This window comes from Methylobacterium trifolii, assembly GCF_022179685.1.
Classification (GTDB): domain Bacteria; phylum Pseudomonadota; class Alphaproteobacteria; order Rhizobiales; family Beijerinckiaceae; genus Methylobacterium; species Methylobacterium trifolii.
This window is the reverse complement of sequence record NZ_BPRB01000005.1, coordinates 1-49,362: the sequence shown is the minus strand read 5'-3', so window position 1 is coordinate 49,362 and position 49,362 is coordinate 1. Positions and strand designations below refer to the sequence as shown.

General features: G+C 71.8%; 41 protein-coding genes and 1 tRNA gene. 17 read left to right on the top strand and 25 right to left on the bottom strand.

Annotated features, from left to right (window positions below):
- The 4 genes from COGEMETH_RS00470 to COGEMETH_RS00455 all read left to right on the top strand — a co-directional run.
- A partial coding sequence (locus tag COGEMETH_RS00470) for a carboxylate-amine ligase (protein WP_238180653.1) occupies positions 1–920 on the top strand: 920 nt, incomplete at its 5' end.
- A 160-nt stretch (positions 921–1,080) separates the two neighbouring features.
- Positions 1,081–1,539 (top strand): tellurite resistance TerB family protein, encoded by a 459-nt coding sequence (locus COGEMETH_RS00465; protein ID WP_238180652.1) that lies wholly within the window; start codon positions 1,081–1,083, stop codon positions 1,537–1,539.
- 209 nt (positions 1,540–1,748) lie between these two features.
- Positions 1,749–3,014, top strand: a complete 1,266-nt coding sequence (locus tag COGEMETH_RS00460; RefSeq protein ID WP_238180651.1) for a Zn-dependent hydrolase — start codon at positions 1,749–1,751, stop codon at positions 3,012–3,014.
- On the top strand, positions 3,011–4,252 hold the full coding sequence (locus COGEMETH_RS00455) for an allantoate amidohydrolase (protein WP_238180650.1): 1,242 nt from the start codon (positions 3,011–3,013) through the stop codon (positions 4,250–4,252). Before COGEMETH_RS00460 ends, COGEMETH_RS00455 begins: the two co-directional genes overlap by 4 nt.
- 255 nt (positions 4,253–4,507) lie before the next feature.
- Here the strand turns inward: COGEMETH_RS00455 and COGEMETH_RS00450 are convergent, their stop codons facing one another.
- A complete protein-coding gene (locus tag COGEMETH_RS00450; protein ID WP_238180649.1) occupies positions 4,508–5,734 on the bottom strand; it encodes an ABC transporter substrate-binding protein in 1,227 nt (408 codons plus the stop codon).
- Positions 5,735–6,034: 300 nt separating this feature from the next.
- Between COGEMETH_RS00450 and COGEMETH_RS00445 the strand changes: the two genes are divergently transcribed.
- Entirely contained in the window at positions 6,035–6,307 is a 273-nt protein-coding gene (locus COGEMETH_RS00445; RefSeq protein WP_238180648.1) for a hypothetical protein, read from the top strand.
- A gap of 242 nt (positions 6,308–6,549) precedes the next feature.
- Here the strand turns inward: COGEMETH_RS00445 and COGEMETH_RS00440 are convergent, their stop codons facing one another.
- Together COGEMETH_RS00440 and COGEMETH_RS00435 are read right to left on the bottom strand one after the other, a co-directional pair.
- Positions 6,550–8,715 carry a glycosyltransferase family 2 protein gene (locus tag COGEMETH_RS00440; RefSeq protein WP_238180647.1) on the bottom strand — a complete coding sequence of 722 codons (2,166 nt, stop codon included), beginning with the start codon at positions 8,713–8,715 and terminating at the stop codon, positions 6,550–6,552.
- Entirely contained in the window at positions 8,716–9,762 is a 1,047-nt protein-coding gene (locus tag COGEMETH_RS00435; protein ID WP_238180646.1) for a hypothetical protein, read from the bottom strand. It lies immediately after the preceding gene.
- A gap of 222 nt (positions 9,763–9,984) precedes the next feature.
- Between COGEMETH_RS00435 and COGEMETH_RS00430 the strand changes: the two genes are divergently transcribed.
- The 3 genes from COGEMETH_RS00430 (at position 9,985) to COGEMETH_RS00420 (ending at position 14,934) form a co-directional block, all read left to right on the top strand.
- A tRNA-Val gene (locus COGEMETH_RS00430) sits at positions 9,985–10,059 on the top strand.
- Between the two features lie 200 nt (positions 10,060–10,259).
- The gene (locus COGEMETH_RS00425; protein ID WP_238180645.1) at positions 10,260–11,231 is read left to right on the top strand and encodes a CgeB family protein; all 972 of its coding nucleotides are present in this window, start codon (positions 10,260–10,262) and stop codon (positions 11,229–11,231) included.
- 10 nt (positions 11,232–11,241) lie between these two features.
- Complete coding sequence (locus COGEMETH_RS00420) at positions 11,242–14,934, top strand: glycosyltransferase family protein (protein WP_238180644.1); 3,693 nt, start codon at positions 11,242–11,244, stop codon at positions 14,932–14,934.
- Positions 14,935–14,940: 6 nt separating this feature from the next.
- Here the strand turns inward: COGEMETH_RS00420 and COGEMETH_RS00415 are convergent, their stop codons facing one another.
- From COGEMETH_RS00415 to COGEMETH_RS00380, 8 genes are all read right to left on the bottom strand, one after another.
- Complete coding sequence (locus COGEMETH_RS00415; protein WP_238180643.1) at positions 14,941–16,665, bottom strand: hybrid sensor histidine kinase/response regulator; 1,725 nt, start codon at positions 16,663–16,665, stop codon at positions 14,941–14,943.
- Positions 16,655–16,969: a circadian clock KaiB family protein gene (locus COGEMETH_RS00410; protein ID WP_283214940.1), complete on the bottom strand. Its 315-nt coding sequence runs from the start codon at positions 16,967–16,969 to the stop codon at positions 16,655–16,657. The genes COGEMETH_RS00415 and COGEMETH_RS00410 overlap by 11 nt, the downstream gene beginning before the upstream one ends.
- Complete coding sequence (locus COGEMETH_RS00405) at positions 16,966–17,307, bottom strand: circadian clock KaiB family protein (RefSeq protein ID WP_238180642.1); 342 nt, start codon at positions 17,305–17,307, stop codon at positions 16,966–16,968. Before COGEMETH_RS00405 ends, COGEMETH_RS00410 begins: the two co-directional genes overlap by 4 nt.
- On the bottom strand, positions 17,304–18,968 hold the full coding sequence (kaiC, locus tag COGEMETH_RS00400; protein WP_238180656.1) for a circadian clock protein KaiC: 1,665 nt from the start codon (positions 18,966–18,968) through the stop codon (positions 17,304–17,306). Before kaiC ends, COGEMETH_RS00405 begins: the two co-directional genes overlap by 4 nt.
- A 254-nt stretch (positions 18,969–19,222) precedes the next feature.
- Positions 19,223–20,434 carry an FAD-dependent oxidoreductase gene (locus COGEMETH_RS00395; RefSeq protein ID WP_238180641.1) on the bottom strand — a complete coding sequence of 404 codons (1,212 nt, stop codon included), beginning with the start codon at positions 20,432–20,434 and terminating at the stop codon, positions 19,223–19,225.
- A 53-nt stretch (positions 20,435–20,487) separates the two neighbouring features.
- Entirely contained in the window at positions 20,488–20,985 is a 498-nt protein-coding gene (locus COGEMETH_RS00390) for a CinA family protein (protein ID WP_238180640.1), read from the bottom strand.
- 17 nt (positions 20,986–21,002) lie between these two features.
- Positions 21,003–22,100: a polyamine ABC transporter substrate-binding protein gene (locus COGEMETH_RS00385; RefSeq protein WP_373875281.1), complete on the bottom strand. Its 1,098-nt coding sequence runs from the start codon at positions 22,098–22,100 to the stop codon at positions 21,003–21,005.
- A gap of 8 nt (positions 22,101–22,108) precedes the next feature.
- The gene (locus COGEMETH_RS00380) at positions 22,109–22,468 is read right to left on the bottom strand and encodes a RidA family protein (RefSeq protein ID WP_238180639.1); all 360 of its coding nucleotides are present in this window, start codon (positions 22,466–22,468) and stop codon (positions 22,109–22,111) included.
- A gap of 550 nt (positions 22,469–23,018) precedes the next feature.
- Here COGEMETH_RS00380 and COGEMETH_RS00375 point away from each other — a divergent pair.
- Positions 23,019–23,285, top strand: coding sequence for a GlsB/YeaQ/YmgE family stress response membrane protein (locus COGEMETH_RS00375; RefSeq protein ID WP_238180638.1), 267 nt, complete (start codon positions 23,019–23,021; stop codon positions 23,283–23,285).
- Between the two features lie 73 nt (positions 23,286–23,358).
- Here the strand turns inward: COGEMETH_RS00375 and COGEMETH_RS00370 are convergent, their stop codons facing one another.
- A complete protein-coding gene (locus COGEMETH_RS00370; protein ID WP_238180637.1) occupies positions 23,359–23,580 on the bottom strand; it encodes a YgaP-like transmembrane domain in 222 nt (73 codons plus the stop codon).
- Between the two features lie 154 nt (positions 23,581–23,734).
- Between COGEMETH_RS00370 and COGEMETH_RS00365 the strand changes: the two genes are divergently transcribed.
- A complete protein-coding gene (locus COGEMETH_RS00365) occupies positions 23,735–25,540 on the top strand; it encodes an SWIM zinc finger family protein (RefSeq protein ID WP_238180636.1) in 1,806 nt (601 codons plus the stop codon).
- Between the two features lie 80 nt (positions 25,541–25,620).
- Here COGEMETH_RS00365 and pnp read toward each other — a convergent pair whose 3' ends face one another.
- The 3 genes from pnp to COGEMETH_RS00350 all read right to left on the bottom strand — a co-directional run bounded on the left by pnp (position 25,621) and on the right by COGEMETH_RS00350 (position 28,741).
- The gene (pnp, locus tag COGEMETH_RS00360) at positions 25,621–27,804 is read right to left on the bottom strand and encodes a polyribonucleotide nucleotidyltransferase (protein ID WP_238180635.1); all 2,184 of its coding nucleotides are present in this window, start codon (positions 27,802–27,804) and stop codon (positions 25,621–25,623) included.
- Between the two features lie 239 nt (positions 27,805–28,043).
- Positions 28,044–28,313: a 30S ribosomal protein S15 gene (gene rpsO, locus COGEMETH_RS00355; protein WP_238180634.1), complete on the bottom strand. Its 270-nt coding sequence runs from the start codon at positions 28,311–28,313 to the stop codon at positions 28,044–28,046.
- A gap of 224 nt (positions 28,314–28,537) precedes the next feature.
- A complete protein-coding gene (locus COGEMETH_RS00350) occupies positions 28,538–28,741 on the bottom strand; it encodes a hypothetical protein (protein ID WP_238180633.1) in 204 nt (67 codons plus the stop codon).
- A 129-nt stretch (positions 28,742–28,870) separates the two neighbouring features.
- Here COGEMETH_RS00350 and COGEMETH_RS00345 point away from each other — a divergent pair, with 129 nt between their 5' ends.
- On the top strand, positions 28,871–30,313 hold the full coding sequence (locus tag COGEMETH_RS00345) for an amino acid permease (RefSeq protein ID WP_238180632.1): 1,443 nt from the start codon (positions 28,871–28,873) through the stop codon (positions 30,311–30,313).
- 326 nt (positions 30,314–30,639) lie between these two features.
- Here the strand turns inward: COGEMETH_RS00345 and xth are convergent, their stop codons facing one another.
- A complete protein-coding gene (gene xth, locus COGEMETH_RS00340) occupies positions 30,640–31,449 on the bottom strand; it encodes an exodeoxyribonuclease III (RefSeq protein WP_238180631.1) in 810 nt (269 codons plus the stop codon).
- Positions 31,450–31,595: 146 nt separating this feature from the next.
- Here xth and COGEMETH_RS00335 point away from each other — a divergent pair, with 146 nt between their 5' ends.
- The gene (locus tag COGEMETH_RS00335; RefSeq protein ID WP_238180630.1) at positions 31,596–32,333 is read left to right on the top strand and encodes a lysophospholipid acyltransferase family protein; all 738 of its coding nucleotides are present in this window, start codon (positions 31,596–31,598) and stop codon (positions 32,331–32,333) included.
- Positions 32,334–32,343: 10 nt separating this feature from the next.
- Here COGEMETH_RS00335 and COGEMETH_RS00330 read toward each other — a convergent pair whose 3' ends face one another.
- Positions 32,344–33,300, bottom strand: a complete 957-nt coding sequence (locus COGEMETH_RS00330; protein WP_238180629.1) for a LolA family protein — start codon at positions 33,298–33,300, stop codon at positions 32,344–32,346.
- Positions 33,301–33,457: 157 nt separating this feature from the next.
- Entirely contained in the window at positions 33,458–36,940 is a 3,483-nt protein-coding gene (locus COGEMETH_RS00325; protein ID WP_373875280.1) for a DNA translocase FtsK, read from the bottom strand.
- Between the two features lie 200 nt (positions 36,941–37,140).
- Here COGEMETH_RS00325 and COGEMETH_RS00320 point away from each other — a divergent pair, with 200 nt between their 5' ends.
- The 3 genes from COGEMETH_RS00320 to COGEMETH_RS00310 all read left to right on the top strand — a co-directional run bounded on the left by COGEMETH_RS00320 (position 37,141) and on the right by COGEMETH_RS00310 (position 40,018).
- A complete protein-coding gene (locus COGEMETH_RS00320; protein ID WP_238180628.1) occupies positions 37,141–39,201 on the top strand; it encodes an NAD(+) synthase in 2,061 nt (686 codons plus the stop codon).
- Positions 39,202–39,301: 100 nt separating this feature from the next.
- A complete protein-coding gene (locus COGEMETH_RS00315) occupies positions 39,302–39,532 on the top strand; it encodes a hypothetical protein (RefSeq protein WP_238180627.1) in 231 nt (76 codons plus the stop codon).
- A gap of 87 nt (positions 39,533–39,619) precedes the next feature.
- Positions 39,620–40,018 (top strand): PilZ domain-containing protein, encoded by a 399-nt coding sequence (locus COGEMETH_RS00310; protein WP_238180626.1) that lies wholly within the window; start codon positions 39,620–39,622, stop codon positions 40,016–40,018.
- 20 nt (positions 40,019–40,038) lie between these two features.
- Here COGEMETH_RS00310 and COGEMETH_RS00305 read toward each other — a convergent pair whose 3' ends face one another.
- Complete coding sequence (locus COGEMETH_RS00305; protein WP_238180625.1) at positions 40,039–40,470, bottom strand: HIT family protein; 432 nt, start codon at positions 40,468–40,470, stop codon at positions 40,039–40,041.
- 143 nt (positions 40,471–40,613) lie between these two features.
- Here COGEMETH_RS00305 and COGEMETH_RS00300 point away from each other — a divergent pair, with 143 nt between their 5' ends.
- Complete coding sequence (locus tag COGEMETH_RS00300; protein ID WP_238180624.1) at positions 40,614–41,582, top strand: cation diffusion facilitator family transporter; 969 nt, start codon at positions 40,614–40,616, stop codon at positions 41,580–41,582.
- 6 nt (positions 41,583–41,588) lie between these two features.
- Here the strand turns inward: COGEMETH_RS00300 and COGEMETH_RS00295 are convergent, their stop codons facing one another.
- From COGEMETH_RS00295 to COGEMETH_RS00275, 5 genes are all read right to left on the bottom strand, one after another.
- Complete coding sequence (locus tag COGEMETH_RS00295) at positions 41,589–42,440, bottom strand: SDR family oxidoreductase (RefSeq protein WP_238180623.1); 852 nt, start codon at positions 42,438–42,440, stop codon at positions 41,589–41,591.
- A 172-nt stretch (positions 42,441–42,612) separates the two neighbouring features.
- Complete coding sequence (locus tag COGEMETH_RS00290; protein WP_238180622.1) at positions 42,613–42,792, bottom strand: DUF1328 domain-containing protein; 180 nt, start codon at positions 42,790–42,792, stop codon at positions 42,613–42,615.
- A gap of 102 nt (positions 42,793–42,894) precedes the next feature.
- Positions 42,895–44,232, bottom strand: a complete 1,338-nt coding sequence (locus COGEMETH_RS00285; RefSeq protein ID WP_238180621.1) for a chloride channel protein — start codon at positions 44,230–44,232, stop codon at positions 42,895–42,897.
- A gap of 103 nt (positions 44,233–44,335) precedes the next feature.
- Complete coding sequence (locus COGEMETH_RS00280) at positions 44,336–45,730, bottom strand: deoxyribodipyrimidine photo-lyase (RefSeq protein WP_238180620.1); 1,395 nt, start codon at positions 45,728–45,730, stop codon at positions 44,336–44,338.
- A 455-nt stretch (positions 45,731–46,185) separates the two neighbouring features.
- Positions 46,186–47,277 (bottom strand): TRAP transporter substrate-binding protein, encoded by a 1,092-nt coding sequence (locus COGEMETH_RS00275; RefSeq protein ID WP_238180619.1) that lies wholly within the window; start codon positions 47,275–47,277, stop codon positions 46,186–46,188.
- Positions 47,278–47,434: 157 nt separating this feature from the next.
- Here COGEMETH_RS00275 and COGEMETH_RS00270 point away from each other — a divergent pair, with 157 nt between their 5' ends.
- The gene (locus COGEMETH_RS00270) at positions 47,435–48,022 is read left to right on the top strand and encodes a tyrosine phosphatase family protein (RefSeq protein ID WP_238180618.1); all 588 of its coding nucleotides are present in this window, start codon (positions 47,435–47,437) and stop codon (positions 48,020–48,022) included.
- A 3-nt stretch (positions 48,023–48,025) separates the two neighbouring features.
- Here the strand turns inward: COGEMETH_RS00270 and COGEMETH_RS00265 are convergent, their stop codons facing one another.
- Positions 48,026–49,150 carry a branched-chain amino acid ABC transporter substrate-binding protein gene (locus COGEMETH_RS00265; RefSeq protein ID WP_238180617.1) on the bottom strand — a complete coding sequence of 375 codons (1,125 nt, stop codon included), beginning with the start codon at positions 49,148–49,150 and terminating at the stop codon, positions 48,026–48,028.
- Positions 49,151–49,362: the final 212 nt, after the last annotated feature.

The following is a 49,362-nucleotide window of genomic DNA, read 5'->3' as shown; positions in this document are numbered from 1 at the left end:
TCCTGGTCTTCGCCGCCGGCACCCACCCCACCGCGACCTGGCGCCGCCAGACCGAGACGGACGGGGACCGCTACCGCGGCATCATGCGGGACCTGCGCATGATCGGGCAGCGCAACATGGTCTGCGGCCTGCACGTCCACGTGGAGGTGCCGCGCCCGGACGCGCGGGTCGACCTCAAGAACCGTCTGCTGCCGTTCCTGCCGGTCCTGCTCGCCCTCTCGACCTCCTCGCCGTTCTGGCAGGGGCACCCGACCGGCCTGTCCGGCTATCGGATGCGGGCCTACGCCGAACTGCCCCGCACCGGCCTGCCCGAACTCTTCGACGACCGGGCGGACTACGACCGCTACGTCCGGGTGATGGAGAAGGCCGGCGCGATCGAGGATGCGAGCTTCCTGTGGTGGCACCTGCGCGCCTCCGTGAAGTTCCCGACCCTGGAGCTGCGCGTCGCCGACAGCTGCACCCGGCTGGAGGACGCGCTCACGGTCGCGGCCCTGTTCCGCTGTCTCGTGCGCCGGGTGGACCGCGATCCCGAGATCCACGCCCGCCTGACCGGCGCCTCGCGGGGCTTCGTGATGGAGAACCTGTGGCGGGCCGAGCGCGACGGGGTGCGGGCCGAGCTGATCGACGAGGCGGCCGAGCGGGCCGTGCCCCTGGCCGAGGCCGTCGACGGGCTGCTCGCCCTGACGGAAGAGGACGCGGAAACGCTCGGCTGCGGCGCGGTCTGCGCCCATGCGCGGACGATCGCGGCGCAGGGGTCGAGCGCGGACCGGCAGGTGGCGGCCTTCGAGGCGGCGCGCAAGCGGGGGGAGACGGAGCGGGCGGCGCTGGCCGGCGTCGTCGACGATCTCGCCGCCGAGACTGCGGGGCGGGCTCGGCCGAAGGGCGCTCCCGGAAGGAAGGCGGAGGGAGCTCGACGGTGAGCCCCCTCGATACGGCGGACCGGCACCCGTCGGAGGGGAGCTTCGGGGCCGGCCCGCCGGTCGCAGCACCGCCGGGCGGCGGAGGTTGCGCATCGGGACGGTATCATGCACCCGCTGCGCCGGAACACCTCGGACCCCGCCTGTCCCAAGAAATACGTACATGAGCCTGCTTCGCGACATCTTCGGCCGCATGGCCCTCACGGTCTCGGCCTATGCCGGCGACAAGGCGCTGATGCTGGCCGCCGTCTCGGCCGCCGCCAACGTGATCGTGGCGGACGGGGAGGTGGCCGGGCCGGAATTCGAGACGGCGCTCGCAGGCATGCGCGCCCACCCGATCCTGGAGAAAGGCTACGACACCCTGATGCTGGAGAGCGAACTCTACGACGGCATCGCGCGGGCCCGGACGCGGGCGGGACGGGCGGAGAACCTGCGCCACGTGGCAACCGTTGCCGGCCGGCCCCAGGACCAGCGCGAGGCCGTGTTCCTGATCGCGGCGGACGTGGCCGACCACGAGGGCATCAGCACCATCGAGGCGACGGCGCTCTCCGAGATCGCCGCCGCCCTGGGGGTCGACGAGGCCGCGCTGCTGCGGGCCTCGCCGGTCAAGCGGGCGGATTGATCCTCGGGGCGACCACCGGACGCCGCCGCGGCGGCGTCCGGACGCGAAGGGCGTTCCGCGGAGCGGGGTTTCCAGAGTATCCATCCCGGAAGCCCCGGAGCGAAGCGGAAAGCCCGAGCCCGCGGAGGCGGGCGCAGGCGGCTGGGGCTGACCAGGAATCCAGGGCAACCGCTCTCGAGCGATCGTCCCGGACGGCGCAGGAGACGGCGATGAGCGAGCAGGCGCTACCCAAGACCCACAACCTGCGCATCGACGGCGCGCGGCTGTGGTCCACGATCCTGGAGACGGCGGCCTTCGGCGCGACGCCGGCCGGCGGCCTCAACCGCCTCACCCTCTCCCCCGAGGACGGGCAGGTGCGCGACTGGTTCCGCGCCGCCTGCGAGGCCGCGGGGCTGGAGGTCCGGGTCGATGCGCTCGGCACCCAGTACGCCCTGCGGCGCGGGCGCGACATGAGCCTGCCGCCGGTCGCCTGCGGCTCGCACCTCGACACCCAGCCGACCGGGGGCCGCTTCGACGGCGTGCTGGGGGTGCTGGCGGGGCTGGAGGCGATGCGCAGCCTGAACGATGCCGGGATCGAGACCGAGGCGCCGCTCCTGCTGGTCAACTGGACCAACGAGGAGGGCTCGCGCTTCGCCCCGGCGATGATGGCCTCGGCCGCCTATGCGGGCGAGTTCACCACGGACGAGATCTTGGCCAAGCGCGATGCGGCGGGCATCACCGTCGCCGAGGCGCTCGACGCCATCGGCTACCGGGGAGACGAACCGGTGGGGTCCCAAAAGATCGGGGCCTTCGTGGAGTTGCATATCGAGCAGGGCCCGATCCTGGAGGCGGAGGGGCGGACCATCGGCGTGGTCGAGGGCGGGCAGGGGATCGCCTGGTTCGACGGGAGCGTCACCGGCTTCGAGAGCCATGCCGGCACCACGCCGATGCCGCGCCGCCGCGACGCCCTGCTGGGCCTGTGCGAGATCGCGCTAGCGGCGGAGCGGATCGCCCTGGCGCACGGCCCCTCGGCGGTGGCCACCATCGGCGAGAGCGTGATCGGGGCGCCCTCGCGCAACGTGGTGCCGGGCCGCGTCGCCTTCAGCCTCGACGTGCGCGATCCGAAATCCGGGACCCTGGACGCGGTGGAGGCGGAGCTGCGCGCGGCCCTGGGCGAGATCGGCACGCGGCGCCGGCTCGACATCGACCTCACGCGGATCTGGCGCAAGGAGCCGGTGCCGTTCGATCCCGGCCTCGTCGCCGCGGTGGAGTCCGCGGCCGAGTCCCTGGGCTTGTCCCGCCGCCGCATGGTCTCCGGGGCGGGCCACGACGCCTGCAACCTCGCAGCGAAAGTCCCGGCCGCGATGATCTTCGTGCCCTGCAAGGACGGGGTGAGCCACAACGAATCGGAATCGGCCACGCAGGCCGATTGCGCGGCGGGCGCCGACGTCCTGCTCCACACCCTGCTGACGCTGGCCCGGGGGCCCCGCCCGTGATCTTCGCCCCCCTCATCCAGGAGCGCCTCGATACGCTCGCCGCCATCAGCGCGGAGCCGGGCGCGATCACCCGCCTCTACCTCACCCCCGAGCAGGCCCGCGCCGAGATCCTGGTCTCGGGCTGGATGCGCGAGGCGGGGATGAGCGTCCGGCGCGATGCGGTCGGCAACCTGATCGGCCGCGTCGAGGGCCCCGAGCCGGACGCTCCGGCCCTGGTGATCGGCTCGCACCTCGACACCGTGCGCAACGCCGGCCGCTTCGACGGGCCGCTGGGCGTGCTCACCGGGATCGGTTGCGTCGCGGCTCTGGTGCGCGAGGGCGTACGGCTCCCCGTCGCCCTGGAGGTGGTGGGATTCGCCGACGAGGAGGGGGTGCGGTTCGCCGCAACGCTGACTGGCAGCCGGGCGTTCGCCGGCCATCTCGACCCGGCGGCCCTGCGCACCACGGACGCGGCCGGCACCACGCTGGCGGCGGCCATGCGCGCCTACGGCCTCGACCCCGGCGCGGTGAAGAGCGCAGCCCGAGATCCTGAAAAAATCCTGGGCTACCTGGAGCTGCACATCGAGCAGGGGCCGATGCTGGAGCGGGAGGGGCTGGCGGTCGGCCTCGTCACCGCGATCAGCGGGGCGAGCCGCCTGGAACTGACCCTCACCGGCGAGGCGGGCCATGCCGGCACCGTGGCCATGACCGAGCGGCGCGACGCGCTGGCCGGCGCGGCCGAATGCGTCCTGGCGATCGAGGCGCGCTGCCGGGGCGAGGAGCACCTCGTGGGCACGGTGGGGCGCATCCAGGCGCTGCCGGGGGCGGTCAACACCATACCGGGGCAGGCCCGCTTCAGCCTGGACCTGCGCGCGCCCGACGACGGGCAGCGGCTGGCGGCCCTCGCCGACATCGAGGCGGCCTGCCGGAAGATCGCCGTGCGCCGCCGCCTCGGCCTCGGGGTGGCGCTCCTGCACGAGGCCGACGCCGTCCCATGCGACCCCGCGCTGACGGCGCTCGTCGGCGCGGCGATCGCGGAGGAGGGCCATCCGGTGCTGGCCCTGCCGAGCGGGGCGGGCCACGACGGCATGTCGGTGGCCGCCATCGCTCCGATCGCGATGCTGTTCGTGCGCTGCCGCGGCGGCATCAGCCACAACCCGGCGGAGTATGCGAGCCTGTCCGACATCGAGGCCGGGGCGGCCGTGATGCTGCGGGCGATCCGGGGGTTCTGCGCGGAGCGGACTCGCTCGAGCGCCTGATCCGCAGAGGCCTTCCCCTCCCCGCAAGGACTGCCGGATTCACACATTGCTTACGGGCGGATAAGTCTTTTTTCCGGAACGCGGTTTCCCCTCCTCCTTGTGGGGAGGGGTCAGGGGTGGGGGTGGTTCAGGATAAAGCGATGCGGTGCCGTCTGCACGACCCTCACCTCCGGTTCCTCCCCACAAGGGGGAGGAGAGGCCCGCGGTCGCGCCGGCCGGCCCCGCAGAGCCTCACTTGGCGGCTCACTCGGCGGCTCACTTGGCGGCGGTGAAGGGGCAGCCGCTGGCCTCGGCGGTGGCGAAGGCTTCCGGGCCGGGCACGGTGGCGAGCTTCTTGTAGAGGTCCCACTCGCCCTTCGACTCGGCCGGCTTCTTGACCTCGAACAGGTACATGTCGTGCACCATGCGCCCGTTCGGCAGAACCTTGCCGCCCTTGGCGAAGACGTCGTCCACGGGCATGGTGTGGAGGAGCGCGTTGACGGCGTCCGTCTCGTCCGTGCCCGCGGCCTTGACCGCCTTGAGGTATTGCAGCACCGCCGAATAGGTCCCGACATGGATCATGTTCGGCATCTTGCCGGTGCGCTTCATGAAGCGTTGGCCGAAGGCGCGGGTCTCGTCGGTGAGGTCCCAGTACCAGCCCTCGGTGAGCGTCAGGCCCTGGGCCACCTTGAGGCCGAGGCCCTTGACCTCGGTGAGGGTGAACAGGAGCGCGGCCAGCCGCTGCCCGCCCTCGACGATGCCGAACTCGGCCGCCTGCTTGATGGCGTTGGCGGTATCGAGGCCGGCATTGGCGAGCCCGATCACCTTCGCGCCGGACCCTTGAGCCTGAAGCAGGAACGAGGAGAAGTCCTGGGCCGAGAGGGGGTGGCGCACGGAGCCCAGCACCTTGCCGCCCTTCGAGGTGACGTAGCGGCTGATCTCGGCCTCCAGGGAGTAGCCGAAGGCGTAGTCGGCCGTCATCAGGAACCAGGTGTCGCCGCCCTGCTGCACCAGGGCGCCGCCGGTGCCGACGGCCAGCGCATGGGTGTCGTAGGCCCAGTGGTAGCCGTAGGGCGTGCAATGCTTGCCGGTGATGTCGGCGCTGGCCGAGCCGGTGGTGATCGTGATCTTCTTCTTGTCCTTGGACAGGCCCTGCACCGCGATGGCGACGGAGGAGGTGGTCAGCTCCATGATCGCGTCGACGTTGTCGCGGTCGTACCACTGGCGGGCGATGCCCGAGGCGATGTCCGGCTTGTTCTGGTGGTCGGCGGTGACGATCTCGATCGGCTTGCCGTTCATGGAACCGCCGAAATCCTCCACCGCCATCCGCGCCGCCTCGATCGAGGAGCGGCCGCCGAACTCGGCATAGGTGCCGGACTGGTCGTTGAGGATGCCGATCTTGACGACACCGTCCGAGAGCGTCTGCGAGGCGGCGGGGGCGGAGAGCATCGTCGCCTCCAGCAGCGCGGCGGCGAGCGCGAGGCCCGTGCGTCCCTTGGTCATGCGTTCCTCACCCTGCGGTCTCGATTCTTGTCGGCCGGCCGCCGTTCGGGCGGTCCGGTGGGCAGGGTAGGCCAAGGGCGGCCCCGGCGCCATGGGCGCGGGCGACAGGTTCGCACCGATGCATACCGAACCGCGGGCGGAAGCCCGGTCGCCGGCCTCGCTGGTCGCCGGACGAACTGGGGTGCGGCAGCGCACACAAAGCCGTGTGCCCCGCACCGGTCGAGGGATCAATCGCGCGCAATCGAGGTTGACGCACCGCTCAGGAGTTTCCTGCCGCACCCATCCTGTCAGGAGATACCCGTGACCAGATTCGCCCTCGCCGCCGTCGCCCTGGCGCTCGCGACACCCGCCGTTGCTCAGGTCGTCGAGACGCCCACCGGCACGACCGTGATCGTCCCGCCCGGCGCCCCCGGCGTCGTCACCCGCCAGCCGGGATCGACCGGCGAGGAAGCGGCCGCCACCTATTCGCCCACCGGCCGGGCCGCGGACGGCATCGCCAGCGACTCGGCGGCGGCCGGCAACGAGGGCCAGCCCTCCCGCGTCGGCTCGACCGGCAGCGGCGGCGGAAAGTAACGATCCGCGTGCGGGCGTAGGGCGCAAGCCTGCGACAGGCGGCTCCGTCCATCCACGCGATCAGGCGCGCTCCTCCATGGGGCGCGCCTTTTTCGTCGGCGCATCGTGCTCGGCCTGGCGCCCCCATGCCGGCGCCCGCATGCGAAATCCGGCCGATCAGGTCGCGATGCGGATTTCGGCTTCGCTCAAGCGCCGCGCAGGCTCGGTGGTACCGCGTCCACTTCGATCGAGCGGGCGCGGGTTCACAGGCGGTAATGGGCCGAATTCCGCGACAGGTTGATGTTGTAGTAGGGGTCGGCCCGCAGCTCCGCCCCCCAGCGCTCCTGCATCACCGCGGTCTCGCCCTGGAAGCGCAGGCGCTTGTCCGGGGTGTCCTCCGGGCCGCGGCTCTTGGATTCGTGGTGGATCAGCCGGGAGAACGGCGTCCAGACGATGCGGTAGCCGGCCGCCCGCACCCGCAGGCACAGGTCCACGTCGTTGAAGGCGACCTTGAGCCGCTCCGCGTCGAATCCGCCGACCTCGGAAAAGACCGACGCGCGCATGGCCAGGCACGCCCCGGTGACGGCCGAGACCTCCTGGGCCAGCACCATCCGGGCGAAGTAGCCGGGGTCGTCGCCGGGCACGCCGGGGTGGCTGTGGCCGGCCACGCCGCCGATGCCGAGCACGATGCCCCCGTGCTGGAGGGTGCCGTCCGGATAGAGCAGCTTGGCGCCGGCCGCGCCGATGCCGGGATCGAGGGCGAGCGCCGCGAGTTCGGCAAGCCAGCCCCGCTCGATCACCTCCACGTCGTTGTTGAGGAACAGGAGCACGGCGCCGCTCGCCGCGGCCGCCCCCCGGTTCGACAGGTCGGAGAAGTTGAACGGCCCCGGCACCGGCAGGACGCGCAGGCGCGGGTCGTCCCGGTATTCGGCGAACAGCGCGGCCGTCTCCGGCTCGCGGCTGTCGTTGTCGACGACGATCGCCTCGATCTCGGGATAGTCCGTCTTGTGAAAAAGCCCGTCGAGGGTGACGCGCAGCAGCTCGGCCCGGTCCCGCGTCGGGATGATGGCGGTGACCCGAGGCGGGGGTGCAGGCAGGGGCCGGACCAAGCGGTTGAAGCCCAAAGGCCCCCGCTCGGCCCGGCCGCCCCAGGGGGCGACGACCTCCTCGAGCGCCCGCAGCCGCGCCGCCTCGGCCCGCGCCAGCGCCCGGTCGGAGAAGGTGCCCGAGCCGCCCGCCGCCCGCCAGTGGTAGAGCACCATCGGGACGTGGCGGATGCGGGCGGGGTCGAGCCCCATGGTCAGGCGCAGGAGCAGGTCGTGGTCCTGGCTGCCCTCGAAGCCCGGCCGCAGGCCGCCCAGCGCCCGCACCGCCTCCGTGCGGATCGCGGTGAGGTGGTTGAGGTAGTTCTGGCCGTAGAGGAGTTCGCGGTCGAAATCCGCCTTGAAGTGCGGCTCGAAGCGGCGGCCGGCCGCGTCGATCTTGTCCTCGTCGGTGTAGACCAGCACGAGGTCCGGGTCGGCACGGACCGCGCGGGCGACCTCGTAGAGGGCGTTGTCGGCCAGCACGTCGTCGTGGTCGAGGAAGGCGCACCAGGTGCCGCCGGCCAGCGCCAGGGCATCGTTGGTGGCCCGCGCGATGTGCCCGTTCTCCGGCCTTCGCATCACGCGGATGCGCGGGTCGGCCGCCGCGCAGCGCGCCAGCAGGCGCGGGATCGCCGGATCGGTCGAGGCGTCGTCGGCGATGCACAGCTCCCAATGCGGGTAGAGCTGGGCCTCGACGGAGCGGATGGCGGCGCGCAGCACCTTGGGTGCCGGGTCGTGCACCGGCATCAGCACCGAGATCAGGGGGGGCGCCTCCCAGCCGGCCACGTCGGCGCGGATGCGCCCGCGCTCGGCCGCGCTCAAGCTGGCGCTGCGGCGTATCCAGGCCTGGTAACCGGCCTCGGCCCGGTGGCGCAGGGCCCGGTCGAGGAAGGCCCGGCCGCGCACCTTCTTGCCCAGGCTGCGCCAGTACACCGCCCGGACCGCGAGCCCCGGCGCGCGGGTCACGGCGCGGGCCACGAGACCCGGCCGGCCCCTGCGGCGGACGGCGATGCGGGAGAGGCTCAAGGGGCGCCCGCCCGCAAGGCCCGTGACGCGCAGGGCCAGCACGTCCTCGGGCAGCCGCCCCGTCCAGGCGAAGACGCCGCCGCCCAGCGCCTCCTCGGCCAGCGGCGGCCCGCCGCGGGGGCTGGCAGCCGTGACGAGGCCGAGCAGCAGCCGGGCGTTGCGCTCGGCGCCGGGATCGTCGGTGAGGGTGATGGTGACCCAGGCCCCAGCAAGGCCGCAGCCGGTGAGGTCGACGGCGATCGCCTCGCCCTCCCGGAGCACGGGCAGGGAGCGGAGCGGCCGGCCGCCGCCGGAGAGGTCGGCTGCGACCTCGCCCACCTAGTTCGCCCAGCCCTTGGCGACCGAGCCGCGCACGGCGTCGGACATGGCGATGTCGAAGACCAGCATGTCGGCGACCGCCTTGACGCTCCGCAGGCGCTCGGCCAGCGCCAGGGCCTCGGAGGGGATCGGCGTCGGCGCCGGCACGGCCTCGTCGATGCCGAGCCGGTCCAGCAGGGTCGAGACGAAGGCCTCGAAGTAGTCCCGGTGGCCGACGATGCCGACGCGGGCCAGGATCTCGATGGCGACGATGGAATTGCCCGGATGCACCCGGTCGTCGGGCAGGCGGGTGCCGAGCTGGCGGGTCAGGGGGTTGTAGAGCAGGTGGTAGGCGGCCTCCGGCAGCATCTTGAAGAAGCGCTTGAGGCTCTTCACGTCGGTGAAGTCGCAGTCCTCGGCAAACAGCGCCGACTCGGCGTGGCGGCCCACCCGCCAGGACCGGGCCGGGTCGGCGGCGGCCTGCGCCCGCGCCCTCAGCCACAGCATCCGGGTCGCCATCTCCACGTGGGGGTCGTGGAGCAGGATCGTGGTGAGCATCAGGTCGGGGGTGAAGAGCGATTCGTAGCGCGGCACCACGATCGAGCCCGACAGGAGCGAGGAGGGCATGGCCTGGCTGGCGAAGATGCTGGTCAGGATCTCGTCCGACATCCGGTGCAGGCCGAAATAGGATTGCTGGAAGTGCCGGAACAGCGTCCCCTGGATCACGGTCTCCGGGTGGATGCCGGTGTTGAGCAGCAGCACCCGCTGCATCACCAGCCCGTCGCGGGGCACGCGCCGGTAGATCATCACGTTGGTGTCGGCATCGTAGAGTTCGAGCCGGCGGAGGTCGGACAGGCCCGGCACCGTGCCGTCCGTGAGCTCGAAGGTGCATTGGCCGGTGGAGTGCCAGCCGTTCCGCTTGAATGCCTCGTCGACGATGGCGGCGGGGATCTCGGCCATGCGCCGTCCGTCCACGGCGACGACGACGCGGCTGATGGCGAGCGGGTTGTCCGGGACGATCCAACCGCGGATCAGGTCGCCGTTGTCGAAGTCGATGAAGAAGCGCATGTCCCGTCGCTGCGGCGGCCCGGCCGGGGGCGCGCGTACCGTGGTCCGCCGCATGCGGGCCGGGAGCGGGCCATAGCGCATTTTCCGGATGCATGCAGCGGCGCATCCCGCAGGCGCCGCCGAGGCGGCGTCAGGCGATTGCCCTGCGCCCCGCGCATTCGGCTTGCGCCCCCCGGCGGCAGGGGCTATAGGCCCGCCACCGGGGCTTAACGGCCCAGGCGGGGGCGCGTAGCTCAGCGGGAGAGCACTACCTTGACATGGTAGGGGTCACAGGTTCGATCCCTGTCGCGCCCACCATTCCGGCAGCGGAATGGACGAAGACTTCGAGGGCCCTCAGAAGGGCCCTTTTTCATTGGGCCGGACCTGTTCATTGGGCCGGACCTGTTCATCGGGCCGGACCTGCGACCGAACGGTCCGCCGACGGCCAAAGTCCCCGGACCGGTCGAATGGGACGGCCAGTCGGACCTTGCACTGAGAAATCCTTAGGGTGGAGGTCGATGATCGCAGCGCCGCGGGTCCTGGTCACCAGCACGTTCAAGGACAGCCTCAACACCAATTCGGCGATCCGCGCCTACCTCGCCGAGGGCCTGGCCGAGGTGCTCGGGGCAGGCAGTGTCTCGGCACGCCCCCTCGAACTCGCCCCCGCGGCGGTGGCGCAGGCGCGCCCGGACCTGGTGGTCGCCGTGGGTAGCCTCGTGCCGGACGCCTCCGATCTGCGCTCCTTGCGCCGGGCGGTGGACGCGGTGGGCGGCCGCCTCGCCCTCTGGCTGCACGACGACCCCTACGAGATCGACTACGCCTTCAAGGCCGGGCCGCTGGCCGACATCGTGTTCTCCAACGACAACTGGTCGGTGCCGCACTACCGCCACGACGACGTCCACCACCTGCCGCTGGCCGCCTCGCCCTCCGTGCACCTGCGGCCCTTGCGGCCGGTGGAGGCGCGGTCGACCACGGTGTTCTTCTGCGGCGTGGCCTACGCCAACCGGATCGACCTCCTGCGCCGGGCCGACCGGCTGCTGTCGCGCCACGCCAGCGCGATCCTCGGCGACGGCTGGCCGCCGGACCTGCGCTGCGCCACCAACCGGCGCCTGAGCGTCTCCGAGATGGCCGACCATGCCGCCGACGCGCGGCTCACCCTCAACGTCGGCCGCGACCTCGACATCGCCAACCGGCGCTACGGCCTGCCGGCGGCGAGCCCCGGCCCACGCACCTTCGAGGTCGCCCTGTCGGGCTCGGCGCAGCTCTACTTCGTCTCGGGCCTGGAGATCTGCGACTGCTTCGAGCCCGAGACCGAGATCATCCTGGTCGACGGGGTGCGCGACATCGAGCGGGCGGTCGAGCGGGCCTGCGACGACCCGGCCGGCATCTTCGCGATCGCGCGCGCCGCGCAGGAGCGCGCCCTGCGGGAGCACACCTACGCCGCCCGCGCCCGCCGGCTGCTCGCCCTCTGCCGCCTGGATAACGGCTAGGATCGCCCCGATGGCACGGATCTCGGTCCTGCTGCTCGATACCGAGCCGCGCACCCGCAACGCCTACATCACGCTGGCCATCGCCGACGCCCTGCGCCGGGACCCGCGGGTCGCCCGCGTCGTCCTGGGCGAGCACGGCAGCGCCATCCGCACCTTCCAGGAGGAGGGGCTGGACACGTTCGTCGCCTTCGGGGGCGCGCGCGCGCATTCCCCCCTGCTGACCCGGCTGGCGGCACTGGCCCGCCACAGCATCCTCTGGACCACGGAGGACCCCTACGAGGTCGACAACAACGTCCGCTACGCAACCGCCTTCGACCACGTCTTCACCAACGACAAGGCGGCGGTGGCGGCCTATGGCGGCCGGGCCAGCCACCTGCCGCTGGCGGCCGCGCCCGCCTTCCAGGACCTGCCGGTCCTGACGGACGACGCCGCCTACCGCTACGACCTGCTGTTCATCGGCACCGCCTGGCCCAACCGCGTCCGCAGCCTCAACGCGATCCTCTCCGCGATGCCCCGGCGGCTGACGACCAAGCTCGCGCTGCCCTACAACGAGTTCCTCGGCCCCCCGGTGCTGGACGACCCGTCCCCGATCACGGACTGGCGCTGCGGCAACGCGGATTTCGCGCGCTTTTCCAACCGCAGCCGGGTGGTGCTGACCCTGCCGCGGGCGTTCTCGGCCTCCGCGGAGGGCCGGGCGAGCGGCTCGACGCCGCCGCCGCGCCTGTTCGAGGCGGCGCTGGCAGGGGGCTTCCAGGTTATGGTCTCGGCCGAGCCGGAGACCCGCGACTACTACGCGCAGGACACGGAGATCCGCCTGTGCGCCGACGACGGCGAGGCGGTCGCGGCGATCGCGCAGGCGCTCTCCGAGCCGGAGCAACGTATCGCCATGGCGCAGGCCGCGCGCGAGCGCACCCTGCGCGAGCACCTCTACGCCCACCGCGTCGCGACGATGCTCGACGCCGTCGAGGCCGGGGCCTCGACCCGAGTCGCCACGCCCGTGGGGCCGAAGCGCAAGACGATCCTCTACGTCACGCACAACCGCGCGGGCCACCGGCCCGGCGGCGGGATCGAGGTCTACCAGGAAGCGCTCGGTGCGCTCGCGCCAGACTACGACCTGCTGTTCCTGTTCCCGGTCATCGACGGGGGGCGGATCGACCTCCACCTCGAAGGACAGGGTCTGCACCGGACCTTCGAGGTCGCCGCCGACACGGACCAGGCCCTGACCGACCCGGTGATCGAGGGCCTGTTCGAGAAGATCCTGTTCCGGCACGCGGTCGACCTCGTGCACGTCCACCACCTGATCCACCTGCCCGCGAGCCTGCCCCTCATCGCCCAGGCCTGCGGGGTGCCGACCGTCTACCAGCTCCACGACCATTACCTGATCTGCGAGCGCTTCCTGCTCCTCGACCCGCGCGGGCGGTTCTGCGACGTGGTGAACCGCGGCACGCAGCACTGCGACGCCTGCCTGTTCTCCGGCGACCGGTTCCCGCCGGGGTCGAAGGCGCGGCGCGACCTGTTCATGGCCAACGTGGTGGCCGGCATCGACGCCTTCGTCACCAGCACGCCCGCCACCGGAGCCTACCTGCGCGGCTTCTACCCGGAGATCGAGCCGGACCGCATCGTCGAGATCGAGATGCTGACGCCGGGCGCCTCGGCCGCGCGGGCGCGGCTCGCCCGGCGGGACGACGGCCGGCTGACGGTGGCGGTGATCGGCGGTCTCGCGCCGCACAAGGGCGGGGGCGACATCCTCGATCTGATCCGGCTCTGCGCGGACTACCCGATCCGGTTCAAGGTCTTCGGCTCCGTGGACGAGGACTGCCGCCGGCACCTCGAAGTCCATGCAGCCGGGCGCGTCGCCTTCGTCGGGGCCTACGAGCAGGCCGCCATCATCGGGCTGCTCGAGGGCTGCGACGTCTCCCTCCACCTCTCGACCTGGCCCGAGACCTTCGTGATCGCGCTGGGCGAGGCGTGGAAGGCCGGCCTCGTGCCGATCGTCACGCAGATCGGGGCGATGGCCGAGCGGGTCCGCGACGGGATCGACGGCTTCACGGTTCCGGTGAACGCGCCGGGCGCAGTGCTCGCCCGCCTTCTGGACCTGCACTTCGACCGGGACAGGCTCGCGACGATGCGGGCGGCGGCAGCCGACAAGGACTTCATCACCGCCGCGGCGCACCTGTCGGCGCTGCGCGGGCTCTACGAGCGCCTGACCGGGGCGCGCCCCTGCCCGCACGACCGGGTGCCGGACCGGACCGAGGCCGACTACAACCTCGCCCTGTTCGATGCGGGCCTCCGGGTCAACGCCCGGCGCTGGACCAGCCCCGCCATCGCCTGGGATTCGGACTACCCCGCCGCCCTCTCGGTCGACGGCGCGCAGGGCGACGCCATCGGCATGGAGCGCGTGGTCCTGACCGACGCCCTGCCGCCTGAGCATGCCGGCCTGCCGGAGCGGGTGCTCGACCTCGGCCGGATGGACGGCGAGTGGTGGCTCGACCAGATCAAGCTCGACGACCGCCCGGTCGAGGACCGCACGGGCTACGAGGTGGTCCTGCGCAGCTTCAGCCTGCGCGGCTGGCTGCGGGCCTCCCCGACCGGGCGCCCGGAGGCGACCTACCTGCGGATCACAGGGCCCGCGGGCGTGCGCTACGCCCGGCTGGCGCGCGAGGAGCGGGGGGACCTCGTACGCGACGCCGACGACCGGATCTCGGCCGAGACCGGGTTCAACGGCCGCATCCCGATCCGGGACCTCGACACGGGTCCCTACGCGATCGACCTGATCCAGGTCGTGGACGGGCGGCGGGCGACCGTGCCGGACTTCCTGAACCTCCACCTCGCCTCGACGATCCGCACCGACCGGCCGGTGGCCTGGCAGCCGGACTGGGACGGGCCTGCCGTGACGACCTCGGACGCCCCGCTCCACGCGATACGCCAGAACCTGCCCCAGGCCGCCGGCATCCCGATCGCGACGGAGCGGGACGTGTGGGCCTTCGAGGCGCGCGGATCGGTGGAGGGGGCGCCCGACGGGGTCTTCGCCCTGCTGCGCCCGGAGGCGGGCGGCCCGGTCTGGTGGATTCGGGCGCAGTGGCAGCCGGACCCGGAGCCCGGCACCGCCTCGGGCCGCCTGGCTTTCGCCGCACGGATGACGGGGCTCGCCCCCGGCCGCTACCGCCTGGGCTTCACCCTCGGGCAGGGGGGTGGGCAAGCAGGCGGACAAGAGGGTGGGCGGACGGGGCCGCGGGCGATCGAGACGGATCTCGCGCTGGTGATGTCGCCCGACGCGGCGCGCTTCCGTGCCGATGCACAGGCGCCGGCCGGCCTCAGGACCCGTTTCGCCCGGCGCGTCCGGTCCGGCCTCTCCCTCGACTGGGCCGGACCGCGCGAGACCGCGGGTGCCGATCCGACGATCCGCTGCCTCGGCTGGGCCTTCGTGCCGGGCCACGGGGCGCTGCTCTCCACCGTCGCGGCCTGGAGCGAGGACGGGCAGCCCCGCTACTGCATCTCGGCGGGGATCGCCCGGCCGGACGCCGCGGCCCACCTCGGGGACGGGGCGGCACGGGAGTCCGGCTTCGACCTGTGCATCCCGGAGGCGATCCTGCGCACCGGCAGCGTGCGGCTGTTCCAGCGCTACGCCGACCGCACGCTCGAACTCGCCGGCTTCCAGCGGAAGGTCCGCGCGCGGCTGGACCCTCAAATGGGCCCGCGCTGAGGGCCGTCAGGGGCGCCGGCGCTTGGCGACGGCCTTGCCCAGCATGCGGGCGAGCTGGTCCACCGAGTAGGGCTTGTGCAGGAGTTCGAAGCCGTGCGCGCCCTCGTGGGCCAGCACGTGGCTGTAGCCGCTCGTCAGCACCACCGGCAGGCCGGGATGCCGCCGCTCGATCGCGTGGGCGAGGTCGATGCCGTTCATCCCCGGCATCACCACGTCCGAGAACACGACCTCGAAGCGGGACGGGTCCTTCTCCAGTTCCGCGAGCGCCTGCCCGGCGTCGCGGGCCCAGACGGTGGCGTAGCCGAGTTCCATCAGGGTCTGGGTCGCGAAGCTGCCGACCTCCGGGTTGTCCTCGACCACCAGCACGCAGGTGCCGTGCCCGTCGGCCGGGGGCAGCCCTTCGTCCTCGGCCCGGAGCCCGGCGCCGGGCGGTTCGGTGCGCGGCAGGTAGAGCGTGAAGGTGCTGCCCTGCCCGAGGGTGCTGGCGACCACCACCTCGCCGCCCGACTGCTTCGTGAACCCGAACACCTGGCTGAGCCCGAGGCCCGTGCCCTGTCCGACGCCCTTGGTGGTGAAGAACGGCTCGAAGATCCGCTCCAGGTGTGCGGGGTCGATGCCGGTGCCGGTGTCGCCGATCGAGACCGCGACGAAGGCGCCGGCCACCGCCGGCTGGGCGCGCACGGCCGGGATGCGGTCGACCGGCCGCACGGTGATGGTCAGCGCGCCCTCGCCCCCCATGGCGTCGCGGGCGTTGACCGCCACGTTGACGATCGCGGTGTCGAACTGGCTCGGGTCGGCGTCGATGAAGCAGGGGGTCTCCGGCAGGTGCGTCGTCACGCGGATGCGCACGCCGGTGAGGGTGCCGAGCATGTCGCCGACCGCCGCGACGCTGGCGCCCACGTCGAAGGTCTCGGGCTTGAGCGCCTGGCGCCGGGCGAAGGCGAGGAGCTGCCCGGTCAGCTTGGCGGCCCGGGTGACGGTGTCGGAGATGGCGCCGATGTAGCGGACCCGCCGCTCCTCCGGCAGGCCGGGCCGCTTCAGCAGGTCGGTGGACGACTTGATGACCGTGAGCAGGTTGTTGAAGTCGTGTGCCACCCCGCCGGTGAGCTGGCCCACGGCCTCCATCTTCTGGGCCTGGCGCAGGGCGTCCTCGATCCGCTCGCGCTCGACGCTCTCCGCGCGCAGGCGGGTGTTGGCCTCCGCCAGCGCGCGCAGGTGCAGCTTCTGCTCGGTCAGGTCCGTGAGGATGCCGCACAGGAGCGGGTCCTGCCCGGAATCCCGCTCCAGACGGCTCAGGGAGAGGTGGGCCGCGAGGCTGGCACCATCGGCGGTCCGGAGGGTGACCTCGCCGCGGGCCGGGCCGGCGCCGGCCTCCGCGATCAGGGCGGTCAGGGCCGGGACGTCGTCGGCCTGCACGAACCGGCCCAGCGGCTGGCCGATCAACGTCTCCTGCCGGATGCCGAGCATCTCGGAAAGCCGCCGGTTGCCGTAGAGCACCGTCCCGCCGGGGGTGAGCGTCAGCGCCCCCTCCTGGATCTGCTCGATCAGGACGCGGTAGGGGCGATCCGCGCTCTCCAGGGTGTAGACCTGCCGGGCATCGCCCGGCCCCTGGACGACGACGGCGTCGAAGTCGCCCCGGCGGATCGCCGCCAGCGTCTCCTCGCTCTCCTCCAGCCGCGCCTCCAGCTCGCGGATGCGCTCCCGATACGCAGCCGGGTCCTCAGCGCTCATCGGCCGGTCCCGGCGGCAGGACGGGGAGGCCGAGGCCGTGCAGGACGCGTGTCTCGTCGGAGAGGTCGCCGACGATGCGGCGCACGGGCGGGGGCGACAGCTTCAGGAGGGTCGGCGCCGCGACGACCTGGCTGGCCTCGGCCAGGGCCTGCTGCTGGTAGATGTCGACGACTTCCAGGTCGAACCGGTCCTGGAGGTGCGTGCTGCAGATCCGGCGCAGGTTCTCCATGGTCCGGTGCGAGCGCGGCGAGGGTCCGGCGATGAACAACCGCAGCAGGTAGCGTTCCGGGGCGGCCCCGCTCAAGACCGTGCGGCCTTCGGCCGGATGTCGAGGCCGACCAGAACCTTCTCGGTGTTCGACAGGTCGCCGATGATGCGCTTGAGGGGCGCGGGCAGGCGGCGCACCAGGGTCGGGATCGCCAGGATCTGGTCGCCCGCGGCGAGCTGCGGGTTCTTGAGCAGGTCGATCACCTCGATCTCGTAGCGGCCGGCGAGATGCTCCTCGCAGACGCGCTCGAGGTTGACCATCGCCGCCAGCGACTTCGTGGTCTGCCCGGCCACGTACAGGCGCAGGTGATAGTGGTTCGGGTCCATGTCCTGGTCCGCTTCGGGCTCGTCGGCCTCGGGAATCCGCCCGCTCATTCCGCCGCGCTCCGCCGCGCCGCGATGGCGTCCCGCCCGCCCGACAGCAGGGAGTCGCGCGTCTCCTCGTGGCTCAGCAGCAGGGACTCCTCCTCCTCGGCCATGTCGAGGCTCGCGCGCAGGTCCGCGATCTGGCGCTCGATGGACTGGCGCCGCCGGACGACCTCGCGCCTGCGCCGCTCGGAGTCCTGACGGCGGCGCAACGCGTCCGCCTCCTCCTGCGCCTCCTGGACGACGCGGGCCGTCCCGGTGAGGACGCCGGCCGGGCCGACATAGGCGTCGACCAGCCGGATGCCGGCCGACGACATCAGGAACTCGCGCACCTGGTTCGAGTGGCTCATGCCGCGGGCCTTGATGACGTAGAGGGTGCGGGTCCGCTCGCCGTTGGCGTCCACGTCGAGGAGCTTCACCCAGGCATCCATGAGGGAGGACAGGCCGAGATCGCCCACCTGATCGAAGGTCCCGTCCGTGCGCAGGCTGGTGAACAGGGCGGTGATGCCGCGGCTCTTGAGCATGTCGACCATGCGCAGGAGCGTCGCCTGCAGCTCGTTGACGGGCCCGCGCAGGGCGGAGACCGGATCGATCAGGACGAGGCCGGGCTTGAAGGCGTCGATGTCGCGCTGCATCCGCGCCAGGTGCATCTCCAAGCCGAACAGGCTCGGGCGCGCGGCCTCGAACCGGAGCAGGCCGCTCTCGACGTGCCGGGCGAGGTCGAGCCCGACCGAGCGGACGTTGCGGCAGATCTGCGCCCCGCTCTCCTCGAACACGAAGGACAGGCAGCGCTCGCCGCGCCGGCAGGCCGCGTCGATGAAGGAGGAGCCGATGGTGGTCTTGCCCGTCCCGGACACCCCCGAGATCAGGATGCTGGAGCCCTGGTAGAAGCCGCCGGGCCCGAACATCGCGTCAAGGCCCTCGATGCCGGTCGAGACGACAGCGCTCGAGACCGCGTAGTCGAGGTCGGCCGAGGTGACGGGCAGGACGCTGATCCCGGCATCGTCGATCAGGAACGGGTACTCGTTGCTGCCGTGGGCGGAGCCGCGATACTTCACCACCCGCAGGCGGCGGGTGGTGATCTGGTCCTCGACGCGGTTGTCGAGCAGCACGACGCAGTCGGAGACGTATTCCTCCAGGCCCTGCCGGGTGAGCTGGCCCTCGCCGCGCTCGCCGGTGATGATCGCGGTCAGCCCCCGCTCCTTGAGCCAGCCAAACAGGCGGCGCAGCTCGGAGCGCAGGATCGCGGCGTCGCTCAGGCCGGAGAACAGGGTCTCGACGGTGTCGAGGACGACGCGCTTGGCCTTGATGCTGTCCACGGCGTAGGCGAGGCGGACGAACAGGCCCTCCAAATCGTACTCGCCGGCCTCCTCGATCTCGCTGCGCTCGACGCGGACGTGGTCGATGGTGAGCTTGCCCTGCGCGACCAGCCCGTCGAGGTCGTAGCCGAGGGAGGCGACGTTGGCCGCCAAGTCCTCGGCGCGCTCCTCGAAGCTCATGAACACGCCGGGCTCGGAGAACTGCGTGGCCCCGTTCACCAGGAAGGTGACGGCAAACAGCGTCTTTCCGCAGCCGGCGCCGCCGCAGACGAGGGAGGGCCGGCCCGCGGGCAGGCCGCCTTGCGTGACGTCGTCGAAGCCGGCGATGCCGGTCGGCGCCTTGGTCAGCATCGGCGGATGAGGCTCAGGCGCCACTGTTCGGTTTCCTTGGCTCGCCCCGGACCACGGCCGGCAGGGGGATCGAGCCGGTGCGATCGACCGCTGCGACGCGACGGCACAAGACGGTCTCAAAGCCCATGGCGCGGGGGATGGTTCCCATGCCGGGCCCGTTCCTTACAGCGGCCGCGCCCTCGGCGCCGCCGGTTCCGGACGGAGGCCCGCCTCGCCCGACGACCTGTCGGCGACAACCCGAACCGCGGCCGGCCTCACCCGCCCGCGACGTGCTCCGGGCGAAACCCGAGGCCGACGAGGCGGGCCGGGATGCGCTGGAGCCAGGGCAGGCCGTCGAGAAGGCGCAGGGCCAAGGGCGGCTTCAGGGGCCGGCCGGCGTCGATGAGGACGCGGGCGATCACCCGGTCCTGGACGAGGCGCTGGAGCCCCTGGGTGAGCCGCGTCGGCGGCATGCGCCGGGCCTGGAGGCGGGCGAGGTCCGCCTCGGTCAAGGTGCCCGCCTTGAGGGGGCCGGCCAGGAGGTTTCCCGCCGCGACCGCATCCTGGATCGCGAGGTTGATGCCCACCCCGCCCACCGGCGACATGGCGTGCGCCGCATCCCCGATGCAGAGCAGCCCCGGCCGGTGCCAGCGCTCCAGCCGGTCGACGGAGACGGTGAGCACCTTCACGTCGTCCCAGGTCGCGATCTCGGCGACCCGGTCGGCGAGGAAGGGGGCGAGGTCGGTCACCGCCGCGCGGAAGGCGGGCAGGCCGCGCGCGCGAAGAGCCGCGTCGCCGCCCTTGGGCACCACGTAGGCGCATTGCCAGTGCTCGCCCCGGTCGATGGTGATCAGGATGCGGCCCGGCCCGAAGCGCCCCGCGGTGGCATCCGCGTCGTCGGGCCGGCGCGACAGGCGGAACCAGAGCACGTCCATCGGCGCCCCGAATGCCTTGGGGACGAACCCGGCCCGGTCCCGCAGCAGCGAGTGGCGCCCGTCCGCGGCGATCACGAGGTCGGCCGCGATCTCGATCCCACCCCCAGGCCCGTTCGCGCGCACGCCGGCGATGCGGCCGCCGGACTCCACCAGCCCCACCGCTTCCGTGCGCATCAGCAGGTGGAAGCCGGGATAGTGCCGGCCCTGGCCGCTGAGAAAATCCAAAAAGTCCCATTGCGGCATCAGGGCGATGAAGCGGTTGCGCACCGGCAGGTGGCGGAAGTCGGCGATGCGGAAGCTCCGCCCGTTCATGATGCCGGATAGGGTCTCGACCCGGCGGTGGGGGAGCGCCCGGAACGCCTCGCCGAGGCCGAGTTCGTCCATCACTTCGAGGGTGGAGGGGTGGATGGTGTCGCCGCGGAAATCGCGCAGGAAGTCGGCGTGCTTCTCCAGCACCGCGACCCGCAGGCCGGCACGGGCGAAGAGCAGCCCGGCCATCATCCCCGCCGGGCCGCCGCCGACGACGCAGACCTGCACCCGGAGATCGTCCATCGAAGGCCTCCCCGCTCACGCCGGTGGGGTAACTACGCCCCGCGGCCGGGCCTTCAAGGAACCAGGGCGCCCTCCAGCAGGCCGAGCGCCTCGGCCACGGCGAGGCGGCGGATCTCGGCCCGGCCCGGATCGCCGTAGCGGCGCTCCAGGTGGCGCACCGGCCCGCCCCGGACGGCCAGCCCGAAATGCACCAGCCCCACGGGCTTGTCGGCGCTGCCCCCGCCGGGGCCGGCGATGCCGGTGATCGCCACCGCCACGTCCGCATGCGAATGGTCGAGCGCGCCTTCCGCCATGGCGCGGGCGACCGGCGCGCTCACCGCCCCGTGCGCGGCGAGCAGCGCGGTGGGGACGCCGATGGCCTCTTCCTTGGCGGCGTTGGAATAGGTGACGAAGCCCCGCTCCAGCACGGCCGAGGAGCCGGGAACGGCGGTGAGCAGGCCGGCGACGAGGCCGCCGGTGCAGGATTCGGCGGTGGCGACCGTCCTGCCCGCGGCAACGTAGGCCGCGACCAGCGCCCCGGCGCGGGCGAGGAGGGCGGGATCGTCGATCATCGTAAGAAGCCCTTCGACTATCGGCCGGTGCGCACCCGGGTCCAGAGGCGCGTGACGAAGCGCTGGGTCTTGTCGTCCCAGGCGGTGTTGACGGAGAGCCGCTGCATCGTCGCCTCGTCCGGGTAGATGCCGGGATTGGCCAGGATCTCCGGCTTGACGAGCTTCCTGGCCGGCAGGTTGCCGCTGGCATAGGAGACGAAGTTGGTGTTGGCGGCGGCCGCCTCCGGGCGCAGCATGTAGTCGATGAAGGCGTGGGCCTCGGCCGTATGGGGGGCGTCCTTCGGGATCGCGAAGGCGTCGAACCACATCAGCGTGCCCTCCTTCGGGATGACGTAGCCGATCTCGATCCCGTTCTTGGCCTCCTCGGCCCGTCGCTTGGCCTGGAGCACGTCCCCCGAATAGCCCACCGCGACGCAGACGTCGCCGTTGGCCAGCGCCTGGATGTATTCCGAGGAGTGGAACTTCCGCACCGTGCCGCGCACCTTGTAGAGGGCGTCGGTGATTTGCGTGATGTCGTCCCAGCGCTTCGAATCGCTCTTCAGGCCGAGGGTCGGCAGCATGCTCGGGATCAGGTCCTCCGGGCTGTCGAGCATCATGATCCCGCAATCCTTGAGCTTGTTCGCGCTCGCGGGGTTGAGGACGACGCCCCAGGTGTTGAGGGGGGCGGAGGCGCCCAGGCGCTCGCGCACGAGGCCGAGGTTCAGCCCGATGCCGGTGGTGCCCCACATGTAGTCCACGGCGTAGGCGTTGCCGGGATCGTAGGTCGCGAGCCGTCCCGCGATCTCCGGCCAGACGTTGCCGAGGTTCTTCAGCCTGCCCTTGTCCAGGGGCTGGAAGGCGCCGGCCCGGATCAGCCGCTGCAGGAACGGCCCGGAGGGCACCACCACGTCGTAGCCGGAGCGGCCGGCCAGCAGCTTGGTCTCCAGGATCTCGTTGTTGTCGTAGGTGTCGTAGACGACCTTGATCCCGGTCTCGCGGGTGAAGGCGTCCAGCACCTTCGGGTCGACGTAATCCGACCAGTTGTAGACGTTGACGACGCGCTCCTCGGCCGCCCGCGCCGCCGGTGCGAGGCCGAACGCGCAACAGAGGGCGGCCAGCAGCGCGCGGCGGCGCAGGCCCGCGCTCACAGGGCGTTCCGCGCGGCTACGACCACGATCTCGACGAGGTATTCCGGCCCGGCGAGCCGGGCCTCCACGGTCGCGCGGCCGGGCGGGTTGTCCTTGGAGACCCAGGCGTCCCAGGCGGCGTTCATCTCGGGGAAGCCGTCCATGTCGGCAAGGTAGATCGTCGCCATCAGGATATGCTCCTTGCTGCTGCCGGCCGCCGCCAGCAGGCGATCGATCTGCCCGAGAATCTGCTGGGTCTGGGCGGTGACGCCCGTGCCCACCGTGTCGGCGGCGACCTGGCCCGCGAGATACACCGTGTCACTGTGGGCCACGGCCTGCGACATCCGCTTGCCCGGCTCGAACCGTTCGATCGTCATGGTCAGACCCATCCATCCGGCCGGCACCGGCCGGCCCTCCACGCCGCCGGTTCTGCCGCCGCCGGGGCCTGCACGTAAAGGGCGGATCGCAAGAACTGCAAAGCAATGTCTGAGTGTCTGTCCGGAATCATTTCGTAGGCGGAATCAGCGTTTTCAGACGGAGCGCATTGCAGAGCCACACAGGGGGAGCTCGAAAAACGGTTTCTGGGCGCTCCGAAAAACTCAATGATTTCAGAGTCAGGTTTCCGGACAGACACTGAGGCCGCCTCGGCGGCTTCGGGGCGCGAAGAGCGCCCCGCGCAGCGGGTTTTTCAGGATCACATCCTGGAAAACACAGAGCGAAGCGAAAGCCTGAGCCCGCGGAGGCGGGCGCCGGCGACTGAGGCCAAGCAAGGAACCAGGGTAAGCGCTTTCGAGCGCTTACCCTGAAGGACAGTGCCGGCAGGCCGCAGGAACCTGCCAGAAAAGACGGCGCCGAGGCGACAAGGGGGCAACCCCTGTTCGCGCCGTGCGTTCTGAGGGCATTCCGTATCGCGCTCAGGGGTTCGTCGTGGGTATCATCTGGACCATCATCATCGGCTTCGTCGCCGGCGTCATCGCCAAGTTCATCATGCCCGGCAACAACGAGCCGTCCGGCTTCATCCTCACCACCATCCTCGGCATCGTCGGCGCCTTCGTCGCCACCTTCCTCGGGCAGGCCCTGGGCTGGTACGGGCCGAACCAGGGCGCAGGCCTGATCGGCGCGGTGGTCGGCGCGATCGTCGTGCTCGCCATCTACGGCTTCGTGGCCGGGCGCACCCGCACCACCTCGCTCTGACGCCGACGCGTCAGAGCACGACGAAAAAAGGGGCGCCTCGCGGCGCCCCTTTTTTCGTGCCCGCGTCAGACGATCAGAGGTGCTGCGAGGCCGCCTTGATCGCGCAATGGCCGGTGGAGCCGCGCAGGGCCAGGCCGACGCCGACGACGAGAGCGGCGAGGCTGAGCCACTTGTTCGGCCGCGGTTGGGCGGCGGCGGCCGCGATGCCGAGGCCCAGCGCCACAGAGACCGCCCGCTCCGTGGTGCTGAGGTTCGGCTCGCCGCTGAAGATGTCGTGGATCATCTCGTTCGCCATTTGGGTCCCGTACTCCTGAGGAAGGTCGCGGGGCGAACGCGGGGACGGGGAGGCCGTTCCCAAGCCGTTGCCCGATGCTTTCGCCCGAGTTCCCGCATGCCGGGCCTCGACCGCGCCGCCGCTCCGTGGCTTGATCGCCGGGGAGGTGCCGGCCATGCCGAGAAAAACACCAAAAAAATTGCCGGACGAGGCGGCGATCCGGGCGCTCGCGAGCCGCGAATCCTTCGAGCGCGGGCGCGACTACCGGCGCGACGGCGCCGTCTCGGACCTGGTGATGCGCGGCGAGGAGGTCGGCGCCGCGGTCGCGGGCAGCGACGTGGCGCCCTACCGCGTCACCGTGCGGATCGCCGACGGCCACATCCGCGAGGCCCGCTGCACCTGCCCCTACGAGTGGGGCGGCGCCTGCAAGCACGTTGTGGCGACCCTGCTCACCCTGGTCGAGGAGCCGCAGGCCGTGGCCGAGCGGCCCGCCCTGCACGCCCTCCTCGACCCCCTGGACCGCGACGCCCTCGTCGGCCTGATCCTGCGGCGCGTGGCGCTCGATCCGGAGATGGCCGGCTGGGTCGAGGCGGAGGTCGCCACCAGCCTGAGTCCCGGAGGCGGCGCGCCGGTCGATCCGCGCCCCGTCACGGCCCGGGTCCGCGCGGTCCTGACCGGCCGCTACCGGCGGGAGAACTACTGGGACGGCTATGCCGCCAGCGGCGATTCGGCCGAACTGCGCGCCCTGGTGGAGCGGGCGGTGCCGTTCCTGGAGGCGGGCGACGGCCGCAACGCCCTGCGCATCTTGGAAGCCGTCGCCGAGCCCCTGGTCGAAGGCTGGCTCGGCCAGCAATACGATTCGGACGAGGACCTGTACCGGCTGTTCCACGACCTCGGGCGGATGATGGCGGAGGCCGCCCTGACGAGCGACCTCACCGAGGCCGAGCGGGCCGACCGTGCGGCGACCCTGGCCGACTGGGACGAAAGCCTCGCGGATTACGGCGTGGAGGAGGGGTTCGGGATCGCGATCCGCGCCCTGGAGACGGGCTGGGACGACCCGGCGCTGGCGGACATCCTCGACGGGGGCGCCGGCCCCTGGCCGCCGGAGGAGTCCGACGACCTCGAAGACCTCGAACTCACCGACGTGCGGTTGCGGGTGCTCGACGGGTTCGGGCGCCACGACGCCTACCTGAACCTCGCCCGCGCGGCCGGCGCCCACACGCGGGTCGCGACCATGCTGGTCGGGCTCGGCCGGATCGGGGAGGCCGTGGCGCATGCGGGCTCGCACGTCACGCAACCCAGCGAATCCCTGATCCTGGCCGAGGCCCTGTCGCAGGCGGGCCGGCCGGAGGAGGCGCTGGCCATCGGCGAGGCCGGGCTCCGGCTCGGCGAGGCGCCGTCCGGCGAGCCCTGGAGCCCCGGCCGCACGGTGGTGCCCCTGGCCCGCTGGCTGCGCGAGGCCGCCGGCGCGCAGGGGCGCGCCGACCTCGCCCTGAGGGCCGCGCGCACCGCCTTCGCGCAGACATGCGCACAGGAGGATTTTCAGGCCGCGCGGATTTCCGCCGGCACCGGCTGGCCGGCGGTCCGCGATGACCTCATCGCCCACCTGATCGCGGCCGAGCGCGCCCGCGACCGGGCGGAAATCCTGCTCGGCGAGGGGATGGTCGCGGAGGCCGTCGCCTGCGTCCGCAAGGGTACCGCCTACGAGACGGACGACGCGGTGCTGCTGCGCCTGATGGAGGCGGCGCATGCCAGCCATCCCGACTGGGTGATCCGGCTGGGCGAGAGCCGGGCCGAGGCGATCATGCAGGCCGGCTCGGCCGGACAGTATGCCCGCGCAGCCGAATGGCTGACGCCGGTGGCCGCGGCCTACGACGCGGCCGGCCGGATCGACGCCTGGAGCGCCCGGATCGAGGGGCTGATCGAGACGCACCGCCGGAAGTACAAGCTGCGCCCGCTGCTGGAGGCGCTGCGGTATTGAGGCGGGTCGGGGTCCGGAAACGCGAAAAGCGCGGCCCCGGAGGACCGCGCTTTCCATGTCGTGCCGGCTGAGGCGGACGCTTACTCGCCCGTGTTGCCGCGGCGCTCGCCGCGCTCGCGGCGCGGCTCCTGGTCACCGCGCTCGGACTTGAGTTTTTCGGTGAGGTCCTCGCCGGTGGTCTGGTCCACGACCTTCATCGAGAGGCGGATCTTGCCGCGGTCGTCCTGTCCCAGGAACTTGACCTTGACCTTGTCGCCTTCCTTGACGACGTCCGTCACCTTGGCGACCCGCTGGGCGGCGAGTTCCGAGATGTGGACGAGGCCGTCCTTGGCGCCGAAGAAGTTCACGAAGGCGCCGAACTCCATCGTCTTCACGACGGTGCCGTCGTAGATCATGCCCGGCTCGGCTTCCGCCACGATCGAGCGAATCCAGTTGTAGGCCGCCTTGATCGCCTTGCCGTCGGCCGACGCGATCTTCACCGTGCCCGAATCGTCGATGTTGATCTTGGCGCCGGTCTTCTCGACGATCTCGCGGATCACCTTGCCGCCGGTGCCGATCACTTCCCGGATCTTGTCGGTGGGGATCTGCATGGTCTCGATGCGCGGCGCGTACTCGCCGAGCTCGGGGCGGGCGGCGGTGAGCGCCTTGGCCATCTCCACGAGGATGTGGCCGCGGCCGTCCCTGGCCTGGTCGAGGGCGACCCGCATGATCTCCTCGGTGATGCCGGCGATCTTGATGTCCATCTGGAGCGAGGTGATGCCCTCGTCCGTGCCGGCCACCTTGAAGTCCATGTCGCCGAGGTGGTCCTCGTCGCCGAGGATGTCGGAGAGCACCGCGTAGCGCTCACCCTCGAGGATGAGGCCCATGGCGATGCCGGCGACGGGCCGGCGCAGGGGCACGCCCGCATCCATCAGCGAGAGCGAGCCGCCGCAGACGGAGGCCATCGAGGAGGAGCCGTTGGACTCCGTGATCTCGGACACGACGCGGATCGTGTACGGGAACTCGTGGGCCGGCGGCAGCACCGGGTGGATCGCCCGCCAGGCCAGCTTGCCGTGGCCGATCTCGCGGCGGCCGGGGGAGCCCATGCGGCCGGTCTCGCCCACCGAGTAGGGGGGGAAGTTGTAGTGCAGCAGGAAGGTCTCCTTGTAGGTCCCCTGCAGCGCGTCGATGTACTGCTCGTCCTCGCCGGTGCCGAGCGTCGCGACCACCAGCGCCTGCGTCTCGCCGCGGGTGAACAGGGCCGAGCCGTGGGCGCGCGGCAGCACGCCGACCTGGCTCTCGATCGGGCGGACCGTCTTCACGTCGCGGCCGTCGATGCGCGAGCCGGTGTCGAGGATGTTCCAGCGGACCACCTTCGACTGGGCCTCCTTGAAGGCGGCCTTGACCTTCTCGGGCGCGAACTTCTGCTCGCCCTCGGCCGGGCAGAGGGCGGCCACGACCTTGGCCTTGACCGCGTCGACGGCCTTGTAGCGCTCCTGCTTGATCGTGATCTTGTAGGCGTCCCGCAGCTCCGCCTCGCAGACGCCGAGCACGGCGGCCTCCACGTCGGCGTTCTCCGGCGGGGAGAAGTCGCGCGGCTCCTTGGCGGCCTTCTCGGCCAGGCGCACGATCGCCTCGATCACCGGCTGGAAGTGCTTGTGGCCGAACATCACGGCCCCGAGCATCACCTCTTCGGAGAGTTCCTTGGCCTCGGACTCCACCATCAGCACGGCGTCGGTGGTGCCGGCCACGACGAGGTCGAGGACCGACTCGTCCATTTCCGGCACGGGCGGGTTGAGCTTGTACTGGCCGTTGACGTAGCCGACGCGGGCCGCGCCGATCGGGCCCATGAAGGGCACGCCGGACAGCGTCAGGGCGGCGGAGGCCGCGACCATCGCCAGGATGTCGGGATCGTTCTCGAGGTCGTGGGTCAGCACGGTGACGACGACCTGGGTGTCGTTGCGCCAGCCCTCGACGAAGAGGGGGCGGATCGGCCGGTCGATCAGGCGGGAGACCAGGGTCTCCTTCTCGGAGGGGCGGCCCTCGCGCTTGAAGTAGCCGCCGGGGATGCGGCCGGCGGCGTAGGCGCGCTCCTGGTAGTTCACGGTGAGCGGCAGGAAGTCGATGCCGACCTTCGGCTCCTTGCCGGAGACGACGGTGGCCAGCACCGAGGTCTCGCCGTAGGTGGCGAGCACGGAGCCGTCCGCCTGGCGGGCGACCTTGCCCGTCTCCAGGACGAGGCGGCGGTCGCCCCACATCAGCTCTTCACGTTGGACGTCGAACATTCTTGTCTATCCTTGCCTTCATGCGGCGGGCGGGCCCGGCGCCGCCAGGGGCAAGACGGCCGGGAACTCGGATGTCGAGTTCCCGGCGATCCTGTCCCTGGTTTCGCGTCGAGACTGCCCGGTCTCGCGGGCACCGGACCCATTTCCGGTGCCCGCGTGCGACGGCGGCCGGACCCGTTCCGGCCGCCGTCAGAAAAAACGCGGCCCCGGCCTCGGGCCGGGAGCCGCGTCGAACGATGTCAGCGGCGGATGCCGAGGCGCTCGATGAGGGCGCGGTAGCGGGCCTCGTCCTTGCGCTTGACGTAGTCGAGCAGCGAACGGCGCTGCGAGACCATCTTCAGCAGGCCACGGCGGGAGTGGTTGTCCTTGCTGTGGGTCTTGAAGTGGCCGGTGAGGTTGGTGATCCGCTCGGTGAGGATGGCCACCTGAACCTCGGGGGAGCCGGTATCCTTGGCGCCCTTGGCGTGTTCCTTGATGAGCGCGGTCTTGCGCTCTGCCGTGATCGACATCGCAGTGCCTTTCGGTGGGGGTTTCGTCGGGTGCGGCAGCCCTCGAACGGGAGGGCGGTTCGCGATGCCCGGGCCAGAGGCCGGTGCCGGGATGTCGTCCAGCACGGTCGGGAGGCCCAAGCGCTTACGGCCCCGCCCGTTACCGGGTCGAGGCCGCGCGCACCATACACGAATACGGAGGTCGCGCCAGCCCTGTCGGACCGGCGCGAACGCTCAGGCGGAGGTCAGCGGTCGCCGACCCCCGAGAGCAGCTTCTCGATCTGCGCCATGCCGTTCTCGCGGGCCTTGGCCTCGCTCGGAAGGCTGCGGTCGGACCGCTGCGTCAGCTTTCCGTTCTTACGGATCGCCCATTGATAGGAAGCTCCTTCGGCCTTCGGCGGCAGGATCTCCAGGGCGTAGGGATGGATGTTCGTCGTTGTCTCGCTCATACCCCATTATCGCACGGACATTCGCCGAGACCAAGTCCCGACGGCATCCAATCGGATCGACGGGCCGCGGCTGGGCGATGGCGCGGGTCTTGCCGCCCGGCTCGCGAGTCCCCGAGGAGCGACGAACCGATGCCCGATCCCGGCCTCGCCGCCCGGCCCGATCCGATCGTCACGATGCTGGCATACGACGAAGCGGACGGGACGGGCCTCGCGAAAAACCTGTCCGCGTTCAGCCTCGTCTGCATCGGCCTCGGTGCGACGATCGGGGCCGGCATCTTCGTGCTGACGGGCACGGCCGCCGCGCAACATGCCGGGCCGGCGCTCACCCTGTCCTTCGTCGTCGGCGGAATCGCCTGCGCCCTCGTCGGCCTCTGCTACGCGGAACTGGCCGCGATGATCCCGGTGGCGGGCTCCACCTACGCCTACACCCATGCCACCCTCGGGCAGGTCTGCGCCTGGCTCATCGGCTGGGACCTGGTGCTGGAATTCGCCATGGCGGCGGCCACCGTGGCGGTCGGCTGGTCGGGCTACGCCCAGAGCCTGCTCACCGATGCCGGCCTTCACCTGCCGGCGGCGCTCGCTGCGGCGCCGGGGGCGGGCGGCCTCGTGAACCTGCCGGCGGGCGCGATCGTGCTCGCCCTGACGCTCCTCCTGATGCGCGGCACCCGCGAGGCGGCGCTCGCCAACGCCGCGATGGTGGCCCTCAAGGTCGCGATCATCCTCGCCTTCGTCGGGATCGGCGTCGCGCACCTGAAACCCGAACTCTGGCACCCCTTCATCCCTGAGAATACCGGCACCTACGGCGCGTTCGGCTGGAGCGGGGTGCTGCGGGGGGCGGGCGTGGTGTTCTTCGCCTTCATCGGCTTCGAGACCGTCTCGACGGCGGCGGGCGAGACGCGCGACCCGCAGCGGGACGCGCCGGTCGGCCTGCTCGGCTCGCTGGCCGTCAGCACGCTGCTCTACGTCGCCGTCGCCGCGGTCCTGACCGGCCTCGTGCCCTACCGGGAGCTCGACGTGGCCGACCCGATCGCGCGGGCGGTCGACGCGATCGGGCTCGGCGGCTTCGCGGTCGCGATCAAGCTCGGGGCGCTCGTCGGCCTCACCACCTCGACGCTCACCGCCCTCTACGGGCAGGCCCGCGTGTTCTACGCCATGGCCCGGGACGGCCTGCTGCCGGGCGCCTTCGCGCGGGTGAATCCGGCAACGCGTGTGCCGGTGCTCAGCCAGGGGCTGATCGGCCTGTTCACCGCCCTGGTGGCGAGCCTCGTGCCGATCGAGGTGCTGGGGGAACTCGTCAGCATCGGCACGCTGCTGGCCTTCTGCCTGGTCTGCGTCTCGGTGCTGATCCTGCGCCGGACCGACCCCGGCCGGCCCCGTCCGTTCCGGGTGCCGGCCGCCCCCCTGGTGGCCGGGCTCGGCATCCTGTCCTGCCTCGCCCTGATGGCCTCCCTGCCGGGGGAGACCTGGCTGCGGCTCGCTGTCTGGCTCGCCCTCGGGCTCGCGATCTATCTCGGCTGGGGACGCGAAAACGCCCGCCGGGTGAGGGCGGGCGCGACGGTCGTCGGGACTTAAATGGCCGTCAGAAGGACCGGCCGCGCTGGTGCTGCTGGCCGCCGTAGCGGCGGCGCAGCCAGGAGACGACCTTCGGCAGGAGGAAGGCGATCAGGATCTTTCGCATGAAGGTGCCGGCTCTCATCACGGGGGTGTGACCGGGCAATGCGCCGCCGCGCGTCCCGTTCCACGCGATCCGTGCCCGCCGAAGCGCGGCATGCCGACGTGGCGATGCGCCGGGCTCACACGAAATCCGATCGATCGCTTCGCTATGCGGATTTCGGCTTCGCTCAAGCGCCGGGCGGGCTCGGTGAGACCGCCTCCGCTTCGATCAGGCGGAGGCGGTCTCACAGCTCCAGCGTCAACGTCACCGGAGCGTGGTCCGAGGGACGCTCCCAGCCCCGCGCATCGCGAAACACCTCGACCCGGCGGACGGTGCCGGCCAGCTCCGGCGAGACCCAGGCATGGTCGAGGCGCCGGCCCTTGTTGGCCGCCGCCCAATCCGGCGAGCGGTAGCTCCACCACGTGTAGATCTTCTCCGGCTCCGGGATGAGCAGCCGGGCCGAGTCGATCCAGCCGGCCTCGTTCCGCAGGGTCTCCAGGGCCTGCGTCTCGACGGGGGTGTGGCTGACCACGTCGAGGAGCTGCCTGTGGGACCAGACGTCGTGCTCCAGGGGCGCCACGTTGAGGTCGCCGACGAGGATCGCCGGGCCGGAGGGGCGCCGTCCGCCCCAGGCCCGGAGTTCGGCGAGGAAATCGAGCTTGTGGCCGAATTTCGGGTTCAGGGCCCGGTCCGGGACGTCGCCGCCAGCCGGCACGTAGAAGTCGTGCAGCGCGATTCCCGCCGCCGCGCCCGCCTCGGGGCCCAGCACCGCCGAGATGTGGCGCGCGTCCTGCCGCTCGCAGAATCCCATCACCGCGCGGGTGGAGAGGGGAAAGCGCGAGAGGATGGCGACGCCGTTGTAGCCCTTCTGCCCGGCGAAGACGACGTTCTCGTAGCCCGAGCCCCGGAACGCCTTCAGGGGGAAGGCGTCGTCGGGGCATTTGGTCTCCTGCAGGCAGAGCACGTCGGGGCGCGCCTCGGCGAGGAAACGCAGCACGGAATCGATGCGCAGGCGCACCGAATTGATGTTCCAGGAGGTGACGGTGAGGCGCAACGGGGCTAGCTCGGTGGTGTGGGGGATCCTCGGAGCGGCCGGGGCGAAACGCCCCTGCGCGCCGAATTGGTTCTTCCGATAGACTGGATCGGGGGCCGCGTCGCCGCGAAACCCCGCGCTCTCCGCAGCCGTTCGATCGCGCGGACATGAAGGATGCCCTCTTGCCCCACCCCCGCTCCGTGCTCTTCAACCTCTACTGGGGGGCCTGGACCGCGCTCTTCGTAGCGCCGCTGGTGGTGCTCGCAGCCTCGGGCGCGCCCGCCCGGCCCATCCGCGCGGCAACGCGCCTGTGGGCGCGCGGCATCCTGTTCGGCCTGCGCCACCTCGTCGGGCTGACCTACGTCGAGGAGGGGCGGGAGCGCATCCCGGCCGGCCCCTGCCTGATCGTGGCCAACCACCAATCCGCCTGGGAGACCCTAGCCTTCCTCATCCTGGTGCCGGACGTGGCGATCATCGCCAAGCGCGAGCTGGTCTCGATCCCGATCGTGGGCTGGTTCCTGCGCCGCTCGCCGATGATCATCATCGACCGGGCCAACGGCACCCAGGCCCTGCGCACCATGATCGACGAGAGCCGCGCGGCGATCGACCAGGGCCGCTCCGTGCTGATCTTCCCCGAGGGCACGCGCGGCGAGATCGGCGAGCCGCTTCAGTTCAAGCGCGGCGTCGAACTGCTCTACGGCCGGCTCGGCCTGCCGGTGCTGCCGGTGGCGGTCAATTCCGGGCTGTTCTGGCCGAGCGGGTCGCGGACGCGGGCGGGCACGGTGGTGGTCAGCTACCTCGATCCCCTGACGCCGGGGCTGGCGGCGGCCGAATTCATGCGCCGGACCGAAGGCGCGATCGACCGGGAGCTGGACCGCTGGCGCCCGGCCGCCACGGCAGCGTGACCGGGTCTGCCTACGGCCGCTGCAGGCCCTGGATCTGCTGCTGCATCGCCTTGTCCTCGGGCCGGCCGTAATTGATGAAGAACAGGGTGCCGTCCACCGCCTTGCCCTTCTGCAGGTTCGAGAGCTGCACGGTGGTGAGGTAGCCCTGCGGATCGGTGATCCGCCACTGCGACAGGGTCTTCATCTCGGCATCGAAGTAGAGCTGGATCTTCGAGGTGCCGCCGAGCGTCGCGCGGTCCTCCAGGGCGATGCGCACGCCGCCCGGATCGTTCGTCACCTCGGTGACGGTGAGGTCGCGGGCGAGGTCGATCTTCTCGCGCAGCAGGAATTTCAGGGGCGTCTGCGCGATGAAGTAGAGGTCCTGGGTCGCGAGCTTGCGGTCGCGCACCGCCACCGACTGGCCGTCGGCCACCACCTCCAGGGGCGAGGGCTGGTCGTAGTCGAAGCGCAGGCGGCCGGGCTTGGCCAGGGTCAGCTTGCCGCCGATGCGGCGGCCGTCCGCGGCGATCTGCATGAACGTGCCGGTCAGCGTCGTCATGCCGTTGAAGTAGGCGTTGGCCTGGGCGAGCACGGTCGCGGGGTCGGCCGGCTCGGCCGTCACCGCGCCGGCGGACGGCGTGCCGACCGCCGCGACCCGGGCCTCGGCGGGGGCCGTCTTGTTGCTGCCGGGCTTGATGCTGCCGGTCTTCTCGGCGGGCGCGGCCTTGGCGTCCTTGCCGGGTTCCTTGCCCGCGTCCTTGGTCGCCTCCTTGCCGGGCGGCTTGGCGGCGGGCTTCCTGACGGGCGCCGCAGCGGCCGGCGGCGGGGCCGCCTCCTCCTGGGGGGCCGGGGCGGCGGGCTGCTCCTTGCGGCCGAACAGGCCGTCGAAGAAGGCTCCGACCTGCGCGTCGGCGGGCGCCACCGGGGCGAGCCAGGCCGCGAGGACGAGGAGCGAACCGGCGACGGGGCGGGTGCGGCGGCCGATCATCGTGGGCGGTCTCCTGAGATCTCGGTCGCGGCGCGAAGGGCGGTGCGGACGGGTCGGCGAATGGGGTCGGCGGGACTCGCTTAGAGCCCCGCCCTGTGGCGAAGATGCGACGCCGGCCCGCGATGAGGCCGGCGCGCGACGGCGGGAACGCGACGGATCAGTCGTCGTCGTAGACGGCCGCTCCCGTATGGGGTGCGCCTTCCACCAGGATCTCGCGCTTGCCGGCATGGTTGGCCGGGCCGACGATGCCCTCGATCTCCATCCGCTCCATGATCGAGGCGGCGCGGTTGTAGCCGATCTGGAGACGGCGCTGGATGTAGCTGGTGGAGGCCTTGCGGTCCCGCAGCACCACCTGGATCGCCTGCTCGTAGAGGTCGCCCGCCTCGCCGCCCGAGGCCGCCACGAAGGCACCCACGTCGAAGACCGGCGCGTCCTCCTCGACCTCCTCGATGCGCTCGGCCTTGTCGGCTTTCGCCGCCTTGCCCTTGGGGGCGTCCTCGCTGCCGTCGTCGGCGGTGACGGCGTCGAGGTAGCTCGGGCGGCCCTGGCGCTTGAGGTGGGCGACCACGCTCTCGACCTCCGAGTCCGAGCAGAACGGCCCGTGCACGCGGGTGGTGCGACCGCCGCCGGCCATGAACAGCATGTCGCCCTGACCCAGCAGCTGCTCGGCGCCCATCTCGCCCAGGATCGTGCGCGAATCGATCTTGCTGGTGACCTGGAAGGAGATCCGGGTCGGGAAGTTCGCCTTGATCGTGCCGGTGATGACGTCGACCGACGGGCGCTGCGTCGCCATGATCAGGTGGATGCCGGCCGCGCGCGCCATCTGGGCCAGGCGCTGGATCGCGCCCTCGATGTCCTTGCCCGCCACCATCATCAGGTCGGCCATCTCGTCGACCACGATCACGATGTAGGGCAGCGCCGAGAGGTCCATCTCCTCGGCCTCGAACACGGCCTCGCCGGTCTCGCGGTTGAAGCCGGTCTGCACGGTGCGGGTGATGACCTCGCCGCGCTCGCGCGCCTCCTTCATCCGGGCGTTGTAGCCGTCGATGTTGCGCACCGCGATCTTGGACATCTTCTTGTAGCGCTCCTCCATCTCGCGCACGGCCCACTTCAAGGCGATGACCGCCTTCTTCGGGTCGATGACGACGGGGGAGAGGAGGTGCGGGATGCCGTCGTAGACCGACAGTTCCAGCATCTTGGGATCGACCATGATCAGGCGGCACTCCTCCGGCTTCATCCGGTAGAGCAGGCTGAGGATCATGGTGTTGATGGCGACCGACTTGCCCGAGCCGGTGGTGCCGGCCACCAGCAGATGCGGCATCCGCGCGAGGTCGGCGATGATCGGCTCGCCGCCGATGTTCTTGCCCAGGCACAAAGCGAGCTTGTGCTTGCTGGCGAAGAAGTCGGGGGCCGCGAGCAGTTCCCGCAGGAAGACCGTCTCGCGGGTGTCGTTGGGCAGTTCGATGCCGATGACGTTGCGGCCAGGCACCACGGCGACGCGGGCGGAGACGGCCGACATCGAGCGGGCGATGTCGTCGGCCAGGCCGATGACGCGGGAGGACTTGGTGCCGGGCGCCGGCTCCAGCTCGTAGAGGGTGACGACGGGGCCGGGCCGCACGGCCAGGATGTCGCCGCGCACGCCGAAATCCTGCACCGTCTGCTGGAGGTTGAGGGCGTTCTGCTCGAGCACGTCGGCATCGACCTCCGCGGTGCCGCCGCTTTCCGGCATCGCCAGCAGGTCGAGGGCGGGCAGTTCGTAGTCGGCGTTCTCGAAGGTCGCCACTTCGAGATGGCGCCCGGACGGGATCATGTGCGGGCGGCCGACCACGAGCGGCGAGGACGCCGAGGCAGGGAGGGGCGCCGGCGTGGGGAGGGGCATCGCCTCGGGCTCGGCGGCCTCGGCCGGAACGGGCTCCAGGTCGAAGGCGACGGGCGGCTCCGCGGCATCCTCCGGCACGGGCTCGGCGACGGGCTCGGGCGCCGGGGCGGACTTGCCGCGCAGGAGCACGGGCCGGGCTGGGATCGGCACGGGCTCCACCGCGCGGGAGACGAAGGGCACGACGGGCACCACCGGCGGCCCGGAGACGCCGAAGGCGGCGACGGGTTCCGCCGGAGCGGAGGCGACGGGCTCGGGCGGAGCGGCGGGGACGGGCTCAGCCGCTGCGCCGGGGGCAGGCGGCCGGCCGGCCGAACGGATGGCGGCACGCGCCGCCATGGCGCAGAGCACGGGCGCGCGGCGGGGCGCCTCGGCGACCGGGGGCGCCGGCTCGGCGGCGGCAGGGGAGGGGGCCTCGCAGGGGGCGTCAGCGGAGGGGGTCTCCGCACCCGGGCCGAACACCAAGGCGAGCACCGGGGGCCGGGGCAGGAAGGCGGCGCGAATCTGCGCGGTCTCCTCGGCGTCCGCCGCCACATGGCGGTTGTCCTGCCCGTCGGCGGGACGCGGCGGCTGGTCGAAGCGCACGAGGCGGTCGAGGACGTAGACGGGCTTGGGCGGCATCGAGCGCAGGTGCGAGATGTCGAGGGGCACCGAGACGAAGCGTTCGGCCGCCGCGGCGACGGCTGCGGCCTCGACAGGCGGCACCGCCGCGGCAGGCGGCAGGTCTTCGGCCACCGGCAGGCTCGGGGCGGGCTCCGCCTCCAGGCTGGCCCAGCCTTCGATCGCCGACCAGTCGCCGCCGCCGAACCAGGGCTGCGCGTCCGACCAGTCCGGCAGTTCGGACAGGTCGCGCGGCTGCGCGGCCGGCAGCGGCCGCGGGGCCGGGGCGGTGGAGGCGGACAGCTCGACGGCCGGGCGGGCCGGGCGGCGGTCCGGCGTCCGGAAGAAGCGCACGCCGGGGGGCGCCACGAAGGGCTGGCGCCACAGGGGTACGGGGCCGCCGAGGGTGACGACCTCCGCCTCGACGGGGCTCGCGGGCAGGGCCGGCGGCGGCTCGGCTCCAGTGCGCGCGGCCTCGGCCGCGGCGGCCCGCTCGGTCTCGGCTGCACGGGCTGCATGGGCTGCGGCTTCGATCGCCTGGGCGGCCGCCTGGGCCTCGTCGCGCGCCCGCTCCAGGGCGAGCCGCTCAGCCTCCAGCGCCCGCTGGCGGCGTTCCTGCAGGATGGTGTCGGGGGTCCGGGTGTAGCGCACCGCGGACGGGACGGGGGAGGGGGCGGGCGTGGACGGCGTCGGGCCCGGCGCCGGCTGCATCCCCTCCGGGGTGATGGCGGCGGGGCGGCGGGGCGAGCGCACCAGCACGCCGGGCGAAGAGGCGGAGACGTCGATCCGGCTCTCGGGCCGGGCGGCCTCCAGCATGTCGAGGCTCGCCCGGTCGTCGAAGACGTGATCGGGCCAGAGATCGCGGGCGGCGACCGGCCACGCCTCGGGCGCCGAGCGGGCGCTGCCTGCCGGATACGGCACCTGCGGCTCCGCTCCGCGCCCGACCATGGCGCCGGGCGGGGTGAGCCAGCTCGGGGCGGGCCTGGTGCCGGCGATCGCGTAGCCGGGCCGGGCCGGGGCGCCGGCGAGCCGCCGGGTCAGGCTGGCGCGCAGCGACATCAGGCGATGCGCCAGCGCGCCGAGCGACAGGCCGGGGCGCGTGACGCCGCGGCCCGGGCGGGAGGGATCACGGTGGGAATACGGAGGCCGTCCCGATGCGCGCATGGGTTCTCGAACGATACTCGAAACACGGGGGTCCGCCCTGCATGAGCGGTCGCCCCAGAGTTAGGCCGTTCGTCGTTAACAGAGCCTTGATCCGAGCCCCGCGCCCGTCGCGGCGCGCGCCTTGTCCGCGCGCCCTGGAGAGGGAGGCGGCATCGGGTTAAGGTCGATGCGGCGCGCTTCACGTGAGGGATCGGCAGATCTTGGCAAACCACGCTCCACACGAAACATTCCGGTCGCTCTACGCTCACGGCTTCGCCCGCGTGGCCGCCTGCACCGGCCGCAGCCACTCGGCCGAGCCGGGGCGAAACGCGGACGCCGTCCTCGCCCTGGCGGAGGCCTGCCACGCGAAGGGGGCGGCGCTCGCCGTGTTCCCGGAACTCGGCCTCTCGGCCTACGCGATCGAGGACCTGCTGCTGCAGCAGACCCTGCTCGACGCGGTGGAGGCAGCAGTCGGACGCGTGGTCGCGGCCTCCGCCGCCCTGCGCCCCCTCCTCGTCGTCGGCGCGCCCCTGCGCTGGCGCAACCGGCTCTACAATTGCGCGCTCGCCATCCAGGGCGGACGGCTGCTCGGCGTCGTTCCCAAGAGCTACCTGCCGAACTACCGGGAGTTCTACGAGAAGCGCCACTTCGCCTCCGGCGCAGGGATCGCGGGCGAGACGATCCGGGTCGGCGACCTGGCGGCGCCCTTCGGCACCGACCTGCTGTTCCCGGCCGACGACGTGCCGGGCCTGACCGTCGGGATCGAGATCTGCGAGGACCTCTGGGTGCCGGAATCCCCCGGCCTGCGCGCGGCGCTGGCGGGCGCCAGCGTGCTGGCCAACCTCTCGGGGAGCCCGATCACCGTGGGCCGGGCGGATTCGCGGGAGCTGCTGTCGCGCGCCGCCTCGATGCGGGGCCTGTGCGCCTACGTCTATGCCGCGGCGGGCCTCGGCGAATCCACCACCGACCTGTCCTGGGACGGGCAGACCAGCATCGACGAGGCCGGCGTGCGGCTGGCCGCGGGCGAGCGCTTCGCGACCGCGCCGGTGGCGACGCTGGCCGACGTCGACCTCGACCTGATCGCCCAGGAGCGCCTCCAGGCCGGCAGCTTCGACGACAACGCCCGCACGGTCTCCGGCCCGGCCTACCGCCGAATCCCCTTCCGCCTGGAGCCGCCTGAGGGGGACATCGGCCTGATGCGCCGCCTGGAACGCTTCCCCTTCGTCCCGGCCGACCCGGCCCGCCTCGCGCAGGATTGCTACGAGGCCTACAACATCCAGGTCGCCGGCCTCGCCCAGCGGCTTGAAGCCACGGGCACGCGAAAGGCCGTGATCGGCGTCTCGGGCGGCCTCGATTCGACCCATGCGCTGATCGTGATCGCCAAGGCCTTCGACCGGCTGGGCTACCCGCGCAGCGACATCCTGGCCTACACCCTGCCGGGCTTCGCCACCTCGGCCGGCACCAAGGCCAACGCCCACGCCCTGATGCGCGCGCTCGGCTGCACGGCCGCCGAGATCGACATCCGCCCGGCCGCCGAGCGCATGCTCGCCGACATGGGCCACCCGTATGCGGCCGGGGAATCCGTCTACGACGTCACCTTCGAGAACGTGCAGGCGGGCCTGCGCACGGACTACCTGTTCCGGCTGGCCAACCACACCGGCGCCATCGTCGTCGGCACTGGCGACCTCTCGGAGCTGGCGCTCGGCTGGTGCACCTACGGCGTCGGCGACCAGATGAGCCACTACGCCGTCAACGCGGGCGTGCCCAAGACCCTGATCCAGCACCTGATCCGCTGGGTGATCGCCTCGGGGCAGTTCGGCGCGGAGGAGGGCCGGGTGCTCGGCGCGGTGCTCGACACCGAGATCTCGCCCGAACTCGTGCCGGCCGAGGCCGACGAGGCCCCCCAGAGCACGGAGGCCGTGATCGGCCCCTACGCCCTGCAGGACTTCACCCTGTTCTATACGCTGCGGCACGGATTCCGCCCGTCGAAGATCGCCTTCCTCGCCCTCAATGCCTGGGCCGATGCCGGGGCGGGCTCCTGGCCGCCGGACTTCCCAGACGACAAGCGCGTCGCCTACGGCCTGCCCGAGATCCGGCACTGGCTCGGCGTGTTCCTGGCCCGGTTCTTCGGCTTCAGCCAGTTCAAGCGCTCGGCGCTGCCCAACGGGCCGAAGGTCTCGGCCGGGGGCGCCCTCTCCCCGCGGGGCGACTGGCGGGCGCCCTCCGACGGCTCGGCCCGGATCTGGCTCGACGAACTGGCCCGCAACGTCCCCGAAACCTGACCGACACAAACCCGACGGATTGTGGGATTATCACCACGGTCAAGCTGATTCTTCGCGGTGCGAAAGGTCGGTTCGAGGGCGGCCAAGCGGAGGATGTCCGATGCGAAGCTACAACCTGTTCCAGCTCAAGAGCGTGGAAGGCCTGTGCTGCGCGGTGCCCGAGGCCTGCTCGGTGCCCCCCTTCATCGGCAGCGGCCGCTGGGCCTTCGGCGGCAAGCTCGGGGCGGAGGACGCCCTGCCCCTCGATTTCGACGGGCGGGCCGCCGACACGGCCGTGCGCTTCAACGGGTTCTACCTGTTCCAGACCGTGGACCGGCGCTTCATCGCCTGAACCCCGGGCCGTCGAGGATCGCGGCGAGCATTCCTTAAGGGCTCGCGTGTCAGGCTCGTCGCCATCATTCGATCGGGGACCGGCCGCATGTCGTCGGAACATCGCAAAGAGTTGCGCCAGAGGGTCTTCCTCAAGGGCCGCATCACCTTCAACAACGGCGCGTCGAGCATGGATTGCCTCGTGCGCGACATGTCGGGCGCCGGCGCCCGCCTGTCGCTCAGCGAGACGACCAGCCTGCCCGACGTGTTCGATCTCTACGTCCCGCAGAAGGACAAGACCTTCCGCTCGACCCTGCGCTGGCGGCGGGAGGACGGCGTGGGCGTCACCTTCCCGGACGAGACGGCCGCCCCCGCCGAACCGCCCGCCGACGCCTCGATCACGCTCCTGCTGCGGCGCGTGGCGGAACTGGAGAGCGAGAACGCGACCCTGCGCCGCCTGCTCGCCGGAATGGCCCAGCCCGCCGCCGACGCGGCCACCGCGGCCTGAACGCGGATCGCGTCGAGGTCCTACCCGTCGAGCGCCGCGCGGATGCGCCCGGCCTGCTCGGCCAGGACTGCGTCGTCGGCCATGCCGCCCTCGTGACGCTTGAGCGGCACGCCTTCGTGGCGGGGCAGTATGTGGACGTGCAGGTGGAACACCGTCTGCCCGCCGGCCGGCTCGTTGTACTGGAAGATCGTCAGGCCGTCGGCCGAGAAGGCCGCCTTCACCGCCCGCGCCACGCGCTGCACGCTTGCCGTCACGGCAGCGAGCGACGCCGGGTCCGCATCCAGGAGGCCGCGAGCCGGCGCCTTCGGGATCACCAGGGTATGTCCCTCGCCCTGGGGCATCACGTCCATGAAGGCCAGGGTGTGCGCGTCCTCGTAGACCCGGTGCGCAGGAATCTCGCCGCGCAGGATCTTGGCGAAGATGTTCTGGGGGTCGTAGGCCGTCTCGTTCATGCCGGCTCCGGGCGTTGGTGGGCGCTCGAAATACGATGCACGGGGCGCCGGGCGGCGTCCACAGCGGGGAACCGGCGGCGCACGGCGACGCTTCTCAGTCGCGGGTCCGCATGCGGGCGGACGCCGATGGGAGGGGCCGCCGCATGGCGCACGAGAGCAACGGCGCGATCTACACGGCGGCCGGCGCCAACCTCGCCATCGCGGCGGCGAAGTTCGTGGGCGCGTTCCTCACCGGCAGCACGGCGATGCTGGCCGAGGGCACCCACTCCCTCGTGGACACCGCCAACCAGATCCTGCTGCTCGTCGGCCTGAAGCGCGCGAGGAAGCCGGCCGACGCCAAGCATCCCTTCGGCTACGGGCGGGAGGTCTACTTCTACGCCTTCATCGTCGCGCTGATGATCTTCCTCGGCGGCGGCATCTTCGCGATCTACGAGGGCGTCCACAAGATCCAACACCCCGAGCCCGTCTCGGACGCGACGGTGCTGGGCTACCACCTCTCCGGCTTCTGGGTGAACGTGGGCATCCTCGGCTTCTCGATCGCGGCGGAGGGCTATTCCTGCCTCGTGGCGATCCGCTCGTTCTGGGCCGAGAAGGGCGACAGGCCGCCGATCACCGCGATCCGCCGCAGCAAGGACCCGGCCCTGTTCACCATCCTGGTGGAGGACGTGGCCGCCCTGATCGGCCTGGTGATCGCGCTCGCCGGCGTGGTCCTGGCCCACGTCCTCGACATGCCCGTGCTCGACGGCTGGTCCTCGGTCGGCATCGGCGTCGTCCTGGTGGGCATGGCCCTGTTCCTGATGGTCGAGACCCACGGCCTGCTGATCGGCGAGGCCGCCGACCCGGAGGTGGTGGCCGCGATCCACGAACTGGTCCGGGCCGAGCCCGGCGTACGCCACGTCAACGAGGTGCTGACCCAGCACCTCGGCCCCTCCGACATCCTGGTGAACCTCAGCCTCGACATGGCCGACGACCTCAGCGCGGCCGACGTCGAGGGCGTGGTCGCGCGCCTCGACCGCGAACTGAAGGTGCGCAATCGCGACGTCACGCGAGTGTTCGTGGAGGCGCAGGCGCGGAGCCCCGCGCAGCGGGTTCCGGCCCCCGAGGCGGCCTGAATCCCGTCAGGTGCGCCCGACCTGTTCGAGGCTCAGCGACCAGACCCGTTCCTGCACCGCCTCGTCGCGGCTTTCGGACGAGGATTCCACGGCCCGGCAGCGGGAGAAGTAGCGCCCGCTCACGCCTTCGACCGCAGGCGAGGACGCCAGGTACAAGGAGGTCGCCGCCCCGTCGGCCGGGCTCTTGAGGAAGGGCCGGATCAGGCCCCAGCCGACCCCGAGGACGCCGCCGGTGTTCTTGGCGAAGCCCGTGTTGATCACGCCCGGATGAAGCGCGTTGGCCGTGACGCCGCTGCCCGCGAGGCGGCGGGCCAGCGCGTAGGTGAAGAGCACGTTGCCGAGCTTGGCTTGGGCATAGGCCCGCATGCCGCGATAGGATCGCGCGCCCTGGAGGTCGGCGAAATCGATGCGGCCGCGGGTGTGGGCGGCCGAGGCCACGTTGACGATGCGGGGCGAAAAAGCGCCTCCCGCGCTCGCCTTCAGGAGATCGAGGAGTTCGAGGGTGAGCAGGACGTAGCCGAGATGGTCCAGCGCCCAGGTGCGCTCCAGGCCGTCCACGGTCGCCTCGCGCCGGTCGAAGATCGCGCCCGCGTTGTTCACCAGCACGTCGAGGCGCGGACAGGCGGCGCGGATCTCGGCGGCGAGCCTGCGGATCTCGGCCTGGGACGACAGGTCGGCCCGGTAGAGGTCGACCCGCGCGCCGGGCACCACGGCCTGGATAGCGTCGCCCGAGCGGTCCAGCCTGTCCCCGTCGCGGCCGACGAGGACGAGGTGCGCCCCGGCCCTGGCCAGCCCGAGGGCGGTCTCATAGCCGATCCCGGAGGTCGCCCCCGTGACGAGGCAGGTCTTGTCCCGCATGGGCGCTCCGCGAGGGCTCCTCTGACCGACGAACCGGCCGGGCTCCCATCGAGCCCGGCCGTCAGGCGCCTGGAGCCGTTCCCGACCTGATTGCATCAGGTCGACGTCTCTCAGTCTTTGGTTTGACGCGCTCCCTTACACCGAACCGGCGCCCGCTTCGGCGGGGCGCGCTCTAGAAGACTGCCTGGCCGACGGCGAAGGCGATGACGACGATCACGATCGCCAAGACGAGGAACAGCCCGAACAGGATGCGCGCCAGCGAGCCGGCGCCCGAGGCGATGCCGGTGAAGCCGAGGCCGCCGGCGATCAGCGAGACCACGAAGCAGATGAGGGCCCATTTCAGAAGGGTCATTGACGTCACTCCACGCGGGAAACGGCGATCGGACAGGGGATGTCGACGAATCGAGCGACAACCCGGTCCGAGCTGAACCGTTCCGCGGCCCGGCCCTGTTTCTCAGGGGCCGCGCCGGACGGGTTCCGGGACCGGGTCGGCGCGCGCCAGGACGATCTCGGCCAGGGAATGGTAGAGGCCGCCGCGGCAGACGAGTTTCGAGGCCGCGTCGGAGACCAGGGCCGCGACCATCAGCGGGATCATCATGGCGTGGTCCTGGGTCATCTCGGTGACGATGACGAAGCTCGTGATCGGCGCCTGGAGGACGCCCGTGAGGTAGGCCACCATGCCGATCAGCACGAGCGCCCCGACCGGGACACCCGAGAACACCCCCTGCACCGCCCCGCCGAGGCCGGCGCCGACGGCGAGCGAGGGGGCGAACAGGCCGCCCGGTATCCCGCTGATCGCGGACAGGATGGTGGCGAGGAACTTCAGCGGCGCATAGTCGAGGGCGGCGGGCGCGTCCCCGTGCAGGATGGCGCGGGCCTCCTCGTAGCCGGTGCCGTAGACGGTGCCGCCCGAGGCCAGCCCGCACAGCGCCACGCCGAGGCCGCACAGGGCCGCGAAGCGGATGGGAGCGCGGGCGACGATCCGGCCGGCCCGGCCCGGCAGCCCCCGCCCGAACAGGATCACGACCCGGCTGAACAGGCCGCCGGCGAGCCCCCCCGCGATGCCGAGGACGAGCACCACGCCCCAGGATTCGCCGAGGGGCAGCACGGCCTGCGTCGTGCCGAAATAGGTGTAGTTACCCACGAGCCAGAGGGAGGTCAGGCCGGCCGCGACGATGCCGGCGACGATCAGGCCGGAGGTGCGCGTATCGTAGGCGCGGCCGAGTTCCTCGATGCCGAAGACGATGCCGGCCAGCGGCGTGTTGAAGGCGGCAGCCACCCCTGCCGCGCCCCCGGCCAGGATCAGGCCCGGCAGCCGCTCCGGCGTGAGCCGCCCGACAGCGGCCATGATGGCGGCACCGACCTGCACGGTCGGCCCCTCGCGCCCCGCCGAGGCGCCGCAGAGCAGGCCGAGCGACATCACGGCGATCTTGCCGATCCCGACGCGCAGGGAGACCAGGGATTGGCGCAGGCGCGGATCGCGGGTCTGGCGCGCCGCGATCACCTGCGGGATGCCCGAGCCCTGCGAGTTCGGGAACACGGTGCGCGCCAGGAGGGCGGCCAGGGCGAAGCCGGTGGGCGTCAGGCCCAGCGCGATCAGCGGGGAGGGTGCAATGGCGAGCTTGAAGGCGGCCTGCGCGGCGTCGGCGCATCTGGCCATCAGCACCGCGGCGAGGCCGACGCAGACGCCGCCCACCAGGAACAGCAGCCGCCCACGCCAAATCCCGTAGGCATCCAGAGAGGCCGTGCGCAGGCGCGTGATCGAACGGCGGTAGCGGGAACGCGGCGGCATGATTGTTTAGAACTTGCGCTGAGCGACGGAGCGCTCTCCGCCGATGGGGTGCCGGTTCGGCAGAGAGCCCACTAGCGAGGACCAAGCCAGTGGGCGAGGAGGTTCAGCTCCCTTTCTCGGCCGCGCAGAGCCTCTCGACGGTCCGGACATAGGCCTTGGCGTCGAATTTCCGCAGGGAGTTCTCGCTCTGGTAGCGCACGGTCCCAAAGACCTTGCGCTTCGCCCAGGGGCGGTCGTGCAGGCCGTAGACCCAGGCGACGTTGGTGAAGGAGTTCGCGTCGCGCCCGTCGAGGAAGTAGCGGTTGTTGAGCCGCAGCGTCCGCTCGAAGCCGGCCTTGGGCGAGGGCGACCATTCGAGGATCTTCTTGCCCCAGTACATGCGCAGCTGGTTGTGCATGTAGCCGGTCTCGCGCATCTCGGCCTGGGCGGCGTTCCAGTACGCGTCGTGCGTCTGACCCTCGGCAAGCTGCGCCTCGGTGTAGCGGTGAGGGCGGGGGTCCTCCGCGTGCTCGGCCAGCGTCTTGCGGGCCCAGTCGGGGATCGCGTGGTCGTAGGACGCATAGTCCTCCGTGTAGAAGACGTGGTTCATCGCCAGTTCGCGCCGGACGATAAGTTCCTCGAGATAGGCCCCCCTGTCGTCGGCATCGCCCCCTTCGGCCGCGCGCACGGCGAGCGCGATCTCCAAGGGGGAGATCTGGCCGAAATGCAGGTAGGGGCTCATGTGCGAGGCGGCCGCCGCCTCCGGCCTGTTGCGGCCGTTGCCGTAGCCGGAGAGGCCGTCCTTCAGGAACGCCTTGAGCCGGCGGCGGGCCTCGGTCTCGCCGCCCGTGAACCGCTTCACCGGGGCGACCGCGGTGTCGAGGCTCATGCCCGCGAGCACACGCGCGGGATCGGTCACGTCGATCGCGCTTGTCAGCCCCAGGCCGTCCGCCTGGTGCTTCACCGTCCTGGCGGCGACGGGCTCCAGAAAATCGTCCCAGACCTTGTGCAGCTTCGGCCGCAGGGTGCGCGCGGCGTATTCGTGCTTGCCCGAGGCGACCTCGACCGGCACCACCACGTCGCCCTCGACCTGCACGATGCGCGTGTCGACGGCCGCTTCGATCTCCCGATACCAGCGCTTCTGGATCGCGAGGTAGCCCCGGTCGAGGACGAGGAGGGCGGCGTGTCCCGCCAGGTCGATGGCGACCTCGGCCGGCGAGCCCTTGCGCATGACGAAGCCGACGCCGCGCCCGTCGAGCCCCGCCTTCGCATCCGCGAGACCCTGGAGCAGGAAGGCGTAGTGCCGGGCGTTCGCCTCCGGGAAGCCGTTCGCGCCGTCGAGCAGGCCGAAGCAGGCCACCACCGGGAGCCCGAGCCGGTTGGCCTCCTCGATCGCCAGTTCCAACGCCGGGTTGTGACGGGCGCGGTTGGCCTGCTGCAGCAGGTACAGGACGTAGCGTCCGCCGTCGCGGGGCGCGACGTCCTTGAGCACCCGGATACGTCCGCCGTGAATCGCCATCGCGTACACTTCGCCTCGGGAAATTGATCGGTCCGAAACCTTACGCTCGAAGCTAGAGCGTGAAACGAATTCGTCCGCGCCGGGGCGGCGGACGGACGCAGGCAGTCGCCGCGGGCTCAAGCGTGGCGGTTCCTCGACCGAAAGCCCTTCGCCGGCAAGACTTTATTGGCGACGGACTTGCGGAGGTCCGCCGGCATCGACGCCTGATCGCAGCCGACGGTCCTGCGTCATTTTGAGCACAGCGCCCCGGCGACGTGCGCATCGGCACCGGAAGCGACAGCGATGCTGCCCCAATGCCCTTGCATTTCGCCGGCAGAGGATCAGATTGTGCAACGCGGGAACGCGATGGCGTCGCGGACCCGCTGCCCTCTTGGGCGTTTCCTCCCTAGACTTCGGGCCGCTCCTTCGGGAGTGGCCTTTTTTCTTGGGTGTTTTCCCTGGGAGCTCCCGAAGGCTCAGCCGCGCGCGCGGGCGCGGATCATGAAGTTGTCGTAGGTGTATTCCGCTACCTGGAACCAGAGGTATTCCTCGTTGCGGAAGCTCTTCATCGCCTCGTAGACGCGACGGAAGTCGGCGTTCCTGCCCGCGATCTCGCCGTAGACGTCGTTGGCGTTCTTGAGGGCGCCCTCCATCACCTCCTGCGGGAAGGGGCGCAGCTGCGCCCCGCCCGCCACGAGGCGGCGTAGCGCCCCGGGATTGCGCGCGTCGTACTTCGCCTGCACGTCGGCGCCGACCTGGGCCGAGGCCGCCTGGAGCACCGCCCGGTAGCCCTTGGGCAGGGCCTTCCACTTCTCGGCGTTGAGCCAGAAATGCAGCATCGCGCCCCCCTCCCAGAAGCCGGGATAGTGGTAGATCGGCGCGACCTTCTGCAGGCCGAGGCGCTCGTCGTCGTAGGGGCCGATCCACTCGGCTGCGTCGATCTTCTTCGATTCCAGCGCCGTGTAGATCTCCGGACCGGGCGTCGCCTGGGGCTGGACGCCGAACTTGCCCAGCACCTGCCCGCCCAGCCCCGCGATGCGGAACTTGAGGCCCTGGAGGTCGGCCAGCGTCTTGATCTCCTTGCGGAACCAGCCGCCCATCTGCGCGCCGGTGTTGCCGCCGGGCAGGCTCGCGAGGCCGTACCGGGCGAAGATCTCGGAAAACAGGTCGGCCGCGCCGCCCGCATGCCACCAGGCGTTCTGGCCCCGGGCGTTGAGGCCGAAGGGCAGGGCGGTGGCGAGCGCGAAGGTCGGGTCCTTGGCCATACCCAGCGTCGCGGGGCCGTGCCCCATCTCCACAGTGCCGGCGGCCACCGCGTCGATCAGGCCCTCGGCGGGCACCGGCTCGCCGGGGCCGGAGACCTGGATCTGGAAGCGTCCGTCCGTCGCCTCGGAGACGAAGCGGGCGAAGGATTCGGTCGCACCGAACAGGATGTCGAGGTTCTTGGCGTAGGCGGAGGCAAGGCGCCAGCGCAGCTCCGGGCTGCCCTGCGCCACCGCCGGGGCCGCGACGCCGGCCGCAGCGCCCAGGCCCGCCGCCAGCAGGGCGCGTCTCTTGTAGGTGGTCATGGGCCGCTGCCTCCATCCGTCCGCCGCTGGAGGTCGGGTCCGGCGGAGCCTGCGCAAGCTCCGCGCCCCAGGCCCCTCCTCCCACGGGCGGCGGGCAGGTAGCACGTCCGGCCCGACTCTCGAAACCGGCCGCCGCCCATGCTACCGGCGGCGTCCCATGAACCCTGCTCCGACCTCTGCCATCACCCTCCACACCGTCTGCGGCCTGGAAGAGCTCGCGCGCCACGGCGGCCGCGGCGTCAGCCACGTGCTGTCGCTGCTGGACCCCGGAACGCCCGAGCCCGAAGCCTTCGGCGCCTACGGGGCGCATGCACGCACGACGTTGCGCTTCCACGACTGCCTCGGTCCGGGCGAGGGGCTGGTGCCGCCCGAGCCCGCGGACGTGGCGGCGATCCTCGCCTTCGGCCGTGATCTGACCCTGGAATCGGAGGGCGAGGGGCACCTGCTGGTGCATTGCCATTACGGCCTGTCGCGCTCCACGGCCGCCCTGCTGATCCTGTTCGCGGGCGCCGAGCCGGAGACGCCGGCCGAGGCCCTGGTGGCACGCCTGCACGGCTTGCGCGAGCCGGCCTGGCCGAACGCCCGGATGGTCGCCTTCGCCGACGCGATCCTGGACCGGGGCGGCTCCTTGAGCGAGGCGGTGCGCCGGCTGCACGCCCGCCAGCTCGGCGTGCGGCCGCACCTGGCCGACCTGCTGCGCGGGCTCGGCCGCGGGGCCGAGGTGGACGCGGCCCTGGCGGGCTGAGCCCTACTTGCTGCCGGCGGGCGTGAACGTGCCGTCCTTCCAGACGTAGAGCACGTAGCCCTGGGCCGTCACGTCGCCCTTGGCGTCGAAGCCGACCGTGCCGAGGACGAGGTCGAAGCGCTCGGCGTGGAGCGTGGCGGCGATGCGTCTCGGGTCCTTGCCATGGCTGAAGTCGCCCGCGGCCACGAGGGCCTGGAGGGCGGCATAGCCGTAGATGGTCGAGCCGGTCGGGTCGGTGCCCTCCGCCTTGAAGCTCTTGACCACGGCGGCGGCGGCGGGCTGGCGGCTCGGATCGAGGTAGAAGGTCATCAGCACGCCGTTGCTCGCCCCGCCCGCGACCTTGGAGAAGTCCGGGGTGGCGATGGCCGAGGTCCCGAACCATTGCGGCCTGAAGCCCCGCTCGGCCGAGATCCGCACGAGGCGTCCCATCTCGGCGGCGTCGCCCCCGTAATAGGCCACCTCGATCCCGGCGGCCTTGAGCCGGTCCGCCAGGGCGGCATCGTCCGCATCGCTGGGCGAGAAGGCGGAGAACAGCGTCTCGTTGATGCCGATGCGGTTGAGGTTGTCCTTGGTGGCCGCGGCCAGCGCCCGGGTCGCCGGGGTGAGGTCCTGGAGCAGGGCGATCTTGCGATCGCGAAAGCGTTCGGCGAGCACCGCGGCCGAGAGGCGGCCCTGGTCGTCGTCGCGCCCGCAGACGCGGAAGATCGTGGGCAGGCCGCGATCGGTGAGCTTGGCGGCCACTGAGGCCGCCGTGATCATCACCACCCCGTTCTGGGCGTAGACGTCGGAGGCCGCGATCGAGGCGTTGGAGCAGACGTGGCCCACGACGAGGCGCACCTCGGAGCGCACGAAGTGGTTGGCGACGGAGGTCGCCGTGTTCGAGTCGCAGGCGTCGTCCTGCACGTCGAGGACGACCGTCTCGCCGTCGAGGCCGCCCCTCGCGTTGGCGTCGCGCGCCGCCGCCTCGATGCCGCGCAGCACCTGCTCGCCGACCGCGACGTAGGCGCCGGACCGGGGAACGGCCACGCCGATCACCACGTCGGCCGCGGCCGGCAACGGCGCGCACAGGCCGAGGCACAGGCAGAGGCGGGACAGTCCGGGCAGGGTGGCGAGGCGTCCGATGCTCATCGGGGGCCTTCTAAAGCATCATTGCGCGCCGCGGTCACCGGTGCGCGGCGCGATGATGCCTGCCAAGACGCTACGCCCATGCCCGCCGGAAACCCGCACCCTCTCGAAGACCGGAGCGCAGGAAACGACGGAGCCGCCTGCCATGGCAAGGAAAGATTTCTGAAAGGCGCCCGGGACGGCCACCGGATGCGGCCGGCGCTACTTGGCGTATG

Bases quoted from the DNA above. Each gene is read 5' to 3' on its own strand.
- COGEMETH_RS00380 (WP_238180639.1), bottom strand. From the start codon at position 22,468: ATGACGATCGAACGGTTCGAGCCGGGCAAGCGGATGTCGCAGGCCGTG.
- COGEMETH_RS00315 (WP_238180627.1), top strand. From the start codon at position 39,302: ATGCGAAGCTACAACCTGTTCCAGCTCAAGAGCGTGGAAGGCCTGTGC.
- pnp (WP_238180635.1), bottom strand. From the start codon at position 27,804: ATGTTCGACGTCCAACGTGAAGAGCTGATGTGGGGCGACCGCCGCCTC.
- COGEMETH_RS00335 (WP_238180630.1), top strand. From the start codon at position 31,596: ATGAAGGATGCCCTCTTGCCCCACCCCCGCTCCGTGCTCTTCAACCTC.
- COGEMETH_RS00285 (WP_238180621.1), bottom strand. From the start codon at position 44,232: ATGCCGCCGCGTTCCCGCTACCGCCGTTCGATCACGCGCCTGCGCACG.
- COGEMETH_RS00465 (WP_238180652.1), top strand. From the start codon at position 1,081: ATGAGCCTGCTTCGCGACATCTTCGGCCGCATGGCCCTCACGGTCTCG.
- COGEMETH_RS00295 (WP_238180623.1), bottom strand. From the start codon at position 42,440: ATGCGGGACAAGACCTGCCTCGTCACGGGGGCGACCTCCGGGATCGGC.
- COGEMETH_RS00300 (WP_238180624.1), top strand. From the start codon at position 40,614: ATGGCGCACGAGAGCAACGGCGCGATCTACACGGCGGCCGGCGCCAAC.
- rpsO (WP_238180634.1), bottom strand. From the start codon at position 28,313: ATGTCGATCACGGCAGAGCGCAAGACCGCGCTCATCAAGGAACACGCC.
- COGEMETH_RS00275 (WP_238180619.1), bottom strand. From the start codon at position 47,277: ATGACCACCTACAAGAGACGCGCCCTGCTGGCGGCGGGCCTGGGCGCT.
- COGEMETH_RS00395 (WP_238180641.1), bottom strand. From the start codon at position 20,434: ATGGACGATCTCCGGGTGCAGGTCTGCGTCGTCGGCGGCGGCCCGGCG.
- COGEMETH_RS00365 (WP_238180636.1), top strand. From the start codon at position 23,735: ATGCCGAGAAAAACACCAAAAAAATTGCCGGACGAGGCGGCGATCCGG.
- COGEMETH_RS00325 (WP_373875280.1), bottom strand. From the start codon at position 36,940: ATGCGCGCATCGGGACGGCCTCCGTATTCCCACCGTGATCCCTCCCGC.
- COGEMETH_RS00280 (WP_238180620.1), bottom strand. From the start codon at position 45,730: ATGGCGATTCACGGCGGACGTATCCGGGTGCTCAAGGACGTCGCGCCC.
- COGEMETH_RS00265 (WP_238180617.1), bottom strand. From the start codon at position 49,150: ATGAGCATCGGACGCCTCGCCACCCTGCCCGGACTGTCCCGCCTCTGC.
- COGEMETH_RS00370 (WP_238180637.1), bottom strand. From the start codon at position 23,580: ATGGCGAACGAGATGATCCACGACATCTTCAGCGGCGAGCCGAACCTC.
- COGEMETH_RS00345 (WP_238180632.1), top strand. From the start codon at position 28,871: ATGCCCGATCCCGGCCTCGCCGCCCGGCCCGATCCGATCGTCACGATG.
- COGEMETH_RS00425 (WP_238180645.1), top strand. From the start codon at position 10,260: ATGATCGCAGCGCCGCGGGTCCTGGTCACCAGCACGTTCAAGGACAGC.
- COGEMETH_RS00310 (WP_238180626.1), top strand. From the start codon at position 39,620: ATGTCGTCGGAACATCGCAAAGAGTTGCGCCAGAGGGTCTTCCTCAAG.
- COGEMETH_RS00435 (WP_238180646.1), bottom strand. From the start codon at position 9,762: ATGCGCTTCTTCATCGACTTCGACAACGGCGACCTGATCCGCGGTTGG.
- COGEMETH_RS00290 (WP_238180622.1), bottom strand. From the start codon at position 42,792: ATGACCCTTCTGAAATGGGCCCTCATCTGCTTCGTGGTCTCGCTGATC.
- COGEMETH_RS00305 (WP_238180625.1), bottom strand. From the start codon at position 40,470: ATGAACGAGACGGCCTACGACCCCCAGAACATCTTCGCCAAGATCCTG.
- COGEMETH_RS00420 (WP_238180644.1), top strand. From the start codon at position 11,242: ATGGCACGGATCTCGGTCCTGCTGCTCGATACCGAGCCGCGCACCCGC.
- COGEMETH_RS00460 (WP_238180651.1), top strand. From the start codon at position 1,749: ATGAGCGAGCAGGCGCTACCCAAGACCCACAACCTGCGCATCGACGGC.
- COGEMETH_RS00350 (WP_238180633.1), bottom strand. From the start codon at position 28,741: ATGAGCGAGACAACGACGAACATCCATCCCTACGCCCTGGAGATCCTG.
- COGEMETH_RS00330 (WP_238180629.1), bottom strand. From the start codon at position 33,300: ATGATCGGCCGCCGCACCCGCCCCGTCGCCGGTTCGCTCCTCGTCCTC.
- COGEMETH_RS00415 (WP_238180643.1), bottom strand. From the start codon at position 16,665: ATGAGCGCTGAGGACCCGGCTGCGTATCGGGAGCGCATCCGCGAGCTG.
- COGEMETH_RS00270 (WP_238180618.1), top strand. From the start codon at position 47,435: ATGAACCCTGCTCCGACCTCTGCCATCACCCTCCACACCGTCTGCGGC.
- COGEMETH_RS00450 (WP_238180649.1), bottom strand. From the start codon at position 5,734: ATGACCAAGGGACGCACGGGCCTCGCGCTCGCCGCCGCGCTGCTGGAG.
- COGEMETH_RS00390 (WP_238180640.1), bottom strand. From the start codon at position 20,985: ATGATCGACGATCCCGCCCTCCTCGCCCGCGCCGGGGCGCTGGTCGCG.
- COGEMETH_RS00405 (WP_238180642.1), bottom strand. From the start codon at position 17,307: ATGAGCGGGCGGATTCCCGAGGCCGACGAGCCCGAAGCGGACCAGGAC.
- kaiC (WP_238180656.1), bottom strand. From the start codon at position 18,968: ATGCTGACCAAGGCGCCGACCGGCATCGCCGGCTTCGACGACGTCACG.